This is a genomic window from Brevibacillus sp. MS2.2, from assembly GCF_013284345.1.
Classification (GTDB): Bacteria; Bacillota; Bacilli; order Brevibacillales; family Brevibacillaceae; genus Brevibacillus; species Brevibacillus brevis_C.
Map to the genome: position 1 here is coordinate 288357 of NZ_JABSUZ010000001.1, position 57671 is coordinate 346027.

The 57671-nt window shown below is 48.0% G+C and carries 54 protein-coding genes and 1 riboswitch (2 of these 55 cut by a window edge); of the genes, 19 read left to right on the top strand and 35 right to left on the bottom strand.

Annotated elements, in window-relative coordinates:
* On the bottom strand, window positions 1-262 hold the 5' portion of the coding sequence (locus HP568_RS01240) for a hypothetical protein (RefSeq protein ID WP_048035252.1). 128 nt of this gene lie to the left of the window's left edge; the window shows 262 of its 390 coding nt (coding positions 1-262); it begins with the start codon at window positions 260-262; its stop codon lies beyond the left edge, outside the window.
* Window positions 263-270: 8 nt separating this feature from the next.
* Window positions 271-471 carry a helix-turn-helix transcriptional regulator gene (locus HP568_RS01245; protein WP_173628092.1) on the bottom strand — a complete coding sequence of 67 codons (201 nt, stop codon included), beginning with the start codon at window positions 469-471 and terminating at the stop codon, window positions 271-273.
* 297 nt (window positions 472-768) lie between these two features.
* On the opposite strand from HP568_RS01245, the gene adh reads away from it, so the two are divergent.
* Window positions 769-2289 (top strand): aldehyde dehydrogenase, encoded by a 1521-nt coding sequence (gene adh, locus HP568_RS01250; protein ID WP_048035254.1) that lies wholly within the window; start codon window positions 769-771, stop codon window positions 2287-2289.
* A 3-nt stretch (window positions 2290-2292) separates the two neighbouring features.
* Window positions 2293-2634 carry a DUF779 domain-containing protein gene (locus tag HP568_RS01255; protein ID WP_173628093.1) on the top strand — a complete coding sequence of 114 codons (342 nt, stop codon included), beginning with the start codon at window positions 2293-2295 and terminating at the stop codon, window positions 2632-2634.
* Window positions 2635-2692: 58 nt separating this feature from the next.
* On the opposite strand, the gene HP568_RS01260 is transcribed toward HP568_RS01255, so the two are convergent.
* Both HP568_RS01260 and HP568_RS01265 read right to left on the bottom strand, forming a co-directional pair.
* Window positions 2693-4312 carry a DEAD/DEAH box helicase gene (locus HP568_RS01260; protein WP_173628094.1) on the bottom strand — a complete coding sequence of 540 codons (1620 nt, stop codon included), beginning with the start codon at window positions 4310-4312 and terminating at the stop codon, window positions 2693-2695.
* Window positions 4313-4330: 18 nt separating this feature from the next.
* On the bottom strand, window positions 4331-4951 hold the full coding sequence (locus tag HP568_RS01265) for a class I SAM-dependent methyltransferase (protein ID WP_173628132.1): 621 nt from the start codon (window positions 4949-4951) through the stop codon (window positions 4331-4333).
* Between the two features lie 174 nt (window positions 4952-5125).
* Between HP568_RS01265 and HP568_RS01270 the strand changes: the two genes are divergently transcribed.
* Together HP568_RS01270 and HP568_RS01275 are read left to right on the top strand one after the other, a co-directional pair.
* Window positions 5126-5818 carry a response regulator transcription factor gene (locus HP568_RS01270; RefSeq protein WP_048035257.1) on the top strand — a complete coding sequence of 231 codons (693 nt, stop codon included), beginning with the start codon at window positions 5126-5128 and terminating at the stop codon, window positions 5816-5818.
* Complete coding sequence (locus HP568_RS01275) at window positions 5796-7949, top strand: sensor histidine kinase (RefSeq protein WP_173628095.1); 2154 nt, start codon at window positions 5796-5798, stop codon at window positions 7947-7949. The genes HP568_RS01270 and HP568_RS01275 overlap by 23 nt, the downstream gene beginning before the upstream one ends.
* A gap of 65 nt (window positions 7950-8014) precedes the next feature.
* Here HP568_RS01275 and HP568_RS01280 read toward each other — a convergent pair whose 3' ends face one another.
* From HP568_RS01280 to HP568_RS30130, 8 genes are all read right to left on the bottom strand, one after another.
* Window positions 8015-8278, bottom strand: a complete 264-nt coding sequence (locus HP568_RS01280) for an HPr family phosphocarrier protein (protein ID WP_048035997.1) — start codon at window positions 8276-8278, stop codon at window positions 8015-8017.
* 69 nt (window positions 8279-8347) lie between these two features.
* Window positions 8348-9187: a Cof-type HAD-IIB family hydrolase gene (locus HP568_RS01285; protein ID WP_173628096.1), complete on the bottom strand. Its 840-nt coding sequence runs from the start codon at window positions 9185-9187 to the stop codon at window positions 8348-8350.
* 13 nt (window positions 9188-9200) lie between these two features.
* Window positions 9201-10523: a 6-phospho-beta-glucosidase gene (locus HP568_RS01290; protein WP_173628097.1), complete on the bottom strand. Its 1323-nt coding sequence runs from the start codon at window positions 10521-10523 to the stop codon at window positions 9201-9203.
* On the bottom strand, window positions 10520-10846 hold the full coding sequence (locus HP568_RS01295) for a PTS sugar transporter subunit IIA (protein WP_048035261.1): 327 nt from the start codon (window positions 10844-10846) through the stop codon (window positions 10520-10522). The genes HP568_RS01290 and HP568_RS01295 overlap by 4 nt, the downstream gene beginning before the upstream one ends.
* Before the next feature lie 12 nt (window positions 10847-10858).
* Complete coding sequence (gene chbG / locus HP568_RS01300; protein WP_048035262.1) at window positions 10859-11605, bottom strand: chitin disaccharide deacetylase; 747 nt, start codon at window positions 11603-11605, stop codon at window positions 10859-10861.
* Between the two features lie 21 nt (window positions 11606-11626).
* Entirely contained in the window at window positions 11627-12976 is a 1350-nt protein-coding gene (celB, locus tag HP568_RS01305) for a PTS cellobiose transporter subunit IIC (protein WP_113732297.1), read from the bottom strand.
* A 7-nt stretch (window positions 12977-12983) separates the two neighbouring features.
* A complete protein-coding gene (locus tag HP568_RS01310; RefSeq protein WP_015893830.1) occupies window positions 12984-13286 on the bottom strand; it encodes a PTS sugar transporter subunit IIB in 303 nt (100 codons plus the stop codon).
* 208 nt (window positions 13287-13494) lie between these two features.
* On the bottom strand, window positions 13495-16173 hold the full coding sequence (locus tag HP568_RS30130) for a sigma-54-dependent transcriptional regulator (protein ID WP_173628098.1): 2679 nt from the start codon (window positions 16171-16173) through the stop codon (window positions 13495-13497).
* Between the two features lie 197 nt (window positions 16174-16370).
* On the opposite strand from HP568_RS30130, the gene HP568_RS01320 reads away from it, so the two are divergent.
* From HP568_RS01320 to lplT, 4 genes are all read left to right on the top strand, one after another.
* Window positions 16371-17750 (top strand): sensor histidine kinase, encoded by a 1380-nt coding sequence (locus HP568_RS01320; RefSeq protein ID WP_173628099.1) that lies wholly within the window; start codon window positions 16371-16373, stop codon window positions 17748-17750.
* A gap of 19 nt (window positions 17751-17769) precedes the next feature.
* On the top strand, window positions 17770-18408 hold the full coding sequence (locus HP568_RS01325) for a response regulator (protein WP_173628100.1): 639 nt from the start codon (window positions 17770-17772) through the stop codon (window positions 18406-18408).
* A gap of 108 nt (window positions 18409-18516) precedes the next feature.
* Entirely contained in the window at window positions 18517-20625 is a 2109-nt protein-coding gene (locus tag HP568_RS01330) for an AMP-binding protein (protein ID WP_173628101.1), read from the top strand.
* A gap of 1 nt (window position 20626) precedes the next feature.
* A complete protein-coding gene (lplT, locus tag HP568_RS01335) occupies window positions 20627-21817 on the top strand; it encodes a lysophospholipid transporter LplT (protein ID WP_048035267.1) in 1191 nt (396 codons plus the stop codon).
* Between the two features lie 70 nt (window positions 21818-21887).
* On the opposite strand, the gene HP568_RS01340 is transcribed toward lplT, so the two are convergent.
* A complete protein-coding gene (locus HP568_RS01340; protein ID WP_173628102.1) occupies window positions 21888-23876 on the bottom strand; it encodes a bifunctional metallophosphatase/5'-nucleotidase in 1989 nt (662 codons plus the stop codon).
* Between the two features lie 154 nt (window positions 23877-24030).
* Entirely contained in the window at window positions 24031-25806 is a 1776-nt protein-coding gene (gene recQ, locus HP568_RS01345; RefSeq protein WP_173628103.1) for a DNA helicase RecQ, read from the bottom strand.
* Between the two features lie 91 nt (window positions 25807-25897).
* Between recQ and HP568_RS01350 the strand changes: the two genes are divergently transcribed.
* Window positions 25898-26089, top strand: coding sequence for a hypothetical protein (locus HP568_RS01350; protein ID WP_173628104.1), 192 nt, complete (start codon window positions 25898-25900; stop codon window positions 26087-26089).
* 114 nt (window positions 26090-26203) lie between these two features.
* Here the strand turns inward: HP568_RS01350 and HP568_RS01355 are convergent, their stop codons facing one another.
* From HP568_RS01355 to HP568_RS01370, 4 genes are all read right to left on the bottom strand, one after another.
* Window positions 26204-26749: a VanZ family protein gene (locus tag HP568_RS01355; RefSeq protein WP_173628105.1), complete on the bottom strand. Its 546-nt coding sequence runs from the start codon at window positions 26747-26749 to the stop codon at window positions 26204-26206.
* A complete protein-coding gene (locus tag HP568_RS01360) occupies window positions 26742-27635 on the bottom strand; it encodes a D-alanyl-D-alanine carboxypeptidase family protein (protein WP_048035271.1) in 894 nt (297 codons plus the stop codon). The genes HP568_RS01355 and HP568_RS01360 overlap by 8 nt, the downstream gene beginning before the upstream one ends.
* A gap of 114 nt (window positions 27636-27749) precedes the next feature.
* Window positions 27750-28859 (bottom strand): sensor histidine kinase, encoded by a 1110-nt coding sequence (locus HP568_RS01365; protein WP_173628106.1) that lies wholly within the window; start codon window positions 28857-28859, stop codon window positions 27750-27752.
* The gene (locus HP568_RS01370) at window positions 28849-29538 is read right to left on the bottom strand and encodes a response regulator transcription factor (RefSeq protein WP_217366319.1); all 690 of its coding nucleotides are present in this window, start codon (window positions 29536-29538) and stop codon (window positions 28849-28851) included. The genes HP568_RS01365 and HP568_RS01370 overlap by 11 nt, the downstream gene beginning before the upstream one ends.
* A 199-nt stretch (window positions 29539-29737) precedes the next feature.
* Here HP568_RS01370 and HP568_RS01375 point away from each other — a divergent pair, with 199 nt between their 5' ends.
* Complete coding sequence (locus HP568_RS01375) at window positions 29738-30505, top strand: SDR family oxidoreductase (protein WP_173628107.1); 768 nt, start codon at window positions 29738-29740, stop codon at window positions 30503-30505.
* Window positions 30506-30568: 63 nt separating this feature from the next.
* Here the strand turns inward: HP568_RS01375 and fumC are convergent, their stop codons facing one another.
* The 11 genes from fumC to HP568_RS01430 all read right to left on the bottom strand — a co-directional run bounded on the left by fumC (window position 30569) and on the right by HP568_RS01430 (window position 43653).
* Window positions 30569-31957: a class II fumarate hydratase gene (gene fumC / locus HP568_RS01380; RefSeq protein WP_173628108.1), complete on the bottom strand. Its 1389-nt coding sequence runs from the start codon at window positions 31955-31957 to the stop codon at window positions 30569-30571.
* Window positions 31958-32511: 554 nt separating this feature from the next.
* Complete coding sequence (locus HP568_RS01385; RefSeq protein WP_048035276.1) at window positions 32512-33207, bottom strand: MgtC/SapB family protein; 696 nt, start codon at window positions 33205-33207, stop codon at window positions 32512-32514.
* A gap of 155 nt (window positions 33208-33362) precedes the next feature.
* Complete coding sequence (locus tag HP568_RS01390) at window positions 33363-34718, bottom strand: MATE family efflux transporter (protein WP_173628109.1); 1356 nt, start codon at window positions 34716-34718, stop codon at window positions 33363-33365.
* Window positions 34719-34853: 135 nt separating this feature from the next.
* Window positions 34854-36338, bottom strand: coding sequence for a lytic polysaccharide monooxygenase (locus HP568_RS01395; RefSeq protein WP_048035278.1), 1485 nt, complete (start codon window positions 36336-36338; stop codon window positions 34854-34856).
* A gap of 236 nt (window positions 36339-36574) precedes the next feature.
* The gene (locus tag HP568_RS01400; protein WP_048035279.1) at window positions 36575-38284 is read right to left on the bottom strand and encodes an adenine deaminase; all 1710 of its coding nucleotides are present in this window, start codon (window positions 38282-38284) and stop codon (window positions 36575-36577) included.
* 18 nt (window positions 38285-38302) lie between these two features.
* A complete protein-coding gene (locus tag HP568_RS01405) occupies window positions 38303-39364 on the bottom strand; it encodes an ABC transporter ATP-binding protein (RefSeq protein ID WP_048035280.1) in 1062 nt (353 codons plus the stop codon).
* A 15-nt stretch (window positions 39365-39379) separates the two neighbouring features.
* Window positions 39380-40168: an ABC transporter permease gene (locus tag HP568_RS01410; RefSeq protein WP_048035281.1), complete on the bottom strand. Its 789-nt coding sequence runs from the start codon at window positions 40166-40168 to the stop codon at window positions 39380-39382.
* A 5-nt stretch (window positions 40169-40173) separates the two neighbouring features.
* A complete protein-coding gene (locus tag HP568_RS01415) occupies window positions 40174-40995 on the bottom strand; it encodes an ABC transporter permease (protein ID WP_015893850.1) in 822 nt (273 codons plus the stop codon).
* A gap of 26 nt (window positions 40996-41021) precedes the next feature.
* Window positions 41022-41951 carry a nucleoside hydrolase gene (locus HP568_RS01420; RefSeq protein WP_173628110.1) on the bottom strand — a complete coding sequence of 310 codons (930 nt, stop codon included), beginning with the start codon at window positions 41949-41951 and terminating at the stop codon, window positions 41022-41024.
* A gap of 74 nt (window positions 41952-42025) precedes the next feature.
* A complete protein-coding gene (locus HP568_RS01425; RefSeq protein ID WP_048035283.1) occupies window positions 42026-43099 on the bottom strand; it encodes an ABC transporter substrate-binding protein in 1074 nt (357 codons plus the stop codon).
* A gap of 197 nt (window positions 43100-43296) precedes the next feature.
* Window positions 43297-43653 (bottom strand): Na-translocating system protein MpsC family protein, encoded by a 357-nt coding sequence (locus HP568_RS01430; RefSeq protein WP_173610495.1) that lies wholly within the window; start codon window positions 43651-43653, stop codon window positions 43297-43299.
* Window positions 43654-43873: 220 nt separating this feature from the next.
* Window positions 43874-43976, top strand: a riboswitch (SAM riboswitch).
* 101 nt (window positions 43977-44077) lie between these two features.
* On the opposite strand from HP568_RS01430, the gene HP568_RS01435 reads away from it, so the two are divergent.
* The 7 genes from HP568_RS01435 to HP568_RS01465 all read left to right on the top strand — a co-directional run bounded on the left by HP568_RS01435 (window position 44078) and on the right by HP568_RS01465 (window position 49416).
* Window positions 44078-44908, top strand: coding sequence for a MetQ/NlpA family ABC transporter substrate-binding protein (locus HP568_RS01435; RefSeq protein WP_173628111.1), 831 nt, complete (start codon window positions 44078-44080; stop codon window positions 44906-44908).
* A gap of 42 nt (window positions 44909-44950) precedes the next feature.
* Window positions 44951-45988 (top strand): methionine ABC transporter ATP-binding protein, encoded by a 1038-nt coding sequence (locus HP568_RS01440; RefSeq protein ID WP_048035285.1) that lies wholly within the window; start codon window positions 44951-44953, stop codon window positions 45986-45988.
* Complete coding sequence (locus HP568_RS01445; RefSeq protein WP_056489125.1) at window positions 45988-46650, top strand: methionine ABC transporter permease; 663 nt, start codon at window positions 45988-45990, stop codon at window positions 46648-46650. The genes HP568_RS01440 and HP568_RS01445 overlap by 1 nt, the downstream gene beginning before the upstream one ends.
* A gap of 149 nt (window positions 46651-46799) precedes the next feature.
* Complete coding sequence (locus HP568_RS01450; protein ID WP_048035287.1) at window positions 46800-47234, top strand: hypothetical protein; 435 nt, start codon at window positions 46800-46802, stop codon at window positions 47232-47234.
* A complete protein-coding gene (locus tag HP568_RS01455; protein WP_048035288.1) occupies window positions 47222-47515 on the top strand; it encodes a YxcD family protein in 294 nt (97 codons plus the stop codon). Before HP568_RS01450 ends, HP568_RS01455 begins: the two co-directional genes overlap by 13 nt.
* Window positions 47516-47691: 176 nt before the next feature.
* The gene (locus tag HP568_RS01460; protein WP_173628112.1) at window positions 47692-48555 is read left to right on the top strand and encodes an ABC transporter ATP-binding protein; all 864 of its coding nucleotides are present in this window, start codon (window positions 47692-47694) and stop codon (window positions 48553-48555) included.
* Window positions 48556-48759: 204 nt separating this feature from the next.
* Window positions 48760-49416 (top strand): DJ-1/PfpI family protein, encoded by a 657-nt coding sequence (locus HP568_RS01465; protein ID WP_173628113.1) that lies wholly within the window; start codon window positions 48760-48762, stop codon window positions 49414-49416.
* An 84-nt stretch (window positions 49417-49500) separates the two neighbouring features.
* On the opposite strand, the gene HP568_RS01470 is transcribed toward HP568_RS01465, so the two are convergent.
* The 5 genes from HP568_RS01470 to HP568_RS01490 form a co-directional block, all read right to left on the bottom strand.
* On the bottom strand, window positions 49501-50487 hold the full coding sequence (locus HP568_RS01470) for a siderophore ABC transporter substrate-binding protein (RefSeq protein WP_048035291.1): 987 nt from the start codon (window positions 50485-50487) through the stop codon (window positions 49501-49503).
* 105 nt (window positions 50488-50592) lie between these two features.
* Window positions 50593-51351: an iron ABC transporter ATP-binding protein gene (locus tag HP568_RS01475; RefSeq protein ID WP_173628114.1), complete on the bottom strand. Its 759-nt coding sequence runs from the start codon at window positions 51349-51351 to the stop codon at window positions 50593-50595.
* The gene (locus tag HP568_RS01480; RefSeq protein WP_056489118.1) at window positions 51348-52289 is read right to left on the bottom strand and encodes an iron chelate uptake ABC transporter family permease subunit; all 942 of its coding nucleotides are present in this window, start codon (window positions 52287-52289) and stop codon (window positions 51348-51350) included. The genes HP568_RS01475 and HP568_RS01480 overlap by 4 nt, the downstream gene beginning before the upstream one ends.
* Window positions 52286-53239, bottom strand: a complete 954-nt coding sequence (locus HP568_RS01485) for an ABC transporter permease (protein ID WP_048035294.1) — start codon at window positions 53237-53239, stop codon at window positions 52286-52288. Before HP568_RS01485 ends, HP568_RS01480 begins: the two co-directional genes overlap by 4 nt.
* 249 nt (window positions 53240-53488) lie before the next feature.
* A complete protein-coding gene (locus HP568_RS01490) occupies window positions 53489-54253 on the bottom strand; it encodes a DUF4097 family beta strand repeat-containing protein (protein ID WP_173628115.1) in 765 nt (254 codons plus the stop codon).
* Between the two features lie 199 nt (window positions 54254-54452).
* Between HP568_RS01490 and HP568_RS01495 the strand changes: the two genes are divergently transcribed.
* Window positions 54453-55127 (top strand): Crp/Fnr family transcriptional regulator, encoded by a 675-nt coding sequence (locus HP568_RS01495; protein ID WP_173628116.1) that lies wholly within the window; start codon window positions 54453-54455, stop codon window positions 55125-55127.
* Between the two features lie 179 nt (window positions 55128-55306).
* Window positions 55307-55663, top strand: coding sequence for a response regulator (locus tag HP568_RS01500; protein WP_007724662.1), 357 nt, complete (start codon window positions 55307-55309; stop codon window positions 55661-55663).
* 50 nt (window positions 55664-55713) lie between these two features.
* On the opposite strand, the gene HP568_RS01505 is transcribed toward HP568_RS01500, so the two are convergent.
* On the bottom strand, window positions 55714-57671 hold the end of the coding sequence (locus HP568_RS01505) for an AAA family ATPase (RefSeq protein WP_173628117.1). The gene runs 3958 nt beyond the window's last position; 1958 of the gene's 5916 nt are visible here — the last part of the coding sequence; its start codon lies beyond the right edge, outside the window; its stop codon occupies window positions 55714-55716.

Genomic DNA, 57671 nt, shown 5'->3' on the forward strand with positions numbered 1-57671 from the left:
CCGCAGCAGACAGCACCATAAGCGCATAGTACCCGATTCTCGCACTTTGCGTCTTGATATGCTTGTCTAATTCGTCATTTTCACTGTATTTCCCGCCCTCGTAGTCTCCCCATGTGATCGAGTTCAACAAGTATGACAGTGCAATGCAACCGAAAATGATCGTGCTTACATCCAGCAACTCATAACGAACCCACCGATAGCCTCCGTGCCCTGCGATCGCTAACAATAGGATGGATGAAACAATCACGTTGAACTTTTTCATAGCTTCTCTCACTCCTCACTGTATGGTTGAAACAGCTCGTCAATCGTTACCCCTAAATTCCTCGCCAAATCAAACGCCAATTGCAGGCTCGGATCGTATTTGTTGTTCTCTATCGCATTGATGGTTTGTCTGCTAACATTACACAGCTCAGCCAGCCTGCCTTGCGAGATGTTCCCTTTTTCTCGAAATTCCTTTATTCGATTTTTCATGGAGTCCGTTCACCTTTCATTTACAGGTGGGTGTAAAAAACCTTTTACACCCAAACTATAGGGCACGACAACAAGATGTGTCAAACATATTTTACACCCCTAGCCGTCATCGGTCATTTTCCGACAGCTACCCACTCTTTTGTCCCAATACGGAACACAACATGATCCATTATGGAACAATTTCTCCGCTCATCCACTCCAGAAAACGCTGTCATTTCGAGCTTTTTCACGTTGGTACGAGACTTGCTTTTAGAGAGGGCTGTAAAGAAATATGTGATAAATGAGGAGGCGCTCGCAATGATCTATGCTCAGCCCGGCCAAGTCGGTTCCAAGGTGACTTTCAAAAATCGTTATGAAAACTACATCGGGGGTAATTGGGTTCCGCCAGTGAAGGGTGAGTATTTCGAAAACGCATCACCTGTAACAGGCAAGGTCTTTTGCGAGGTAGCCCGTTCGACAGCCGAAGATATTGAACTGGCACTGGACGCTGCCCATGAGGCAAAAGACGCGTGGGGTCGTACCTCTGTTGCACAGCGCGCGAATATTTTGTTAAAAATCGCGGATCGGATGGAAGCAAATCTGGAGATGCTGGCAAACGCAGAGACGTGGGAAAACGGCAAGCCTGTTCGTGAAACACTCGCGGCCGATATCCCGCTGGCAATTGACCATTTCCGTTACTTCGCCGGAGCCATCCGCGCTCAAGAAAGTACACTCGCTGAAATCGATAACGATACGGTCGCTTACCATTTCCATGAGCCACTCGGTGTCGTTGGTCAAATTATTCCGTGGAACTTCCCGCTCCTCATGGCTACATGGAAGCTGGCTCCAGCCTTGGCTGCGGGAAACTGCGTCGTCCTCAAGCCAGCAGAGCAAACACCTGCATCCATCATGGTGCTGATGGAGCTGATCGGCGACCTGCTCCCGCCTGGTGTCGTCAACGTTGTAAACGGCTTCGGTCTGGAAGCGGGTAAACCTCTCGCTTCAAGCAACCGCATCGCGAAAATCGCTTTTACAGGTGAAACGACGACAGGACGCTTGATCATGCAATACGCTTCCCAAAATATCATTCCAGTGACGCTGGAGCTGGGCGGAAAATCGCCAAACATCTTCTTCCCGGATGTGGCTGCAAAAGACGATGCCTTCTTTAACAAAGCAATTGAAGGATTCGTACTGTTTGCGCTCAACCAAGGCGAGGTTTGCACATGCCCATCCCGTGCGCTCATTCACGAAAGCATTTACGATCAATTCATGGAGCGTGCCCTGCAACGGGTAGCCAATATCAAGCAAGGAAATCCGCTCGATACAGATACGATGATCGGCGCACAAGCTTCCTTGGAGCAGGTAGAAAAAATCCTCTCCTACCTGGATATCGGCAAACAAGAAGGAGCCGAATGCCTGATTGGCGGCGCTCGTGCACAGCTTGCAGGTGATCTCGAGGGCGGCTACTACATCCAGCCAACTGTCTTTAAAGGCCACAACAAGATGCGCATCTTCCAGGAAGAAATCTTCGGTCCGGTCGTTTCCGTAACGACCTTCCAGGATACAGAAGAAGCGCTCGCCATGGCAAATGATACGCTGTATGGCTTGGGTGCTGGAGTATGGACACGCGACACAAACACAGCTTACCGCATGGGCCGCGAAATCCAGGCTGGTCGCGTCTGGACCAACTGCTACCACGCTTACCCGGCTCACGCAGCATTTGGCGGCTACAAAATGTCCGGTATCGGCCGCGAGAATCACAAAATGATGCTGTCTCACTACCAACAAACGAAAAACCTGCTGGTCAGCTACAGCGACCAAGCTCTGGGCTTCTTTTGATCCATGAGCCAGCCAGAAAAAGTGCTCGCGACAGATGCTGCACTGGCATTAATTGAACGGCTTCGCGCCAAACACGGTGACCTGATGTTTCACCAGTCAGGGGGCTGCTGCGATGGCAGTTCCCCCATGTGTTACCCGCTCGGAGAATTTCTCGTGGGTGCGCAGGACGTCCTGTTGGGGGAGATCGGAGGCTGCCCGTTCTACATGGGCAAAGCGCAGTATGAGTATTGGAAGCATACGCAGCTCATCATTGACGTCGTGAATGGGCGTGGCGGAATGTTTTCGCTGGAAGGACCTGAGGGGGTACGCTTCCTCACACGTTCACGGGTATTGCCCGAATCATAAAAAAGAAAGACCGCTCCCGCCTTTCGTTGGCTGGAACGGTCTTTTTTTGCTTGGATTGCTATCTGGATTTTTTGCGAGAAGTACGATTTGCAGGAGCAGAGCTTGTCCTTTTGCCTGGTTTTGCATTCGGACGGGCTGAACTGCGTTGTGCAGGTACTGGCTTCTTGCTAGAGCCGCTAGACTTGCGATCAAAACCACTTGCTGCACGGTTTCCTTCCTTCGGCTTACGTCCAGTACCGCCTGCTGCTCGGTTACCGTCCTTCGGCTTGCGATCAAAACCGCCTGCTGCTCGGTCACGTTCCTTCGGCTTGCGATCGAAACCGCCTGCTGCTCGGTCACGTTCCTTCGGCTTGCGCTCAAAACCGTCGCTCTTTTGTTGACGCCCTTCCCCATCTCTTCGGCGTTCCCCAGAGCCTTTCTTGCTTCGCTCAGACGGCTTCCCTTTGCCTTTGCCTCTACCTTGCTTGTCCCCGCGACGTTCGTCCTTCCCGGATCGATCAGCCTCAGACCTTTGCTGTCGTGTCTGTTTCTTTTGATCGCCCGACTCTCCACGATCCATTTCACGCCGCTCCAGAGACAGATTGATCCCTTCTTCAATCTCCCTGAGTTGCCCCCAATCCTTCCCCGCCACCAGTGTGAACGCCGTTCCTTTTTCCTTGGCTCGTCCCGTTCGACCGATCCGGTGTATATAGCTGTCTACATCTTCTGGAATGTCGTAATTGAAAACGTGCGTAACTCCCTCTACATCAAGCCCGCGCGCTGCCACATCAGTTGCGACCAAGTACTGAATCCTGGCTTCGCGGAAACGCTTCATGACATCTTCGCGCTTCGCCTGTGACAAATCGCCGTGCAGCTCGTCAGACATATAGTCCAAACCTTGCAACGCAGCATTCAACTTACTCGCTCTGCGCTTCGTCCGGCAAAAGATCACCGCGAGAAACGGACGTTCTTCATCCAAGAGACTGCACAGCGTGGCTTGCTTCGCACGGTCTGTCGTTTCCACCACGATTTGGCGAATATCGTCTAGCGTGATGCGTTTGCCCTGAACTTTGATATTTTCTGGCTTTTGCATAAAGCGCTTTGCAAGTGATTGCACCTGTTCCGACATGGTGGCCGAAAACAGCATGATCTGCTTTTCGAAAGGTGTTTTGGCCATAATATCCTCTACCTCGGGCAAAAACCCCATGTGCAGCATTTGATCCGCCTCATCCAGGACAAACATCGATACCTGCGATAAATCGATCGTCCCTCTGCGCAGATGGTCCAACAAACGCCCCGGCGTAGCGATGACTACTTGTATTTTTCCAGCCAGCTTTCTCAGTTGCTGATTGACATCTTGTCCACCATAAACAGCAAGCACATGCACGTCATCCAGCATCGCTACAAGCTTCTTAACCTCTGCTGTAATTTGCAGGGCAAGCTCTCGCGTAGGCGTCAAAATCAATGCCTGAACATGCGCTGCTTCCGGATCAACCTTTTCCAAGATCGGCAAAATAAATGCAAGTGTCTTTCCCGTTCCCGTCTGCGCTTGCGAGATTACATCTTTTCCTTCGAGTACGACAGGGATTGCTTGTTCCTGAATCGGTGTCGGTTCCGTAATCCCGTTCTCTTGCAGGGCATGTATCAATTCCTTGCGAATTCCCAATCTCCAAAAATCAGCCAGTTTCGCCATCTCCATTCATCAATCGATCCGTTATTATTTCGTACATACTGCCATGCCGATAAAGTACCGTACGCCATCTCGGGGTGTTTTTTCAAACGTAACGCCTCTCTGATAGTACATATCCACGTCAGAATAGCGTACAAACAGCTCCGCGAACTCTTCCGGCGTTAGCTGATGAACATGGAAGGGCTCACTCGTCTGCATGCCCCGCCCTCTGCCAAATGGACTGGACAGCACAAGCGTACCACCTGGCTTCAGCATCCGATACAAGTTATCCATAAACAGCAAATCGTCTGCGACATGCTCAATAGTCTCAAAGCTCAAAATCGTATCAAACAATCCCAATTGCTCGGGAAGCGCCGGATCAAGCGCGTCACCCTGCTGATACGTAATCTTTTGATGGTTGTATTCCCGATCGGCGTACAATATCGTCGCCTCATCGTTGTCGACTCCGATCATTTCCGTCAGCTCTCGTTTTCGATCCTTTGCGATCATATGACATCCGTAGCCGGTACCGCAAGCGATATCCAGCACTCGACCTTTTACATAAGGAGCGGCAAAATAATATCTGGCTATATGCTCCATCAGCATGCCATTCGTAGGTTTTAACAGCTTGGGGATGATTCTCTCCCCTGTCCATTCCAGCAAAGCCATCACCAATTTTCTCGTATTCTTTCTCACATCTTACCTTATTTATCGGCTCGATCCTATCAGCTAGCATTTCCTGAACGCGGTTTATTAAGAAATTTGTAAGACATTTCATTACTGTTTTGTTAGAGCTGGGCGTTAAGATAGTACCATGAATGCATTCATAAGGTGGGACGAATCATGACCAAATATCAAGTCCTCGTAGTCGACGACGAGGCTGAAATCCGCGACGCAATCGAAATCTATCTCAAAAATGAATCCATGACCGTATTCAAGGCTAGCAATGGACTGGAAGCGTTGGAAGTACTGGAGAATGAAGAGATCCAACTCATCCTGATGGACATCATGATGCCCAAAATGGACGGGATGACCGCCACCTTTCAAATTCGCCAGAAAAAAAACATCCCGATCATCATGCTCTCTGCCAAATCAGAGGATACCGATAAAATCCTCGGGCTCAACATCGGTGCTGATGACTACGTGACGAAGCCTTTTAATCCCTTGGAGTTGATCGCTAGGGTCAAATCTCAGTTAAGACGTTTTACCAATCTGGGAAGCGCTCAAATGACAGAGGATGAGATTCAGGTACGCGGCTTGACCTTGAACAAAAGCACAAAAAATGTAGCGATTGACGGTAACGAGGTCAGGCTGACAGCTACCGAATACAAAATCCTGGAGCTGTTGATGGAAAACAAGGGCCGCGTTTTTTCAATCGAGGAAATCTATGAACGGGTCTGGAAAGAGCCTTATATGAACGCGGAAAACACGGTAGCTGTCCACGTGAGACGCATTCGGGAAAAAATAGAGATCAACCCGAAGGAACCAAAATATTTGAAGGTGGTATGGGGAATTGGATACAAAATCGAAAAATAAACGCTTTGCGGTGCCCGTGCTCATTGTTATGATCGTGAGTATTTCGCTCGCTCTCCTGACAATGGCCGATCTGTACCATAAACGCGAGAATCTCCAAGAGGATAATTACTTTCAAAGCTCAGGCTTTAATCGTGAATTAGAGACATTTGCCGAGCTGGTGAAAAACGTTCATGTAGATTATGCAAGCTACACTCCAGGAAAGCTCGACGAGAAGACAGCGAATCAGCTCAAAAAAGAGCATGAGGAAACCCTCCGAACGATTAAAGAAGATAACCCGCTCTTAGATTCGATAAAACGGGCAAAAAGTGAGGGTGACAACGAGAGAGTCGCCCAATTAACGGAAGAATATTCACAAAGCTTGCAAGAAAACATCGCAAAAGCAACGTCGCATTATCAGGAGCAAGTGAACAACAGAATCGCCGAAAGAGATACCGAGTACGAGGAACAAAAAAATAGCCTCACCTTGCGAAGCGGCTCCTTCAAATACTACGTCACCGATAAAAAGAACAACAAAGTTTACACCAATCTCGCGCAAGAACCTACAGAATGGGAACTGGCCCGATATGCGCGCTACACAATCAACCTCCCTAATACGAACGGGGATTTGGATAGCATCAATCGCACTTATCAACTGAATCAACTAAGCGGTATCTTTTATGTCCCAAAAGAACCAGACGGATATAGTCAGGTCCACGCAGATGCCCTTTACTACGATTCCATTCGGGAGCGGCTGATTGCCGAATTTGTCTTGCTTACGGTCACTCTCCTCATCATTGCTTTTAGCTTTTTGTACTTGCGAACAGGCAAACCGGCAGAAGTGCCTATTGTCACAAAAAGCATGGCTCTGTTCCGCCTTATCCCGCTGGATATTCGGATGGGTCTGGTGTTCGTACTTGGAATTACGTACTTCATTATGTTGGCGAACCTGCGCTTTTTCTTCTTGCCGATTGATGGTGTGCATATCTTTACCCTTGCGTTCGTATCCTTGTTCACCGCTTACCTGCTTTTACAACTGCTGGAGGCGCGGCTCATGTACAAAGAACCCGAGAGATTCTTGCAACAGTGGCAAAAGAGTATCTTTGCCAGACAGCGTATCCTTCTTCAAGAAAGCTATGCCAATCGCGGCATGTTCTTTAAAGTATCCACGTTGTTCATCCTGACTGTCGTGTTCGGAATGAGTATCGGTTTCGGATTCGTCGGGCTTATCGAAGGAGCTGGCGGCTTACTGTTTTTCAGCTTTTTGTATGGCATGTTTTACATGATCGTGGTTTTCCCATACTCGCTTAGACGCTTGGGACTGATGAACCGCATCATGCAAGGTGCCTCCGAAATGGCTGGGGGCAATCTGAACACTACGATCCAGAAGGTAAAAAAAGGCAAGTTATCTGATCTCGCGCACTCTCTCAATAACATCACAAAGGGTCTCAAGCACGCGATGGAAGAGCAGATGAAAAGCGAGCGTATGAAATCTGAATTGATCACAAATGTTTCCCATGATTTGAAAACACCGCTTACGTCGATTATCAACTACGTTACCCTGCTCAAACAAGAAAACTTGACACCTGAGGAACGCAAGAGCTACGTCGATGTCTTGGATCGCAAGGCAGATCGACTGCGCGTTCTCATCGATGACCTGTTTGACGCAGCCAAAATGTCCAGCGGTGCGGTTGAGCTAAATATCGAGCAAGTGAATGTAGCCTCCCTGCTCAACCAATCCATTGCAGAATTCAGTGACAAAATCGAGCAATCGACGCTCACTTTCCGCGTAACGACGGAGCAGCCAAAGATCGTCGCTCCTCTGGATGGCAAGAAAACGTGGCGTGTATTCGAGAATCTGATTGGCAACGCCCTGAAGTATTCCATGCCGAATACACGCGTCCTGATTCATTTGGCAGAGACACAGGATGAGGTCATCCTGACGTTCAAAAATGTCTCCGCCTACGAAATCGACTTTGATGCACAGGAACTGTTTGAACGGTTCAAGCGCGCCGATCAATCCCGTCATACCGAAGGCTCCGGCCTCGGCTTGGCTATCGCGAAAAGCATCGTAGAATTGCAAGGCGGCAGGCTGTCGATCGATATTGATGGCGATTACTTCAAAGTCATCGTTGTATTCCGCAAACACGCTTAAAGATCACATAGAAAAGCCAGTGCCCGATCGTCAGGCGCTGGCTTTATTACGTGGTTTTCACCCTGTTAGATGGCAAAGTTCCTTTCAAATAGGGACTCAATACTGGCAGCCACCTCTTGCTCATCGGCCCCCTCCACCTCAAACATAATTTCATCTCCGGTCTTTACCCCCAGAGCCATTACACTGAGGATGCTTTTGCCATTAGCCTGCTTGTCATTGTAGATCATCTTGACCGACGAGCTGTATTGATTGAGCAGGTTCACCAAGACAGAAGCAGGGCGAGCATGGAGACCTCCACTCACGGCTACTTCCAGATTCATTCGGATCAATTTCACGCCTCCCTTCCTGTCTGAATGCTTATCATGCAAGTTCAAAAAGTCGTCTTTTTGACCAACCTCTTACAGAAAAAACTTCTCAATGACCTCTGCCACCCCATGCCGATCGTTCGTTTCCGTGACATGCCGAGCTAGCTGTTTCAGATCGTCAGGAGCATTGCCCATCGCCACACCCATTCCGGCGAATTGGAGCATCTCTGCATCATTGTAATTGTCGCCTACAGCAACGATCTCGTCAGGCTGAATCGCAAGTCTCTCACTCACTACCGCAAGACCGCTTGCCTTGGAGATACCCACAGGCAATATTTCCAAATTATTTGCGCCCGAAGCCGTCACGCGAATCCCCGAAAGCTCGGCTTTCTCCAGCTCTTGTCTTGCTGCCAACAGGCGCTTCTCGTCGCCCGTGACGAATATTTTCGGAGCACACACTTCATGTTTTCGAACGTATCCCGCTATCAACCGCGAAGCCTGGATTCTGAGCGGGTATTGATTTTTCCAGAGCTGGCGCAGTGTCCAGGCATTCAACAACGGAAACAAGTCCGTCCATTTCCAGGTGCGATTCGTGACAGCATAAGACTCATGCAGCAGCATGACATCCAAGCCATGCGATACAAGTATATCTGTAATCCTCGCCGCGATCTCATACGGAATACGCTGTACATACAGCACCTGATCCGTCTTGGGATCTGCAACGTATGCGCCATCATGGGAAACAAGTGGTGCGCTGATCTGGAACTGCTGTGCCAATGATTTGGCCGATGGGTATGCCCTGCCGGTTGCCAGTGTGACGTGGACACCTTGCTTCACTAACTGGCTAATGGCCTGCTCTGTTACTTTGGATAAGGTATGATTCGACATTAAAATCGTTCCGTCCACATCCAAGGCGAGGAGTTTGTATTTCACACGAGTACCATCCTTATGTGACGGGCTTGAAAAACTGGGGCAGATGCTCCTTGTGCGCCTCCAGCATCTCATCGAGTATTTTTTTGGCGATCACGTCAGACGATACCAGCGGGTTAATATTCATCGCCAGTAGCGCCGTATGGTAATCACCCGTTACAGCCGCCTCGGCTGCCACTCGCTCAAACGATTTGATTTGCTGTACGAGTCCACGCACGGGAACAGGCAAATCACCAACAGCCAAAGGAATCGGTCCTTCTCTTGTAATGACGCAGTTCACTTCGACTGCCGAATCATCCGGAATGCTGGCAATCGCTCCATTGTTGCGAACATTTACCGTCTGAATATCGCGCTTGTCGTTGTAAATGGAGTAAATCAGATTGCAGGCAGCCTCACTGTAATAGGCCCCGCCACGCTTCTCCAACTGCGGAGGCTTGATATCTAAGTCTGGGTCTTCATAGAGTGCAAATAGCTCTGCTTCCACCTGCTTGACCACTTCAGCTCGCGTACCCTTCTGCTCCGCTTCTTCCAGCTCATGCTCCAGCATCGTGCTGGTCTGGTAGTAGTAACGATGATACGGGCAAGGGAGAATCCCCAATGCTTTGATGAAATCTTTATCCCAACCAAGGTCCAAAATGTTTTGCATCGTAATACCCGATTGGTCGCCCGTTATCTTATCGATTACCTGGGAAATGACGTTTTCCCCATCCAGGTACACACCTAGTCCGAAGATCATATGATTCAATCCGGCAAAATCAATATGAACCCGTGACTGCTCGACGCCCAAAACAGTAGCAACACCCATTTTCATCCCGATAGGTACATTACACAGTCCAATAACCTTTTTGCGGTTGGTATATCGTAGCACTGCCTCTGTGACCATACCCGCCGGATTCGTGAAGTTAATCAGCCAAGCATCTGGACATAGCTCTTCCATGTCACGACAAATGTCCATAATGACCGGAATGGTACGCAAGCCTTTGAACAATCCGCCGGGACCATTGGTTTCCTGACCGATTACTCCGTATTTCAAAGGAATACGCTCATCCTTGATCCGCGCATCCAACAGACCTACGCGCATTTGCGTCGTAACAAAATCTGCGCCCGCAAGTGCTTTTCGCCGATCCATCGTCAAATGGATCTCGATAGGCACCCCTGCTTTCTCTACCATCCTTTTTGCCAGGGCTCCTACTGTTTGCAGCTTTTTCTCGCCCTCCGGAATATCCACCAGCCACAACTCTCGGACGGGCAACTCATCGTAGCGCTTGATAAAGCCTTCCACCAGCTCAGGTGTATAGCTAGACCCTCCACCGATCGTTACAATTTTGATTCCGCTCATACTCCTGCCTCCTTGCCTTCATGGATTTGGCTGTAAAGCTCTACAAACTCCGTAGCCAAATCCTTGACTGTTATCGCGTTCATCAAATGATCCTGGGCGTGAATCAAGAGCATGCTGATCTCAGTCTTTTCGCCTGCTATCTCCTTTTGGATAAGTGCCGTTTGATTTTGGTGTGCACGACCGAGCTCTTCTCCTGCACGCTTCAACGCATCCTCTGCACCTGACATGTCTCTATTTTTAGCCAGAGCGATCGCTTCCATTGCCAGACTCCGCGCGTTTCCTCCGTGAAGTATTAGTTGAAAAATAACGTCTGTATGGTCCATATCTATCTCCACCTATCCAAGTTCGCTAAAAGTCACGAGCTGTATTTTTTGATCACGAATGTATTGCTTTAACTCTGCTGCCGTTAAAATTTTCAATTCTGTGGTTCGTTGCTTTGCGTACGAACTGCCTGTCAGTACCGCTTCGTCCAAATAAGCAGGGTGCGTCATGATCTCAACTACAGGATAATCTGCCATATCCTCTACGATCCTGACGAAGGATTGTACGGTTAGGTCATCTCCATAAAAATGATGAGAAAAGCCTTCTGTCGTCAAAACACTCGACTGGTCTCGCTGCTCCTGTGTCCCGGACATCCACGGATAGCGAACTGGCACTCTATATTCCTCTGCCAGCTTCAGAACAATCGGCAAAACGGCTGGATGTGCATGTACATGGTGGTGGCTGTCGATATGGGTCAGCTTGAGCCCCGACGCCACGAATCTCTCCAATTGCGTCCGCAGCTCCCGCTCGATCTCCTCCGGTGCAGCAGAAACCAAATGATCTTGCCCACGCCGAAAACGCCCCTCTCCGTCCGTTAGCGATGGTACATCCTGACTAACTGGCGTTCCGCATGTGAGTACCAGATGAATGCCCACTCCGAGCGTTGGATGTTCTTTGGCCAGTCCTACAGCGTGCTCGAACCCCTCCATATTGACCATCAAGGTCGCAGAAGTAACGACTCCTTCCCGATGTGCTTCGACGATGCCCAGATTGACGCCTTTGGAATACCCAAAATCGTCTGCATTCACAATCAGTTTCATAGATAGCCTCTCCTCTAGCGATTACATAGTCACAGCTGTATTGGAAGCAGTACCAGCTTTTTCTTCACTTACCTTTTGTTTATCCCACAAGCGGAAGAACGGATAGTAGATCGCAAGCGAGATGATGAAGTTCACCGCTTGAAGAACCATCCCCGATACTTTTCCGCCTGTAGCCAAATATCCGCTCACAAATAATGGTGTCGTCCACGGAACAGATACCCCGCTTGGCTTTGCTACCCATCCGAGTGACATCGCAAAATAGCTGATAATAACCAATATGACAGGGGTAATCACAAACGGAATAATCAAGAGCGGGTTCATGACGATCGGCATTCCGAAGATGACCGGTTCATTGATGTTAAACAAACCAGGTCCGAGCGAGAGTCTACCGATGTTTTTCATCTGTTTGCTTCGCGCCATGAATACCATCAGGACAACGAGAGCCAAAGTGGCACCTGATCCCCCTGCATATATCCACATGTCAAAAAATTGCGTGGTGACGACGTTCGGCAATTCACCGTTCGGATTTGCCTGAAACGCTGCTCTGTTCTGGTCCATCAGTGTCAGCCAGATGGGACTCATAATGCCACCGACTATCGCGGCACCATGCAAACCAACAGCCCAGAGTATATGAATAAGCAACACGCAGATGATGGCGCCAATCAAGCTGCTGCCAACCACACTCAATGGTCCGACAAGCAGATCTTTTACAATATTATGAATACTCTCGAAAGAGGTGTTTTCCAGCAGAATCCGAATCAGCCAGACAACGATAAGCACAGCACCCGCAGGGATCAATGCCACAAAAGAGCGGGAAACAGCAGGGGGAACGCCGGGTGGCATGGAGATGACGATTTTCATTTGGATGATTTTGCGATAAATCTCGGTTCCTAATATCGCCAATATCATGGCAACGAACAATCCCTGACTACCCATCAATGTAACGGGAATGACTCCGCCTACCTCTTGGGCTGCACTCGCTCCCTCAGGGGTGAACATTACTTTATACGGAGTCGCGAGCAAGAAGGAAGCAACAGAAATCGCTCCAGCCGACAGCGGATCGACCTTGTATTTCTCTGCTAGTCGGTAGGCGACGCCAAAACTGACAATCAATCCCATGACGTCAAAAGTAGCGCCTACCGGATACAGCAGCTTCGTCCGCCATTTTTCGCCGAAAATACCGCCCATGAATTCATCATAACCAGGTATAGGTATGAAGCCAATGATGAGGAACAGTGAACCAATGATCAACAAAGGCAAAGTAAGGATAATTCCGTCACGAATGGCCTGCAGATGCTTTTGTTCCGCCATTTTCCCTGCTATCGGCATCATGCGGTTTTCCATAAATGAAACAAATCCGCCCATACGCATCCCCCTCCTACTGTTTTAGACGAAGTGCAAACTCAAGCACGTTTTTCCCGTTCAACGTTCCGTAATCGACCGTGCTGATTACGTCTACAGGAATTCCTCTGGATGCCCCTTCTTTTTTCATCTCTGTCAGCTTGTAACGTACTTGTGGCCCCAACAAGAGCACTGCTGCTTGATCAATATGATTTTTTACTTCATCTGCGGAAACTGCCCATATTTTAGCGTCCAACCCTTTTTCTCTGGCAGCCTCTTCCATTTTTTGAACCAGCAAGCTTGTCGACATACCCGCTGCGCAACACAATAAAATATTCATGGATTGTACCCCCTCCTCTCGACGAGTGATGCCTTACTGTAAGAGCAAGTTACGTGCCAAAACACCAAAAAATGTATGCGCTTACCGAAAGAACCGCATGGTTAGGCATATTTCGCGACCTCGTTGCCTGTCATTCTCATTAGTGTTTTTATGTAAGCGCTGTAGTGTTTGAGTTTGAATATAGAAAAGGCAAAAAATAAAACACTGGTTACGCCAGTGTTTTATTGTGTATAAAGAAATTCATGATAAAGCAAACGTCGTCTTCACTGATCACTACCTCATACTTGTCTTCCAGCGGCAATAATTCATGGCGGATTAAGCTGTACAGCTTGCGGTTCTCCAGCAAAAAACTGTCTTTTTGAATATACGCCACGGATTGCGTCCCTGCTTTCAAGCGATCCACCAGGCAGCAAATGTGCAAGTAAGCCCCTATTCGCGTGTCAAAAACCAAAGTATTGTTCAGTCGCTCCTCCATACGGCCGACACACATCCTCACGTCAGCGAGAATATCTTGTCCGTCTACCATTTGCAGATGCTCCCCCAGCGAATCTTGCATCTTCAGGTACGCCTCTTCCAGATCAATCACTTTCTGGATATCAGACATCGCCTCGCCGTTCAAAACATCGTCCATGCTATGGTGGCGCAACTCGCGGTCGAGAATGTAATTGCTCACCACGAAGAGAATTTTCCTCTCCTCCTTGATTTTCCGAAGCTGACTGCGGGCTTGTGCCTTATCGATCAGTTGCAGCGGCACAAATTCCAGCAGGTTATCATCGTACCTGAGCCTTGATTCCAGCAGCTTTTTCAAAAACAAGGCACTTCCTTCCCCAGACAGGCAGGCTGCTACGATCGTCAGCGCCGGAACATGCTTTTGCACCTGCTCTTTCGGCTGCTCCTCCCGCTGATAGAGCGACATGCCCACGACATCTCGGTAAACATCCTCCAGCGAATGACCGAGCATGGCCTTTCGAGTGGCTTCAATCACATGCGGCGTACTGACCATCGGAATGACCTTGACCGGAATGCCCATCTCCCGCTCGATGATCTCGCCAAAGCCGAGCAAGGACCCCATATCAACGAGCAACAGCAATCCAGCCTTGCTCCCGATCTCTCTGGCTACTTTCAGTGCTTTTTCCAAAACACTCATGGAATCTTCTTCAAGCGGCAGATCGATGGCTCTGGCATATTGTGTGACCAGCAATCGGTTCGTCACATCGACCATCGCTGTCGCGCCGCCGCTGCCGTGCGTAATCACGAGCACCCCGATTGTTTCCCGCTCTTCCTCCATGCTGACATCGTCGAGCACGAAAAACATGGTCAAATATCCAGCCTCACCAATTGGCAGATCCATGAGTATCGCTTCTTCTATCATGCGAACGCACTCTAGCGCCACAGCAAACTCTTTCTTGTATTTGATTCGCACATGGTTGATTTGCGGATTTACAATCTGCTTGCCTTGTGCGAGGCGCTCTTTCGACGTCTGAATATGCAGCGCGAGACCAAAAATCACCTTCTGGCTCAAAATCTTCTCCAGCTTGGCCTCTGCGAAGCGAACGATCTCTTCCACGAGGTGTATGATGAACGGGTCGATAATCCGGGCCATGTCGCCCTTATTCACTCGTTGATGGACACCCTTGATAAAGGTCGTAAAATAATTCTCGATGTCAAACTCCAATTCTTCCTCACTCACACCGAGGTTTTGCAGTTCATATATTTTTTGCTCGATTTTTTCATAGACGCTGTCCGTCGTATCTCCTGTTTCTCGCCCGATCCAGATGCCCTCTTTTGATGGCTGCACGACAAAGCAATTGTGCTCCGTCCCAATGATTTCATCTAGCTCCTGCTTGTAATCCTTCACTAAAAGCAGCCCTTGCTTGACATGATGTGGCAGGTCCTGAACCGACACATGTAGCTGATTCTTTTTTAATGAAATGAATTCGGCATAGGCGCTGGCGCAGGTGAGCTGAATATCCGTTTTTAACTGTCCAATGTTATTCGGGCAGTGATAGCACAAAAATGCCTGCACAGCATTGGCCGATATCTGAATCTCTCTCCCCAACCGAAAAGCCTCTTCTTGAAAAATCTCCATCGTAATACTAAAACGTTCTTCCAAGCCACGCTCAACCAAAGAGGGCAGCTTGATGACCATGGGAATTCGCCTCATGAATGTTTTCAAGAGACTCGACTCCGGATTTTCTGTCGTGGCCATGACAATCTGGACGTGAGCCGTCCGCTCCATCTCTGTTTCCCCTACGCGGCGGAATATCCCCTTATCCATAAAGGTAAAAAAGATTTCCTGTCCTTCCGCAGGCAGCCGATGCACTTCATCGAGAAATAGAATGCCACCGTCTGCCTTTTCCACGAGTCCTTTGCGGTCCATCTCCGCTCCGGTGTACGCCCCTTTTTTGACCCCGAACAATTGACTGAATAAGAGCTGCGGGTTGTTGGCATAATCGGCACAGTTAAAAATCACGAAAGGAGCATGCTTATCCAGGCGTCCAATATCAACGGCAAACTCATGAATCATCCCAGCAAACCACGACTTGCCTACACCCGTTTCCCCCAAAATCAAACAATGCATTCCTCGCGGCGGATACAAAACGGCCGCCTTTGCCTGCTCAATACGCGTGATCAGGCTCTTGTTGGTTTTCGCCAGCCTGTCCAGCGACGTCTCCGCCAAATAGAGCGAATCGTTTCCTTGCTTGGCAAAAAACAGCGTCGGACGCCCTTCTTCCTTCTCGATTCGGCCTTCCTTCCACAACCGGTTCAAATCGCTACTCACATTCGCTCGACTCAAACCAAGCCGCTCAGCCAACTCTGAAGCGCTTACTTTTTTATCAGGACCAGCGTCTACTAACGTCTGGAATATGAAATCTAATCGCTTCACTCTATCACCCACCGTTGAATAGATAGAAAGTCACGAAATGCACAACCAATCCTTTTCATTTCCACGAATATTTGGAAAAACCTGCTTGCTGCTTTTTCGCCCTTTCCCCGTTTTGTCCCGTTGATTTATTTTTCCGTCTCCTTTCCCTGGTGTACGATATAATAGATAAATAATGATTGACAGGAGATAGCAAATCCATGATGGTTTTCATCTTGTTTACCATATGGGCATTAGGTCTGTTCGTGTTGTTCACAGACCCGAAACGAACGTCGATCCGCTGGGCTTGTGCGACTGCCTTTGTTGGGGCTGGGGGCTTTATCTCAGGCGTGATTGACGAGACGATCATGCCCCATTTTGCAGATTACCTGGCCGCAAAGCCCGGGACCACGAACACCCTGATATTGGTGAGCCGCATCTCTTCCTTTGTTTGCCAAGTGGGTTTGCCCTACACGTTTCTCATGTTTGCCGTACACTCAGCTGAATTTTTGTCTCGCAGAGTAAAGCTGACGATACAATACGCTGCTCTCATCCTGCCGCTTGGGATGCTTTGGATTACACCCGTTTATCCCGAGCTGCTTTTTAACTACTGGATTATGGTGGCATGGGTGATTCCGTTTTTTCTGTTCTCCTGTACGCTGCTTGTCGTGCAGTACATGCGAGAAAAAGATCCGCTCGTGAAAAAAAACAGCTTTTTCACGAACGTAATCATCATCGTTCCGTTATTTTTCGTCTTTATTTTCATCTATATCATGCGTATCCAGAACGATTACGAGGCTTGGCGCTACAACATAGGCGTGGTCACGATCCAGTTTATCCTGATCGTTGCTATCAGTTTGAAATACGGCTTCCTTGGCGTCCGTCTCCGCGTAGAAAAAAGACGTCTGGACAGTACCTTGCGCGCCTTGACTTCCGGTGCGCAAATCATTAACCATACGATCAAAAATGAAGCAGGCAAAATCTCGCTATATGCCGACCGTATCGAGACATATGCAGATGAAACCAACCAGCCGTCGCTAAAAGAAGACGCGCTTGTCCTGATGCAATCCTCGCAACATATGCTGGACATGATGAATCGGATTCAAAACCAGTTGCGGGACGTCGAGCTGCGCGAAGAACCATGTGACCCTGGCCAAATCATCGAGCAAGTCACACAAAATTTGACGCCCTACACCCTGAAACAACAGGTAGAAGTCGTTAGTGAATTAGACGAAACCCTCCGCTTATATGGCGATGGCGTACAACTGCGCGAAGTCATCACCAACTTGTGCATGAATGCGCTGGAAGCCATGAAGTCGGGCGGCAAGCTCCATCTTCAATTATTTTTGTCCTACAAGCATCTCATCATCACTGTCGCGGACACAGGCACAGGCATTACCAAAGAGAACCTGCCTCATGTACTCGATCCTTTTTTCTCGACAAAAAGGACAGGACAAAACTTTGGTCTTGGGCTCTCCTACTGCTACAATGTCATGCAAAAGCATCAGGGCCAACTTGAAATCTACAGTGAGCAAGGCAAAGGAACCACCGTTTTCCTGTTCTTCCCGAAAAAGCGCGTCATCATAAACGACTCTGAATAGCGAAAGGACGCTCACAAACATGAATCCAATCAGGGTATTTTTAGTAGAGGATGATCCCATCTGGCGCAAAGGTCTCATTGACTTCCTGAACAAAGAACCGGATCTCACCGTAGTAGGGGAAGCCGGGTTCAAAGCAGAAGCAATCGAGCGCTTTTTGCCTGCCAAAGCGGATGTCGTCCTGATGGACATTAACTTGACCGAGAACAATCTGGACGGTATCGAGACGGCAATTGAATTCATGGCACTCCAAGCTGACAGTAAAATCATCATGCTCACCTCTCTGACAGACGAGGCAGTGATCGTGGAATCCTTCTCAGCGGGTGCCGTCAATTACATCAGCAAATCGAGCTTCAAGGAAATTCCCGACGCTATCCGTGCTGCTCACAACAGCCAATCTGCCATTCACCCTACGGCAGCTGCGGCACTGCGCAACGAATTTTTGCGTTTGAAAAACGATGAAAATCAAAAGCTGTTATCTCCCGCAGAAAGGGACATCCTACAACTAATCCACCAAGGTCATACGCAAACGCAGATTGAACAATCTCTCCACATCACGAAGCGTACGATCAAAAATCACATCAATCGAATCCTGAAAAAAATGGGCGTCAAAACAAGCAAGGAAGCGGCCGCAAAAGCCAGCCAAAAAAAGCTATTCTAGGTCTTATTACCAGGTACCAATGAATGTTGGTACTTTTTTTACATGCTCCACTCCTTACAATAAAAGCTATAGAGCAACTCACTTATCCTTTGTAAAGGTGTGGTCCACATGGCCCTTATTTATTCTTTCTTAAAAACGATACTGATGCTGTGGTTTCGCCCTCGTGTGCTTGGGCTCTCCAAAATCGACTTGTCGAAGCCATCTCTTATCACTCCCAATCACGTCTCCTTGCTAGATGCGGTACTCCTATCCTTTTGCTTGCCAAAAGAAGCGACCTTTGTCGTCAACACGGAGATCGCCAAGCGGTTTGCGTTTTTCCTCCGCTTCCGCAAGCATATTGCGATCGATCCGCTCAACCCGTACTCCATCCGCCACATGCTCCGCGTCCTTCGCAACGGACAGACGCTGGTAATTTTCCCAGAAGGTCGGATCACGACGACGGGCGGCATTATGAAAATCTACAGCGGTGTCGGCTATCTCGCTCTACGAACTGGTGTAACGGTTTACCCGATCATCATTAAAGGCCTGGAACGCTCGATCTTCTCGTATTTGAAAGGAAAGCTGAAGCTCTCCTGGTTCCCGGATGTGACCATGACAGTAGGCACTCCGTTCACCATCGAGCGCGATCCAAACCTGTCGATGCGCGAACAAAAAGCCACGGCCAATGATCGTATCCTGCGTATTCTCCAAGAAGGCTTGTTCGAGAGTCGAATGAAGCAAAACGTGAATCTGTTTGATGAAGTTCTCGAAGCAGCTCGCCTGAATGGTGCAAAAATGGAAATCGCCAAGGACCTGACGTCCGCGATCGACTACAAGACCTTGTTAATCGGCAGCTACTTACTCGGCAACAAATTGCAGCCGATGCTCTTGGGAAAACCGGTTGTCGGTGTATTCCTTCCCAATTCAGTAGGTCATCTCGTAACGTTGCTATCGTTGTTTCGCATCGGAGCCACCCCAGCCATCCTGAACTTTTCGCTCGGCATTCGTTCCTTGCTGGATTGCTGTGAGACTGCCCAGATCGATACGATCCTGACGTCGCGTGTATTCATTGAAAAAGGGAAGCTGGGGCACATCATCGCAGGTCTTTCACCGAGCATGAACATTATCTACCTCGAGGATTTGAAAGCATCCGCGACTGCTTTTGACAAAGTGTCCGCACTCTTTTCTTATTTGCGGAAGAAAAAAGCTTCAGCGTCTAACAACGAGCTGATACTCTTCACCTCTGGCAGTGAGAGCAAGCCAAAAGGTGTCATCCTGACGCATACGAACCTGTACGCGAATATTCAACAAGTGACTAGTGTGATTGACATTACGAGTCGCGACAAGTTTTTCAATGCCCTGCCTATGTTCCACAGCTTCGGCCTCACTGCGGGAACGCTTTTACCGGTAGTGAAAGGCATCCCGGTTTATCTGTATCCAAGTCCGTTGCATTACAAGGCGATTTCGGAATTGGTCTATGATCAAAACGCAACGATTCTCTTCGGAACCTCGACCTTTATGGCTGGTTACGGACGTATGGCCCACCCTTACAACTTCTACTCCTTGCGCTATGTATTTGCAGGTGCAGAAAAGCTAAAGGACGATGTGCGCAAGTTATGGATGGAAAAGTTCGGTGTACGGATTTTTGAAGGCTATGGGGCAACGGAAACAGCTCCGATCCTGTCGCTCAACACCCCGCTGGCAAACAAACCGGGAACCGTCGGGCGTTTGATGCCAGGAATGTCCGCCAAGCTGGAACCAGTCGAAGGAATCGATGCTGGCGGAGAGCTTTTGGTGAAGGGTCCGAACGTCATGAAGGGTTATATGATTCACGGAAAAGGCTTTGTTCCCGCTGAGGAATGGTACCACACAGGTGACTTGGTTACAGCTGACAAGGACGGCTTTCTCAGCATCCAATCTCGCCTGAAGCGCTTCGCCAAAATCGGTGGCGAGATGGTCTCGCTCAATCTGGTTGAAGAATTGGCTATGCAATGCTTCGGACACTCCGGCTTTGCTGCAATCACAGTGAATGATGCGCGAAAAGGTGAGCGTGTCCTGCTATTTACCACAGATGAATCGGTTTCGCTGAGCCAATTGCGCGCGTATTTGACGGAAAAACAATACTCGCCATTGCTCATACCAGGTACGATGCAAGTCATCAAGGCTCTACCACTTCTCGGCAGCGGCAAAACGGATTACGTCAGTCTGAAACAGCTGGCCGAAACGGGAGGAAAATGATGTGAACATACGATTAAAACCACTACAAGCCCTGTACTTCACTCAATTTCTATCGGCCTTTGCCGACAACATGATTTTGTTTGTCATCGCGAATCTGCTGCGGGAGAACGGTTTTTCTCCCGCGATGCTTGCACTCGTATCGATTTCATTCTTTCTTCCTTACGTTTTTCTCGCTCCACTGGTTGGGCCTTTTGCCGACAAGCATGCCAAGTCAATCGTGCTGGTGATTGGCAACCTGATTAAAGCGCTTGGTGTCGTCCTGCTGTTTTTCATTGACCAATCAAGCATCATGATGTTGATGTTGTGTTACTTCACAGTCGGAGTCGGAGCCGTTGTGTATTCTCCCGCCAAGTACGGAATTTTGCCAGAGCTGACTCGAAATGAAGATGAACTGTTTCATGCGAATGCACGCATCGAAGCTTATACGATCTTTGCCATTTTGACAGGAATCGGTGGTGGTGGAGCCATCGCAAACATGACAGCACCGCTTATCTCGTCAGGAATTTGTCTGCTGATCTATCTGCTGTCGCTTGGGATGACTTTCTTCATTCCGCGCATGAAAGGGAATGCATCGATTCGCTATGGGGCAGAAGCACGACGCTTTTTCATCGACTTCCAGCACTTGATGAATCGCCCGGAAACAAGCTTTGCCCTGATTGGAACCGGAGCATTCTGGATGTCCTCTGCTGTCCTGCGCGTGGCTGTTCTGGCCTGGATTCCCCTCGCGCTGGGGATTAACCCGGAGAGCTTCTCTGTATCGCTGATTCTCGCAACGACATCCATCGGAATTATCGCCGGAGCTTTTCTCGCTCCGAAGCTCATTCCTTTGTCTCATTTCACTCGATCGCTGACATACGGATTCGGAATGTTTCTCATCATCGTGCTATTTCCTTGGACGAATATCACCTTTGTTGCCATCTGTCTGTTGCTTCTCGTCGGGTTCATGGGCGGCGTGTTCATTATCCCGATGAATACTGTCTTGCAGGACGAAGGTAAACGGATGGTCGGTTCAGGAAAAACGATTGCGATTCAAAACTTCATTGAGAATCTGCTGATGGCCGTAGGCTCCGGGATTTACTACCTGATCACCTATATCGGCATTTCCATCTCCGGTGCGATTGTTGGTCAAGGACTGCTGCTGCTCGGGTTCCTGTTGTACTTGGTAAAGTACCGCAGAAGAATCGTTCGTTGACAGGGTAGCGTCATAGAAAAAGAAAAAGCCGTGACTATTAGCGTCACGGCTTTCTTGCGCTCATCTCTGTTTATTTCTTTTGCTGCGTTTTGGTTGGCGGTGTGACCGATTTTTCCGCAGCCTTTCTTGCTTCGTTCAGTTGATGATAAAATTCGCCTTTTGTTTTGAGGGACGTGAACTTCGCTGCATCGACTTTTGCTTTTGCAGACAGCTCGGTGATTTCTTCTTTGGTTACCGCGTCCTTGATGTTGATGGAAGCGATATTGGTGTATTTGCCATCTGCCGTTTTTGGAACGCTCAAAATGCCTGCATTGATCAGCTCTACTACGTCCTTGCGTTCAGGTGCAGTGGTGTCCACACCTGTAATCTTCCAGTTGTTTTGTACTTTTGGCTCGTAAACGCCTTTTTTCACTTCTTTCAGGTACGCAATCGCACGGTTGCGAATTGTTCCACCCGTTTCACCAAACGCACTGTTGTCTTTGGAAGACCAGAGCTGTTCAAACTTGCGTCCTTCCAACGCGCCACCTTTTGCCTGCAAAGCTTCCATCCGGTATGAGTTCATTCCGAGCTTCAAGGTATCTGTAGCCTTGATCGGTGTCTCATCGAGCTTGCGCAGGTTCGTGATGCGGCTGCCGTATGGCTTGGTCAGGTCGATTTCGTATTTCACGCCACCGAAGAAATCGTTGGTACTGTATTTGGAAGCGCGGCGTTTCGGATCAAAGCTAACTGTCACATCACCAGGGCGCGTGGAATTGAAGTAGCCCACAGCCCATTCCATATAGTCCTTCAGGTCTTTTCCGGTTACTTTGTATACGGTAATCTCGCCACCCGCGTATTGGTAGTTGTAGGCGATATCCTTTTTCTTGATCGGACCGACATCCAGCTTGGCTTTGTCGTTGTCGATCTGGTGAGCAACCACGTCTGCTTTGCTGTAGTAGAGCATCACTTCATGGAAAAAGTCAGATAGTGGCGTCTCCTGAATTTGGACCGTCGGGATGCCCTCGATCTCATTTTTCGGTACCAAGTTCATGCCTTTGAGCTCTGCTACAACGATGTTGGCATCTGCACGCGCGAACTCATGGAAAGGCTGGAGCTTGGTCTCCAGCGCTGCATCGGATACCGCTGGTGTGCCATCTGCGCCTTTTACAGGGAGCGCAGTCGCTTCCTTGTCAGTCAACACGACTTTGCCGTCTTTCTTTTCGAAAGTCAGGTCAATGCGAGAGAGATGCGTACCGTATTTGTCCGGCTCTGTGATCAGGACGCCGTTGATCTCTTCCTTTTTCACAAGCTTGTGCATGTGACCTGCAAAAATCGCAGTCAGTTCTGGAACGGCGTTCGCGATATCTGCTACGCCCGTACCCGGAATACCGTTTTCATTCTCGATGCCCATGTGCATGAGACCGATCATGACGTCTACTTTGCCTTCCAACTCTTTTACGGCTTTCTTGGTTTCTTCTACCGGATTTTTGATTACGAGGCCATCCAGATGATCGGTTCCTTTTTCGAAATCGGTAATCATCGGTGTGTTCATCCCAATGACGCCGATTTTTACACCGGCACGCTCAATGATCGTGTATGCAGGCAAGAAACGCTCGCCATTTTCTTTGTAAATGTTCCCTGCCAAAACAGAGCCTTTGTATTGGCTGCTGACCTTATCCAATACATCGAGTCCAAAATTAAATTCATGATTGCCAAAGGCCCACGCGTCATAGTTCATTTCATTCATTGCAACCATGATAGGAGACTGCGGTTGGTCGTTGAAAAGCTCTGCCGAGTTGTCCTGGATCGAATCGCCTGCATCCAGCAACACAGTGTTCGGATTTTCTTTGCGAATCTCTTTAATCATCGTGAACAACTGCGTCATGCTGCCATTTTGATTCGGGCCATCCAGCGCATAATCCCACGGCATGAATCGTCCGTGAATGTCAGATGTACCCAGCAACGTAATTTTGGTAGGTGCTTCTGCGGCCTTTACCGGTGCGGCGATCCCCATCATCGCACTTCCTAGCACCATGGATGTAAGTGCTACACTTAATAAGCCCTTCGCTAGTTTTTTCATGTTTTCCCCTCTGTCTCTCTTAATCTGTCAATGCCCCTCGATGGTCTTGCTCTAATTGTCCTCCTGTTCTATTTTGTATGAAAATTCTGGGTTGCTATCTAACTATAGCAGGCATATGCAAGGAAAAATAGCAAAAAAAGCCGTGACGTACATGTCACGACTTGATCGCTGCATAGTTCTGCAAACACTCCAGAAAGAGTTCTCCGTACTTCTCAAATTTCGCCTCGCCTACTCCTTTGATCTGGAGCATGGCCGCTTTGTCAGTTGGGCAAACACTGCTCATTTCCTTCAAGGTACTGTCTGGGAAAATCACGTACGGCGGTACTTTTTGTCGCGTTGAGATCTCCTTGCGCAACGCGCGTAGATGCTCGAACAACTCGTCATCCTCTGTCAGTTGCACAGGACGTATCGAGATTTTTTGCACGACTCGCTCTTCGCCCCTCAAAACTGGCAATGCCCGCTCTCCCAGCTTTACGATTGGATATTGGCTCTCCGTTACTTGCAAATAGCCTTCGGCAATGAGGAGCTGGATCAAGTCTGCAATCTCTTTTTCCTTGTATTCCTTCATCAGACCGTACGTAGGCAACTGGTCGAAAGAAAACTGGGTGACCTTTTTGTTCTTGGAGCCTTTGAGTACCTGCGCGACGAGAGCGGCACCGAAGCGCTCTCTCATACGTTTGACGCAGGAGAAAATCTTCTGCGCTTCGAGCGTAATATCGGACAGCTCAGTTTCATCGGTGCAGTTCCCGCAGCGTCCGCACGTGGCAGCATCTGTTTCGCCGAAATATTGCACGATGTTTTGCTGCAAGCAGCGCGGCGTACGGCAATAGTCGATCATCGCGTACAGTTTTTTGTACTCCAGCTCCTTGCGCTCGTCCAGCAGTTGATTCTGCTCGATGAAAAACGTTTGCGTCTGGATATCCTGTGGCTGAAACAGTAGAATACACTCGCTTGGCTCTCCATCGCGTCCCGCACGCCCTGCTTCCTGGTAATACGCCTCCAGGTTTTTCGGCATGTTGTAATGAATAACGTAACGCACATTGGACTTGTCGATGCCCATACCAAATGCGTTGGTCGCGATCATCGTCCGGACATCATCGAACAGGAATGCTTCCTGGTTGGCTGCACGCTCCTCCTCCGTCAGTCCTGCATGGTATTTGGTCACAGCAAAGCCACGCTTGTCCAAATCTGCATGCAAGGCGTCCACATCTTTTCTCGTTGCCGCATAAATAATGCCCGCCTGCTGCTTATTCGCCCGCAAGTACGCCTGGATGAACTCTCGACGGTTCTCCCCTTTGCGTACAGACAAAATGAGATTGTCTCTGCCAAACCCTGTGATAAAAAGGCGCTCGTCCTGTAACTCTAGCTGTCGCTTGATGTCTTCGGTTACCTCCGGTGTCGCTGTGGCGGTCAAGGCCGCGACGAGCGGACGCTGTGGCAAGGATTGAAGAAAACGGGCAATCGCCAAATAGCTCGGCCGGAAATCGTGCCCCCACTGTGAGACGCAATGGGCTTCGTCCACTGCCACAAACGAAATTGGAACATCCTGAATCAGATTTTGGAACGCTTCGGATTCCAAACGCTCTGGAGCGATATACAACAGCTTGTACTCTCCCCGCGCTGCCATACGCAGTCGATCGCGAACCTCGCTATAATCCAGTGAGCTGTTAATTTGAGTGGCGGGAATGCCCATGCTGACCAGTACGTCTACCTGATCCTTCATCAGCGAGATGAGTGGGGAGATCACGATGGTTACTCCTTCTTGGAGCATCGCTGGGACTTGATAACAGATGGATTTCCCGCCGCCGGTTGGCATAATGCCTACGGTGTCATGTCCGGCTAACAGGCTCGTGATGATTTTCTTCTGGCCTTCTCGAAATGCTTCGTAGCCAAAGTACTTTCGTAGAATCTCTTGCGCTTTATCTAACAAAGAGAATCACCTTCTCTTTCGACGGATTTTCAATGGGTTTCTACTAGTGTAAACATAGGCATTGGGACAAAACAAGGGGAGACTTTTTGGTTTGGGTCAACATGGTGGAGGGGAAGAAAAAGCACAGTTCTCTTCGACTCTGACACGCCTGCATGGGGGATTGACTGGCCGTCTCCACTTCCAAAAGGGGACCGTCGAGCCAAAGCCACCCTACGGGCGGAAGGTTCTCAAAGAAGAAGTGTTCGACAAGCGTGGTCCCCTTTTGGAAGTTCCGACTGGGTAGGCGTTGTCAAGGTCTGCGAGCCCTGTGCTTTTTCTTCTCGCCAGCTTTGTTGGTTCATCAATGCATTTTTTATAAATAAATAAAAAAGCACCACGTGGGTGCCTCATAAGTAGCCTAGGAAGAGACGGACAAGATGAATCGTTTTTTCTGTAGAAGCCAAATGAACAAGTATACGATATATCCGATCATCCCGCCTGCTGTATTCAGGAGCAAATCATCGACATCAAACGTTCCGACGTTCATTATGAGTTGTGTCAGTTCCACACCGAGGCTTAGCATTAGAGATAGCTGGATGACTCTGAACAGGGAGCCTGCTTTTTTCGGGAACAAAAGCGGCAGCAGGAAGCCTAACGGCATGAAGGCGATCACGTTGCCTACGAAGTTCACTGCACTGTGCCAGCTTTGGTTATTTCGTATCGCTATAATATAGTTCTCGATTTCATGAAACGGCACCAAATTACTTCGGTAGCGCAACCGCTTCACAATCACAGACGGATCGCTCCAAATGATTTTCCACTGATCCAATAGCAAGCTGGTATCCAAACTGCCGAATTTAAACAGCAGTACCTTCACGACGAGAAACAAGTAAAGGGCAAACACTGCATAACCAGCAATAGCCAGCAGTTCTGTCGGTCTCTCCACTTTTTGCACGTTATCCATTGTCAAACCCTCTCTCCAGCAGTTTTTTTGTCTCTGTAAAACGAGTGGCATCTTCTTCAGCGCCCATCACGACGGAAATGAGCCGCTTGTCCCCCCGCTTCGCTGTAGCCGTGAAGCAGTATCCCGCAGCATTGGTATAACCCGTTTTGAGCCCATCTAGCCCTGCGACACTCCACTCAGCGTTTTCCCCGTTGAGCATGAGGTTTGTATTGGCGACATTCTCTTTAGTGGAAGCTAGCTCCACGGATGGCTCGACCGTCAATTTGACAATATCGGGGAAATCGTTGAGCAAGTGGTACGCAAGCATTCCTGCATCGCGAGCTGTCATTTCATTTTGTCCATTTTCAGTATCCAATCCGGTCGCATTCACAAACGAGGATGATCTCAGATTCAGCTCGGCCGCCTTCAAATTCATTTGTTCCGCAAAGGCTGATGTGCTGCCCGCTAAATATTCACCGATTGCCACCGCTGCATTGTTTGCAGAGCCGATCGCCATTGCTTCATACAAGTCTTTTATCGGATAGGCCTCTCCTGCGACAAGATGGACCCGTGATCCCCCAGTCGCAGCCGCATTCTCAGATACGACGATCTCGTCATCCCAATCTACACGCTCTTCCTTAATGGCTTCGAGGAGCATATATTCGGTCAGCATTTTTGACATGCTTGCTACCGGGTAAGGCCTATCCGCATTTTGTGCGTACATGATTTCTCCTGTCTGGCTGTCCAACAGAATCGCTGCTTGTGCATCGACCTTCTCGTATGTTTTTTCCGTTAGCGTAATGGGTCCTTGGAATTTCCAATCTGCTTCTACTGAGTCTGAATCCCGCCAAAGCATCAGTCCGACGAATATGGTCAGCATGAGCACAGCCCATGTTGTTTTCCTCATAAAAAAAGCCCTCCTATATCTGCAAAAACAAAAACGGTAACCTTCATGCAGTCAGGATAGACTTTTCGATTAAAATTAACGGAAACGAAAGGTAAAGAAAAAGTAAAGCTTTTCTCAAATGCTTGAAATTGTACGTGGTAGCCAGACAGTAAAGGTCGTCCATTCGTTTGTGCTTTCGACCGAAATGTTGCCTTGGTGCAGATCGATGATGCTTTTGGCGATAGCGAGACCGAGACCCGAGCCTCCTGTCTCTTTCGAACGTGAGCCCTCCACCCGAAAAAAGCGTTCAAACAGGCTCGGCACATATTCAGCCGGGATCGGCGCTCCGTTATTGGCGACAGAAATCGCGATACCTTCTCCTTTCTGAAAGACGCGAATGACAATTTCCGTACCATCGCGTCCGTATTTCACAGCGTTGGAAATGAGGTTTTCCAGAACGCGAACAAGCTTGTCGGTATCTCCTGCCATTTCGATTTTTTGATCAGGCGTATCTACGATTAAGCGCAGCCCAGCCTCATTCGCCACGAGTCGAAAGCCAACCGATACTTGTTCAACCAGCTCTACCAGGTCAAACTGCGTTCGCTTCAAATACGCCCCGCGATTGCGAACCTTTGTGTACTCAAACAAATCATTGACGAGCACGTTCATCTGTTTGGCCTTCTCATAAGCGATATGAGCGTAATGCTTGAGCTTCTCCTCGTCCTTGTTCTTGTTCTGCTCAATCAGTCCAAGGTAGCCAATAATGGAGGTCAACGGCGTTCGCAGGTCATGGGAAACGTTAGTAATCAATTCATCCTTCGATTGTTCCAGCCGCCGCTCCTCCTCCATCGCATCCAAGGCGCTTTTGACCAGAGCATGGATGCTATCGACGACTTGACCCAAGCTGCCGTTCGGACGAATAGAAATCTGGTGATGATAATTGCCTTTCGCAATGAAATGCAGCTCGTTTATGATTTGCTCCATCTGCTTTTGTTCCAGGTACTTGCGGATACGAACGACCGACCATGCCGCAAACATACCGGTTGCCAGCAAAATGATTGGGATTTTAAAGGAGTTGATATCGAAATTGAGCCGCAACTTCCAGATGAACTCTCTGATTTCCGGAATGGTGTACAAATAGTTGTTGGCAAAAAAATCAGCCATTTGAAAAACAGCGTAGATGATCATGAGGCCAAGCAGCAAATCGAAAAGGATACGGATAAAATCCTTGGCTCTAAGCTTCAATTTTGTAGCCGACCCCCCAGACCGTCTGTATCACCTTTTCGCCATTTGTCGCCTTCTCAAGCTTTTCCCGCAGGTTACTGATGTGAACCATCACCGTCTTGTAGGAAACGAAATTCTCCATTTTCCAGCAACGGTCAAAAATTTCTTCTGAGCTGAATACTCGATTCGGATGACTTGCCAGTAGATGCAGGACGGAAAATTCCAATGCTGTCAGCTTGATCGGGGTGCCTTCTTTTGTCTGAACGAAGTGGCTTTGCTTGTCGATGATCAATGGGCCCGCCTCAATCACATGATCCTGTTTGCTTGCCTGCGTGTAGTTCGACCGTCGCAGGAGAGACTTGACCCGCGCAATCACTTCCAGCGGATTAAACGGCTTCGCCACGTAATCGTCTGCACCCGTCATCAAGCCCAGAATTTTGTCCATATCATTCGTTTTGGCACTCGCCATAAGAATGGGGATGGTCGAGTTTTTTCGTATTCGCTTGGTAACTTCCAGCCCATCCAGATTGGGCATCATGACATCCAGAATAACGAGATCGATAGGCTTCTGCTCCAGCCTCTCCATCGCTTCCAGACCGTCAAAAGCCTTTTCGATCTCATACCCTTCGTTGCTCAAATATATCGCCATTAGCTCTACAATCTCTTTGTCGTCATCTACAATCAAAATCCTCACGGACAAACACCTCCGACCTCGTGCATGGTAGATATAGATAGCATCACTATAACAAGAATTGTTAAAGAAAAGGTAAAGCAAGTGATTGTTCTCTAACATTATCGCCATTCCGTTCACGAGACCAACCGAGTGAATGAGAGAGCAATATTTCAAATATCCCCTTGTGTTATAACTAACTTGAATTTCAATCAAGGGAGATGAAACCATGAGTAATTTGAAAGGGAAAATGGCATTGGTAACCGGAGCAAGCCGTGGGATTGGTCGTGGCATCGCATTACGTCTGGCACAGGATGGCGCATTGGTTGTCGTACACTATGGAAGACGACAAGAAGAAGCAGAAGCAGTCGTACGTGAAATTGAACGAACGGGAGGCCAAGCTTTCGCAATCGGTGCGGACTTGCGCACCCTTGACGGCATTCGCGATTTATATGCAACATTGGACGAAGCATTGCAGAAACGTACAGGAGATCATCGTTTTGACATCCTCGTCAATAACGCTGGAATCGGACAAATCTTAACGTTGGAAGAGGCTACCGAGGAATCGTTTGACGAGGTCATGAACATCAATGTCAAAGCACCGTTTTTTATGATCCAACAAGCTTTGCCCCGTTTAAAAGAGGAAGGCCGTATCATCAATCTCTCATCCTTTGTTACTCGTGCAGCTTCCCCAAGTGTGTTCACTTACAGTATATCGAAGGGGGCTGTTAACACACTAACGCTAGCTCTGGCTAAACAACTGGGGAGCCGTCATATTACGGTAAATGCGATCTTGCCGGGCATTATTAATACGGAGATGAATGCTGGCACGCTGCAAAATAATCCGGATGGGCAGAAGTACGCTGCTGGACTTTCCACCTTTAACAGATGGGGAGAGCCTGATGATGTAGCGGATATTGCCGCCTTTCTCGCTTCCTCGGACAGCCGTTGGGTAACCGGTCAATTAATTGATGCAAGTGGCGGTTCGCATCTGTAATCGTTCTCAAAAAAATAACCGATGGCCACAATCACGGGACCATCGGTTTTGTTTATGAAGATCCTATTCTTTTGGATGAATCATTTGTTCAGGACGTACGATTTGATCGAATTGCTCTTCGGTCAGCAAATTGCTCTTGATCGCCGCTTCCTTGAGTGTGATGCCTTCTTTGTGAGCCAGCTTCGCTACGGCAGCCGCATTTTCATAGCCGATATGCGGGTTCAGTGCCGTCACCAGCATCAACGAGTTGTTCAGGTTTTCTTTGATCACTGTCAGATCAGGCTCGATGCCTACTGCGCAATTGTCGTTGAAGGACTTCATCGCGTCTGCCAATAATCTTGCAGATTGCAGGAAATTGTAGATGATCACTGGCTTAAACACGTTCAGCTCGAAGTTCCCCTGGCTAGCAGCAAAGCCAATGGCAGCATCGTTGCCCATCACTTGGCATACAACCATCGTCATCGCTTCGCTTTGGGTCGGATTCACCTTGCCTGGCATGATCGAGCTGCCTGGCTCGTTTGCCGGAATGATAAGTTCGCCGATTCCGCAACGTGGGCCGCTCGCTAGCCATCTTACATCATTGGCGATTTTCATCAGGTCCGCAGCCAGTGCTTTCAGGGCACCATGTACATGAACGAGCTCGTCATGGCTGGTCAGCGCGTGGAACTTGTTTTCTGCGGTCACGAATTGGTGGTTGGTTTCCTTGCTGATTTCTGCTGCGACCATTTCACCGAAGCGCGGGTGCGCATTGATGCCTGTTCCTACTGCTGTACCGCCAATCGCCAGCTCACGCAGGTACTCATTGCTCTCCTTAATCATCTTTTCCGATTTTTCCAGCATGCGTACCCAACCGCTGAATTCTTGGCCCAGCGTCAGCGGAGTCGCGTCCTGCAAATGCGTGCGACCGATTTTGATGATATCCATATAGGCTTCGCTTTTTTCTTTCAGCGTTGCTTGTAACAGCTTAATTGCAGGCAGTACTTGCTCCTCGATAGCGACCAGTCCAGCCATGTGCATTGCTGTCGGGAATGTATCATTGGAGCTCTGTGATTTGTTCACATCATCGTTGGCATGGATGCGAGCCGAGCTGCCCTTCTCTTGCAGCAATTGGTTAGCGCGATGAGCAATGACTTCGTTGACGTTCATATTGGATTGGGTGCCACTACCCGTTTGCCAGACAACCAGTGGGAAATGCTCATCCCATTTTCCTTGGATCACTTCATCTGCTGCCGCCACAATCGCTTCTGCCTTTTCATTATCGAGCTTGCCCAGCTTTTGATTCGCCAGTGCTGCACTTTTTTTCAGGATGGCAAACATGCGAATCAGTGGAAGTGGCATTTTTTCTTCGCCGATTTCAAAGTTTTGGAAGCTACGTTGTGTTTGGGCGCCCCACAGCTTATCCGCCGGAACCTTGATTTCTCCAATCGTGTCCTTTTCAATTCTGAATTCCATCTCGCATCCTCCTCGTTATCAAGCGTTTACTTATGTAAAAAAGGATAAAGCAGTTCTTCTTAATTAAAATGATAATGATTTTCATTCTTGTTATCAAGGGATGAAGTGTTTTTTCGGGAACGATGAAAAAATATTGTCCAACGGTTGGGGGCGGGGGAAGCCCTGCCACATGTCTTCCAGTCGCCTGTATCCTCTCTTCGTTCGGGCGGTCTCCTTCCAGACATGTGACAGTGCTTTCGTACAGCTTATGTGTTGTAGGAGCTTTTACAACGTTTTGTAAGTAATTCAGGGAGACTTCATGAGTTCCCTTTCAAGAATGGAAACAAAAAGCCGCGTAGGAAAAAATGGCGGGGAATTCCAGCTTCACTTATGGAAATCTTCCTCGAAATATCTACGTTTGAAGCGCTCCCGTCATTTTTTCCGAAGCGGACAGTCTTCACCCTCAGCAGGGCGGAGGCCGAAGCGTAGACTGGAAATGCGCTTCTTCCCTCACGACAGAAACTAAAAAAGACGAAAGCCAAATCCTGATGGCCTCCGTCTTCTATTATTCCTTTTTATCTGCTTTCTACTTCTACAGAAACAACATGATCTACCGCTTTCAGCAAACTGTAAATATCGGTCGTGTACGTATTTTCCGAAGCTGTAATCATCATTTCCAGCTTTTGCAGACTATTGTCCAAGTCTTTGACCTTCACCCGCTTCACTTGCAGTTCGAGGTGCTTAATCTGCTTGAACACCAAATCCAAATCGCCCCCGCCTTCGACTACGATCTTGATTGACAAATCTCTTTGTCTGAGTGATTCTGGACCAATCAAGCGAAGAATAATCGGGAACAAATTAATCGCCAAAATAATGAGGATCGTCGCGGTCACTGCCTCAAAATAAAATCCTGCTCCTACTGCAATCCCAAGTCCAGAAGCCGCCCAGACCATCGATGCTGTGGTCAAGCCCGAAATGACATCATTACTCCGGCGTAGAATAACACCAGCCCCAAGGAAACCTACACCGCTCACAATTTGAGCAGCCAAGCGCAGAGGGTCCATATTCGTGTGTCCAGGCAAGGAGAACCGATGCACGGATTCAATCGAGACAATCGTAATGAGACAGCTCGCAACCGAAATAACCATGCTGGTCTTTACACCCAGCGGCTTGTGCTTGAGCTGCCGATCCATACCAATCATCAAGCCTAGAAATAGTGCAACTCCTAGTTTTAGCAAAAAATCATATGTCGTGAATACCGAGAGTGACATGAGCCTCTCCCCCCATCTGCTTTGATGTCAGGTTATCTTCCATCGTCTATGATAAGAAGTATATCTGGTCTTTCAACTAGTGTAAACGGGGCTTTCATTCTTCATGCAAAAAGCGGAAAACCCCCGCATCAGGGATTTTCCGCTTATCTGTTTCCTTATGAATGGCTGCGAATCATGCGTTTCTGTAACGACAGCAGACGTCCAAAAAGGAAGATGGCGCCGGCAGCCAATCCCGTAATCAGACCAATCCAGTATCCGAATGCTGCAAGCGAAGTGAATTTCGCGAGAATGTATCCCAAAGGCAAGCCAATCACCCAATAAGATATCAGCGCAACGATAAAGGTAACGGTCACATCCTTGTACCCGCGCAGTACACCTTGAATAGGTGCTGCGACGGCATCAGAGATCAGGAAGAGGATCGAGTACATCAGGAAATGCTGGGCAAGCTCCAACACCTCAATGTCGGTCGTGTAAAAACCAGCCACCTGTTCACTAAACATCAGCAAGCCGATTCCGAACAAAAGGGCAATACCAAGAGCGATACCTATCCCCAAATAACTGTACTGCTTTGCGTCCCGGTACCTTTTGGCTCCAACCTCAAAACCAACGACAATCGTCAACGCCATGGATATGCTCAATGGCACCATGTACAGGAATGAGGCGAAGTTCATTGCTGCCTGATGCGCCGCAATCGTAATCGTACTGTATTCACTCATGAACAAAGTGACGGCCGCAAAAATGCTAACCTCGCAAAAGATCGAAAATCCGATGGGCAGCCCCAGCTTCAGTAGCTCTTTCCATGCTTTCATCGAGATCCGGTGAAATTGGGAGAACAAACCGAACTCAACGAATGGGTGTACGCGATTCACGACAAACAGAGTAATCAGCAAAATACACCAGTACGTGATGCCAGATGCAAGCCCGGCACCGATTCCGCCCAGTCGAGGCAAGCCAAAGTTACCAAAGATAAGAGCGTAGTTCAAAAAGACGTTGATCGGCAACGAAAGCAGGGTAATGAACATCGTTACCCGTGTCTGTCCTAATGCGTCGATAAAGCAACGAAGCACCGTATAAAGAAACATCGGAATAATTCCAATAGCGATTGCATGCAGGAAGCCGCGAGCAATCATGCGTACCTCAGGCTCCAATTGCATCCAGTTCAGGATCGGATCAAGTACCAAACCTCCGACGATGATGACACCGACCGCAATCCCCACACTCAAATACAAGGCCTGCATAACCGTGTAAGGCACCTGATCTCGTTTCCCTGCCCCAACCATCTGTGCAACCATCGGCATGACAGCCATCAGAATCCCCGTCAAGCCTGCTTGAACAGGTGTCCATAGACTAGCCCCAATCGCTACCCCCGCCAAATCTGTCGGACTGGCATGGCCAGACATAATGGTATCGGCGAACGTCATCGAAAACAGCGCCAGTTGTGATATCAAGATCGGAAGCAAAACAGCCAAAAACTGTCGCCATTTTTCATTTAGCGAATAGGTTTCATTCATTTTTCATATCCTTCTAACCTTATAAGATGGACTTATCGTTCAAATTATAAGTATATCAAAACAAGGAGAAATCGGCAAAATAGTGGCTGCACTTACACAAACAAAGCCCAGGCAGACCACCCGGGCTTTGCAACATTATTCAACCAGCTTCCATACATCGGCTTTCCCTGGCTCTTCGCCTTTGGTCCACCATTTCGCCTCATAAACCTTGTCTTCGAAGTTCACTTGCGCTCCGCCATCATACGCTTTGCCGGAATCCCACGACAGTACGACAACGCTCACCAGCTTCCACGCATCGGAACGGTCTGGCTGTTCTCCAGTTACCCACCATTTTGCTACGAATTCCAGTCCATCATACAAGACCCGGTCGCCCTGTACATACACAGCAGTGGAATCCCAATCGGCGATTTCACCTGGTACTTCAGGTTTTTTCTCCGTTGTGCTTGCAGCAAAAGGTGCGCTCTCTTCGGAAATGTTTCCTGCGGCATCAACTGCTTTGATCGTATACGTATAAGATGTTCCTGCTGTTAATCCTTTATCGACAAAGGAAGGCTTTTCAACTGTTCCTACGTGGGAGCCATCACGGTAAATCTCGTATTTCACCACACCAACATTGTCACGGGAAGGACTCCACATGAGGTCGATTTCTGTCTCCGTTGGATGGTGAGTCATGATTCCCGCTGGTGCCGTCGGTGCTTCTGTATCCACGATATCTTCTGCTTTTGTGCGAACAGTTAGTGCTTTGCTAGCGTTAGACTCTTTCCCTGTGCCATCGACTGCCACAACGGTGTAGCTATAAGCTGTAGCAGGCGTCAAATCTTTGTCCGTGTATGCTGTTTCTTTGGTAGATGCGATTAATTTGCCATCGCGATACACGTCGTACTGTTTGATTCCGTCAGTTGCCACGGATTTGGTCCAGCCAAGCTCAATGCTCGTAGCTGTTTGCGATACGGAAGTCACATTGCCTGGAACAGTAGGCTGTTCTACAACGCCTGTTCCAGCGTTAGTCAAATTCACGTCAATCGCCTGGTAAAAGGCCATGCCCGTATCAGCAATTTCCCAAACACCCAAAATAATGTGGTAACCGCTGCGATCTGTCGGTACATTGCACGAATGCGTTACCGTGTATGGTGGTCTTTTCCCTCCATCCTGGAACGAGCAAAACAGTTCCAGATCCGCTCGGGCAAGCGGCTTGTTAGGATTCCAATCTTTTTTCGTGATGTAATATTTCCACTCCGCTGTACTATGCGGGGCTGTCAGATTCCAAGTAAACGCATTTTGTCCACCCTGCAAGGTAACCTTGGTCCAGCGATCTGCTGTTTGTGTGTAAAGCTCAGGATAGCGGCCTGCACCGGTAAATTCACCATCGGCAGGACCAGATTGCGGGAACGACCCAATGCCCTCCACGCTTTGCGGTTCCCACTGGATTTGACCGCAGCCTGTGTTTTGCCCCGTCTTACACAAGTAAGAGCGACTCGCTGGCGATTCGATGTACCCGTGAGCCGAGGCTTTCTCAGCGAACACGAGTGTAGCTGCGCCTGCCACCAGCATCATTGCCAGCATGAACAAAAGCGACAGCCCTTTACTGAACAGTTTGTTTCTCAACCCTACGTTATCCATTTATTTATCTCCTCTTTTCTGGATTAGGATCGAATACCATGTTACAGAAAATTTTTCCAGTATTACAGATTCTGAATACCTAAACCAAAACCTACCAAATACCTGAATTCCAGTCAGAAAATAGGGAGATGATCAGGAGTGTATACCTATGCATGAAAATTTATATGCTTCTTTCGGGACTTTTTGATCAAAAAAAGTTGCCTGCCGAAAATAATATTCTCAGCAAGCAACTTTTATCACATCAAGAGCAACGGAACTATTTTCCCGTCATTTACATCAATCAACCCCAGATCCGTCAGCTTCAAGGCTGGACTGACCGGTAAGGAATGGGTGCTGATCGACATGATCGGGTTGTAGTGGTTGTAACCGAGCGACTCCATGGCACGGCGAAGTTGTTCGACTTCCTTTGCCGTCTTTTCCAATGGTTCCTCTGTCAAAATGCCTCCAACTGGCAAATGAAGGCTCGCGATCACCTTGCCATCCTCGACCACGTAAAACCCGCCCTGGTTGCGGATGACTTCATTGGCTGCGACCATCATATCGTGCGGATTGTGTCCGACAACCAAGAGATTGTGGTTGTCATGCGAATAACTGGTGGCTACTGCACCTCGCTTGATCGTATCCCCGCTGATCAAGCCATAACCGCGATTGCCGTTTTTGCCATAGCGTTCAAAGACGGCGATCAAGCCGTACGGGCTTTCCTCCCACAAGAGTTGTCCTTCCCGCACCTCAGCGATTCCACGGTGATCCTCTGTAAAAGTAGAACCGTTTTGCACGAGCATGACCCGGCATGGATAGCGATTGTCCGGCACATCTACTGTGACGTGGAAGTCTTGCTCTGTAAGCGGCGATAGCTTGATGCTCTCATAAAAATGCGCAGGAAACTGCTTTTCTTTGACTACTTGTCGATACTCTTCCTTGACGTCGAAAGCTTTCTTCCCATTTTTATAGACGCGTTCGATCTTGAGTTCATGCAGATCAGACAACAACAGGAAATCTGCTATTTTGCCAGGAGCAATCGCCCCTCGATCCTTCATGTTCATACGTCTGGCTGGGGTAAATGTACTCGCGTAGATGGCGCGCTCTGGCTGCATGCCCATTTGAATGGCTTTTTTCACGATATGGTTCAAATGTCCACGATTGACCAAAGAATCGGTCATCACATCATCCGTCACGAAGCAAAAATGCTCAGAAACATCTTCCTTTACAAAAAAGTCCATGACTTCTTCCGTCATCGATTTTTCTTGAATCTCCAGAAACATGCCCGCTGCAATTCTCGCTTCCATGCCCTCACGCGTCTGGTGCGTATGATCGGAGTCCACTCCCGCATAAATGACACGATGCAGGTCCAAATCAAGCAATTTCGGAACATGTCCCTCGATGACGAGCTTTGGATACGTCTTGCGGATATGCTCCAGGATGCGATTCGTCTTGCAGTCAGGGTCCTTGATGATGTCTACGTAGTTCATAATTTCGCCGAGGCAAATGATCTCTTCAGAACGCAAGAGCTCATCCATGTCTGCAATCTCGACAGACCCACCAGTCGTTTCCATCGAAGTAGCTGGTACGGAGCTCGGGATCGCGTACAGCATATCAACGACACAATCACGGCTCGCGCGAATCATCTCTTTGATCCCTTCGATTCCGAACACATTGGCCATCTCATGCGGCTCCGGTACGATCGTCGTCACTCCGTTTTGAATCAAGCCAAAGGAAAAGGTCTCCGGCGTCACCATCGTGCTCTCAATATGCAAGTGAATATCGACCAGACCAGGAATCATGTAGCGGCCTTGTCCGTCCACGATCTCGGCAGCTTCAAATGTTTCCGTACTCCGCTCACCAATATAGAAGAATCGTTCATCCAAAACAGCGACGTTTCCTTTGATGAACTTTTTAAAATAACTGTTAAACACTTGGACGTCTTGAATCAACAAATCGACCTTCACGAAAATAACCTCCTGTCTTTAGTCCACGAGTACCACTTTGTCTTTTGGAAACAGCAGATTGACGTTTAGGCCAGTCTTGTACGGCGTCTCCATCTCTTGATTGACCGTGAAGTCGCCCAGCTCTGTTTCCACGACATATTGATAGCTGCGTCCCAAAAACGTGCTTACCTTTACTGTTCCGCGCAAACGGTTCATTCCCGGCTCGGCGCTCTCTTCTGTCGTCACGAGGAGGTCATCTGGTCGCATTGCACATTTTTTGCCGGACGGATTCGCCGTTCCCGGATTTTTGGACGCGGTAAAATGATGGTCACCGACGCGCAGGCCGATTTCTCCGTTCTGCTCGTTGCGCTCTGCGAAGTCGATAAAGTTGGTAAAACCAATAAAGCGAGCGATGAACTCCGTCTTCGGATATTTGAAAATCGTGGCTGGATCGTCGAGCTGCTCGATCACACCCTTGTTCATGATCGCCACCTGATCCGAGATGGAGAAGCACTCCTCCTGGTCATGCGATACGTACACAGTCGTAATTCCCAGCTCCTGCTGAATGCGACGGATTTCTACGCGCATGTTGATCCGCAGGTTGGCATCGAGGTTACTGAGCGGCTCATCGAACAGCAGCAGGTCAGGCTGAATCACCAGTGCACGAGCAATCGCCACGCGCTGTCTTTGACCACCAGACAGCTCCTTCGGGAAACGCTTTTCATAGCCGCCGAGACTCACGACTTCGAGGATTTGCTGCACCCGGTTCTTTACCTCTGTTTCATTGACCTTGCGCAGGCGCAAACCGAACGCCACGTTATCGAAAACTGAAAGGTGTGGAAACAGCGCATAGCTCTGGAACACAAACCCGAAGTTGCGCTTGTTGACCGGAACGCGCGTATAATCTTTTCCGTCAAACATGAACCGGCCATCTTTTGCTTCCAGAAAACCCGCAATCAGTCGGAGTGTCGTCGTCTTTCCGCAACCGCTTGGACCGAGCAAAGAGATGAGCTGTCCTTTTTCGATATTGAGATTGAAGTTTTGCAAAATATATTGATTGTCATAGGCAACCGATACGTTTTCCAGCGTGAGCAATGCCATGAGTTGATGCCTCCGTTATCGTTTTGTAAAGTAGGAAAGCCCCATCAGACGTTCAATGATGAACATGAGAATAGCCGTAAGAATCATGAGCAGCACGGAAATCGCGGCGATCGTCGGATCGAAGTTGTTTTCTACGTACGTCAGCATCTGGATCGGCAGCGTGCTTACCCCTGGTCCTGTCATGAAAACAGAGATATCTACGTTGTTGAACGACTCCAGAAAAGCGATCAGAATCGCAGCAATAATCCCAGAGCGAATATTCGGCAAGACGACTTTAAAAAAGGTTTCGAGACGTCCTGCCCCAAGGCTTAACGCCGCTTCTTCAATGGCGAAGTCAAAGTTAGACAAGGAAGATGCAATGACGCGAATAATAAACGGAAGCATCAGCACCGTATGACCGACGAGAAGTCCCGCATAAATCGGCAAATGATATACGACAATGACGTATTTCAGCATGGCAAAGCCCATCACGATACCCGGAATCAGGACAGGTGAGATGAAAATGCCATTCAAGATGCCCTTGCCGCGAAAATCAAAGCGACTGAGCGCATAAGCTGCCGGAATCCCTAACAAGAGCGCCAAGAGATTCCCGAGCAAGGAAACGAACATCGACGTCTTGAAGGTCGTCATGAACATTTCTACCTCGAAAATGTTTTCGTACCACCGCCAGGAAAAGCCCTCCGGCGGAAACTTCAAGACGCTTCCCGGCTCAAACGACGTAAAAGAAATGATAATGAGCGGCCCTAGCAAAAACAGAAAGACGAGAGAGGTAAACAGGGCCAACCCGCGATTTTTCTCCTGCATAGCTTCTACCCCTTCGGATTTAATTTGGTCGCCAGCTTGTTCATGAAATAGATGACGACAAATGTAATGACAATCATGATCGTGGCAATGACAGATGCCAAATGCCAATCATTGAGCGTAATCGCATTTTGATACAGGAACGTAGAGATGACCCGCTGTTTTCCACCTAGCAGGGCAGGCGTGGTGTAGGCGGTCAAGCTTCCGACAAACACCAGAATGCTACCAATGATAAGTCCCGGTACACTAAGTGGCACAATGACCTTCCAGAAGGCTGTCAACTTGGAAGCACCCAAGCTTTCCGCCGCCTTCAGCAAATCTGGGTCGATGTTTTCCATCACCCCTACCAGCGTAATAATGATCAGCGGCAGGAACAGATGAATCAAACCAATCATCATCGCAGTCGGCGTATACAATATTTCCAACGGCTTATCAATGAGCCCGATTGCAAGCAGCGAGCTGTTCAATAAGCCCTTTTTTCCGAGAATAATCATCCAAGAGAACGACCGCACGACAGAACTGGTCAGCAAAGGAAAAATCGCCAATGCCAGCAAGATACCCTTTTTACGTGGGCCCAGCTTGGAAATGTAGTACGCAGCAGGAAAACCAATCAGGACACACGCAATCGTCGTGACCAGACTGACTTGCAGCGTCGTCAGCATAATTTTCAGGAAGTACGCGTCGGTCAGAAATTGGAGATAGCCTTGGATCGTAAAGCTACCCTCTTGATAAAAGGTGGATGCGATCGTCATCACAATTGGAATGACCATGAACAGCGTCAAAAACAGCACACCCGGCAACAGCAATAAATAAAGACCCGTTTTTCTCATCTGATTAACTCCTGTTCACGGTATCGTCAGGCTTTCAATGCGCCGAGAAAACGCGCAAAGAACGCATCTGCATCTACGTCCAGACAGACGTTTATGTTCGGTTCTTTTTTCAGGCGGTTTTGAAAGTCGCAAACCGTTTGCCCATCACACAACTCACTTCTCGTTTCGATATCTACATACAGCTTCTGCGTCTTCACCAGCTTCGGATCGAGTGCGACTGCGACAGCCAATGGATCATGCATGGCGCACGCATAAATGCCATTTCGCTGAAAATAGCGATGAAGGTAATCAGACGTACTCTGTCTTACGTACTCGCCCATCGGTGTATCTCCTAGCTCGCGAATATGCTCCTCGTTCAGGAGCACTCTTCGCGTCACATCCAGTCCAACAAGCGTCAATTGCGGGAATCCGGCATGAAACACAACCTTGGCCGCCTCTGGATCGACGTACATGTTATACTCCGCAACTGGCGTCACATTGCCATGCTCGCGGACCACTCCACCCATGAAAATGACTTCCTTGACGTGTTGGACGAGCTCCGGGCATTTTTTCACCGCCAGCGCCAAATTGGTCAACGGCCCCGTCATGATGAGCGTAATCTCGCCGGAATGCGCGAGTACGTTTTCCACGATGAAATCAGGAGCAAAGCCAGCAGTCGGCTTCTTGTACATCGGAACGCCGGGCAGAGCACCTCCCAAGCCATCCTCACCATGTACGGCATGCTCGAAAAACAACGGCCGCAACAGCGGTTCAGATGCTCCACAGACAACAGGGATTTGCTCGCCGACTTGCAAGAAATCGAGAATTTTGCACGTGTTTTCTGTAGCTTTTCGCAACGACACGTTGCCATTCACCGTAGTGATGCCCACCAAATCGAATTGCCCGCTCTTCACAGCGAGAATAATGCCAAGCGCATCATCAATGCCCGTATCTACGTCAAGAATGATCTTTTGCACGAGTGGTCCTCCTCACGAAAACGAGGGTATATCCGAAATTGTCTATACCCTCGCCCTTGTTTTTCTAACGTTCGTTATTGCGTGATTTCACGGTTCCAACGGTCAATCCATGCTTTGGAGTGCTCGTTAACGAATTTCATGTCCAGCATTTTCAGCTTGCTTACGGTTTCTTCCCCGTACGTTACGCCTTTTGCCTCTTCTTCTGTCAGTTGAACCGTTTTGTTTACAGGGGAATCGATTTTTGCTTTTGCTGTTTTTTCCTGAACTTCCTTGCTCAGTTGGTAGTTGATGAAGTCTTCAGCCAGTGCTTTGTTTTTCGAGCCTTTTACGATGTTAACCGTATTCATGACCGCATATCCACCGCTTGCAGGTTGTACGAAAACAGCTTCTGGAACAGCGGCCTTGATGTCTTTGAAGTACATTTCCATGATCGGTCCTACGCCGATTTCTTCTTGTCCAAACATATTCACGTATTCAGAGGTCTTATCGTAGAACTTCACTACACTTTGGTTGACTTCTTTCATTTTCGCGAAGGCTTGATCTTCGTTAAATTCCTTGTTGCCCGCTGTCTGGGAAGCACTGTCGAGAACCATCGGGCCAGTTGTGGACGTAATGCTTGGCAGTGTCAGCTTGCCCGCCAGCTCTGGATTCCACAGGTCTTTCCAATCCTTGATCTCGGTTTTCACGAGCTTTGGATTGTAGGCAATTCCGAATTGACCAATCGTGTAAGCTGGACCGTACTCCTCGCCCAGTGGTGCTTTGGCAATGTCGTAGATTTGATCCAGGTTCGGGATGCGGCTGCGGTCGATTTTTTCAAATGCGCCACTCTCAATCCCTTGCTGTGCATAGTAGTCAGAGAGGTAGATCAAGTCTACATCGGAGCTTCCTTGGCGAATTTTGTTCAGGCGCTCTGCATTGTTCCCGATTTCCAGCACGATTTTCACGTTATGTTCTTTTTCAAATGGCTCATATACTTCTTTGCGGAAAAAGTCTTCGGAGAAGCCCCATGTGGAGATGACCAGCTTTTGTGGCTCACCCTTGGCTTCGCCTCCAGCCCCTCCCGCTTGTGGTTGATCATTGCTGCCACAGCCAGCAAGAGCCAGTGACATCATTGAAAAAGACAGGATTCCAGCAAGTAATTTTTTCATCGTAATTCTCCTCCAGTTGGGTTCATTTGATGACAAAATATGGTGATACAATAAAAAGAAAAGTACCCTTGATTAGAACGTATCATTCTAAACAAGAGCACTTTTCTTCGTAAACAAAGAGAAGTGACACCCGTTTTTACGCAAAGTCTACGGTCTCCCCTTAAGATAGATCAAAAGAGAAAATCCGAACGATTGCGTCAGGTATTCAGTTCTGATTCAGCTAAAATAACATTCGTGATCGCCCACTGCGTAGGCGCATCATAGTCCCGCAGCACGGCTTCCAACGGCAATCCCATCTCTTCCTCCAGTCGTTCTCGCAGTTTCTTCTTATAAAGAAGAGACATCCGAAAATCGACTTCGAGCTTGAGAGCCGGCGCTTCTCCTTCCAATGCTTGTGAGCGCGGAGAGCGGCGATGCTTGGCTTGGAACGTAATCATCTGATTTTCAATCGTGACTCGGAGCAAAGTCGTTCCAAATCCGAACAACTCTTTTGCTATCTCATTATAGATGGCAGACAGCTTTTTTCTGGTTTCATTGGAGTCCACTAGAGTCATGTCATCACCTGCGATAGCTGGTATCGGGTTCATTCGCTCTCATTATACAAATGATTTTCGGATTCTTCAATAGAATATTCGTATTTAGATCAATTTCACATTTTTCCACCAAGTCATTCGTTTGCAAAAACAGTTGACACGTAAAAAATCAGTCGTTATAATCCAACTATCCAAATAAGAATTAACAACAATGTTTGGAATGATAATTTCATAGCACATTCTCTTATGAAGAGAGGTTGAGGGACTGGCCCTATGACACCTCGGCAACCTATCGCAAACGATACGGTGCCAAATCCAGCGGAATTTATTCCGACAGATAAGAGAGGTATTGTTGCCGTGTATTTACATACGCGCAGTCCCAGCCTCTTCTGTCGGAAGAGGCTTTTTTTATTACATCTTACATCCAGAGAAAAGGGGTATTTTCATGAAAAAGACTGGTCTACTGCTCACTACACTACTGCTCGCTGCATCGCTCGTAACGGCTTGCGGCGGTAAACAGGAAGCTACGCCTGCTAACGGCGGCACTGCTGCTGAACAAACCTCACTCAAAGTGGGCGTCACTGGCGGCCCGCACGAAGAGATTCTCAACAAAGTAAAGGAAGTCGCCAAAGGCAAAGGACTCGATGTCGAAGTCGTCGTTTTCAACGATTACGTACAGCCGAATCAAGCTCTCGATAAAGGAAATCTCGATGTTAACAGCTTCCAAACCATTCCGTTCTTGGCGAAGTTTAATCAAGATCACAAAACAAAGATCGTCGAGGTCGGAAAAACCGTGACGTACCCGATGGGCCTGTACTCCACCAAGCATAAAAAAGTCGAGGACATCCCGGCTGGCGGTGTTGTCGGCATCCAAAACGATCCGACCAACCGAGCACGCGCCCTCTTGCTCTATCAGGCTGCTGGCTTGATTAAGCTAAAGGATGGCGTGGGCGACAACGCAACACCACTGGATATCGTAGAAAATCCAAAAAATTTGCAATTCAAAGAGCTGGAGGCTGCTTTCCTGGCACGCTCGCTGAAAAATGTGGAGGTCGCTTCGATTAATACGAACTTCGCGATGGAAGCTGGGTACACCCCGAAAAAAGATGCGATCTTCGCTGAGACTGCTGACTCTCCATACGTGAACATCTTGGCAGTCAATGAAACCAATAAGGACAACCCCGCTGTCAAAAAGCTGGTGGACATCTACCGTTCGGAAGAAGTGAAAAAATTCATCGACGAACGTTTTGAAGGAGCTGTACTGCCGTCCTGGTAAGATCGACGCCAGGAACATCAAGAACAACAAGGAGAACTCGTTATGATACAGCTAACCGATATTCATAAGTCGTATCAAGTAGGAAACAAGCAGGTAGAAGCATTGAAGGGCGTATCCTTGCAGGTGGAAAAAGGGCAGATTTACGGGGTTATCGGTTTTAGCGGAGCGGGAAAAAGTACCCTGCTCCGTACCATCAACCTGTTGGAGAAGCCGACTAGCGGTTCTGTGATCGTCAATGGCCAGAACATGCTGACCCTCAAGGAAAAAGAGCTGCGACAAGCTCGCAAAAAGATCGGGATTATTTTTCAGCACTTCAACCTGCTCTCTTCCTATAATGTCTTTGACAATGTGGCGGAAATCTTGCGGATGAATCGCGTCCCCAAAGATGTCATTAAGCGCAAGGTAGAAGACCTTCTCGGCTTGGTTGGCTTGTCTGATAAAGCACATGCTTATCCTTCTCAGCTATCCGGTGGACAAAAGCAACGGGTGGGGATCGCTCGTGCGCTTGCGACTGATCCGGAAATCCTGCTCTGTGACGAAGCAACTTCCGCTCTCGACCCGCAGACAACTGAATCGATTCTGGAGCTGTTGCTCGACATCAATCGAAAGTTTAACCTGACCATCGTGCTCATTACCCATGAAATGCAGGTCATCAAAAAAATCTGCGATCAGGTAGCCATCATGGAAAATGGCGTCGTCATCGAGCAAGGCTCTGTTTTGGATGTTTTCAGCAATCCGCAAGAGCAAACGACCCGTAATTTTATCAAAACGGTTTTTGACGATCAGGTACCACAGGAGATTTTGTCCAAGATAAAAGAAACCGGACCCGTTTCCAAAATTGTTCGCGTTGCCTTTCGCGGGGATGCTGCTCTCGATCCTGTTCTGGGAACACTGTCTGCACGTTTTCCGATTAGCACCAATTTATTGTACGGCTCGATTACAACCATAAAAGGTACGGCGCTCGGCATTTTGCTTTTGCACATTTCTGGTGAAGACCAGGCCATTCAGGATGGCATTCGCTTCTTGCGCGAATCCGTCTACCGCGTAGATATTGTGTCACCAGAGGAGGTGCGGAGCTAATGGAGCGTTTGATTGAAATGATTCCGGTATTCGGGCAATCGCTGCAAGAAACTGTCATCATGGTTGGGTTTTCGTTGTTCATTGCGACACTGATCGGGATTCCGCTCGGGATTTTGTTGGTCATCACACAGGCGAACCACCTTTTCCCGAACAAAATCATCTATCACACCCTGAATACGATCATCAACATTGTGCGTTCGCTGCCTTTTATTATCCTGATGGTTGCGATCATTCCATTTACGGAGTTGATTGTGGGCACTTCGATTGGGATTGAAGGAGCAATTGTGCCGCTCATTGTCTATACTGCGCCTTACATCTCACGCCTGATGGAAACGGCCCTGCATGACGTAGATCGTGGCGTTATCGAAGCGTATCAGGCAATGGGTGCATCCCGGACGCAGATTATTTTTCGCATCATGCTACGTGAAGCAAGGCCTGGCATCGTCCTCTGCCTGACGATCGCGACCATCGGTTTGATTGGTGCTACTGCAATGGCCGGAGCAGTCGGTGCCGGCGGACTGGGCGATCTCGCCTTGCGCTACGGCTACCAGCAATGGGACATCGAAGTCATGATCATTACTGTCGTTATCCTCGTAGTCCTGGTCCAGCTCATTCAATCATTAGGCAACTGGGCAGCCCGAAAACTGAAAAAGAGCGCGTAAATCGAAGAACCCCTGACGAGATCGCTTGTCAGGGGCTTTTTTGTAGGTATTTAGACCGATCGTCACTGAAAGTTCGTTGGAATTTCGCTCAATATTCATGTAGACTTATATATACAAGTCATTTAAATGAGAGGGGCTACTCAAATAACATGAAAAAACTCATCATGATGTTGGTTGCCGTAATGCTCGTACTCGCTCCAGCCGGAGGATTCATTGATCACGCCGACGCGAAAGGCTATAAGTCCGGGAAAAAATCCTTCAACTCTAATACGGCTCCTACGAACACGCAAACGCCTAACAAAGCCGATTCGAATGTAAATGCTTCAACAAATAAAGGTACAACCACAACTCCTGCTGCTACAGCAAGCAAAAGCGGCGGATTCATGAAAGGTCTCATGATTGGTGGTCTGGCTGGTTTGCTGTTCGGAACCCTGTTCGCTGACATGGGTATCCTGGGCTCCATCCTTGGCTTCATGATCAACCTGATGGCGATCCTCGCTGTGATTATCCTGATCCGCAAAGTGATCGTCTACTTCAAAACCAAGCGTGAGAAAGAGCAGGAACTGAACGCATGGAAAAGATAACATTTTCCGAACAAGATATCATTAATGCGATCTGTATTCACGCAGCTTACAAAAAGCAGTTGAAGCCGCAAGACATCTCCGTCGAGCTGATGTGGGACGAAGAATACGGCTTTTCTGCTGAAGTACACTGGATGGATCGCCAACAAGTCTTCATCGAGATGAATATGATTGAAGCGATTCGCTACTACCTGGAGACCCAGATGCAGCGCAACCCTTATTCCGCCGGTATCGAGCTGATATTGGACGACGAACAAGGGATCATCGCTCATATCACCTACTAAAACTGGATCATCATTTGTTAACCCAAGGCCAATTTGTTCACGCATGTGAGCAGGTTGGCTTTTTACATATTGAATTTGACCTCGTTCCGTTATATACTTTACCTTAGTGAAAATGATTATCATTACTACATTTCTTATACAGGTACATACTTTGTTTAAAAAGGAGTTGGCCCATTGTGGAGCGCCTATACACGCAAAAGCTGGACATCGGATACGGTGAGCTTTCCATTGTCAAAGACTTGAACATCAGTATTCCTTCTGGAAAAATCACTGCCCTGGTCGGTGCAAATGGTTCTGGTAAATCGACGATCCTCAAAACTCTCGCTCGGATTATGAAACCAACCGGCGGACAAGTATTTTTGGACGGTAAATCGATCCATCAGCAATCGACCAAGGAAGTCGCCAAGCAACTGGCGATTTTGCCGCAAAACCCAACCGCACCCGATGGCTTGACCGTGTCTGAGCTCGTTACCTATGGCCGCTTCCCCCATCAAAAAGGCTTCGGCTCCTTGACTAAGGAAGACAAAGAGATCGTAAACTGGGCTATCTCCATGACCGGCATGGCAGATTTCCATGATCGTCCGGTTGACCAGCTATCCGGCGGTCAGCGCCAGCGCGCCTGGATTGCGATGGCTCTGGCGCAAGGAACAGACATCCTGTTCCTTGATGAGCCTACAACCTTCCTGGATATGGCTCACCAACTGGAGGTTCTCAAGCTGCTGCAAAAGCTGAATGACGAAGAGAATCGTACGATCGTCATGGTCGTCCACGATTTGAACCACGCAACCCGTTATGCACAGCACATGGTAGCCATCTCTCGCGGTACCGTTGTCGCTGAGGGAAGCCCTGCTGAGGTCATGACACCTGAGATGCTGCGCAAGGTATTCAACATCGAAGCAGACATCCTGATTGATCCTCGCACGGGTGTACCGCTCTGCCTCCCTTATGAGCTGTCTCATGCTTTGGATCAAAAGCAACCAAACGAAAACGCGACCCAACCTGTTTACTCGGAAGAGCGCAAGCTGGTTGGAGCCAGATAATTGTTAGATTCCGCTACAAAAAGCCGGTTTTCACCACGTTTTACGGTGTAACCGGCTTTTTGCTATCCCTACTGTCTATCTCTCTTTGTTACACGGGCTTAGAAAACCTTACAGTTAGTCACAACTCCGACATACATATACCCTGTATATGTATGCTAGTGTTTGTTTGCAAGAAAAATATCCCATTTCAAAGGAGAGATCATCATGAAGGTTGCAATCTTGCTTTTCGATGGCATCACCGCATTAGATGCAATTGGTCCATACGATGTATTCGCCGCTACGCTGAAATGTGAAGTGAAGTTTGTCGCTAAGAAAAAAGGGTTAATCAAGCTTGACTCCCATATGGGTTATTTACACGCCGATTACAGTTTTGCTGAGGTTACTTCCGCTGATATTCTTGTTGTTCCCGGTTGCAGTCCGCCCAATTATAAAACCCCTATGAATGACGAAGAAACTCTACAGTGGATTCGCGAAATACATGAAACAACGAAATGGACTACGTCTGTTTGCAATGGCTCTCTGATCTTGAGTGCCGCAGGCTTGTTACATGGTGCCGTAGCCACCACTCATTGGGGGTCCTTCGAGCTGCTCCAATCTCTCGGAACCACTCCAACAGAGGAAAGAGTCGTTCGTCAGGGCAAAATCGTTACAGCGGCCGGTGTTTCCTCTGGTATCGACATGGCCCTCCAATTAGTTGCATGGGAATTGGGAGAAGATATGAGTAAAGGAGTTCAGTTGATTTTGGAATACGATCCCCAGCCACCGTTCGACTCTGGTTCACCAAAGAAAGCACCCGCTTTATTGGTAGAACAAATAAGAGGGATGTTACAGGAGTTTGCAAAACGGGAGCCCCGGGTGTAAATCAGTACGTTCTAAAAAATGAAAAGGCGACAGCCCAGGGATATCTTAATCCCCTCGGCTGTCGCCACTTCTTTTTCTAGCCTCTTACCACTTAACTTCTTTCAGAACTTCATCTGCCATGCTGCCAGTGGAAACCAATCCACCACCGGAGAGATACCAGTAGTTCGCATCGAGATAAATGATGTTGCCATTTTTAAATGCTTTGGTGTTTTTGATCAGGTCGTTTTCGATCGTTTGTTTTGCAGAAGCAGAAGCGTCTTGGTTCTTGTTCACAACACCGCGGTCTACAACAAACAGGTAGTCCGGATCTTTTTCAACGATGTATTCGGAGGATACGCTTTGACCATGTCCTTCGACTTTAATGTCTTTATCTACAGGAGTGATACCCAACTCCTTGTGAATAATGCCAAAACGAGATCCAGGACCATACGCGCTCAGCTTACCTTCGTTCACCAATACGATCAATGCATTTTTACCGCTAGCTGTTGCTTTTTCATTCACTTGCTTGATAGACGCATCAATTTTTGCCAGCTCTTCGTCTACTTGTGCTTCTTTCCCGAAGATGGTACCCAATGTTTTCATGTTCTCTTTGAAGGATTCCATGTAATTCTCGTTGTCTACACCCATGAAGATGGTTGGAGCGATTTTGTTCAGCTCTTCATATGCAGGCTGTTGACGACCGGAGATGAAGATCACATCTGGCTTCATTGCGTTGATTTTCTCAAAGTCTGGTTCTTTCAAACCACCAACGTTTGTGTACTTTGCATCTTTGAACTTTTCCAGGTACGGAGGAATGTTGGAAGACTGAGCAACACCTGCTACTTCGATACCCAATTTATCCAAGGAATCCAGGACACCGTAGTCAAAAGAAACAACGGTTTTTGGATTCTTTTTCAGTTTTGCTTCACCCAATTTATGCTTGATTGTAATTTCTTCGGATGTTTGTGCAGCTTCAGGTGCTTTTGTCGCATCTGTCGCTGGAGTTGAAGGTGCAGCATTATTGGAGCCGCATGCAGCTGTGAATACAGCCATCAGTACTGCCATAAACAGCATGAGTAGTTTTTTGTTCACTTCTCTCACCTCTATATAGAATTTAAAAGTATATAAAATTATTGATAGCTTGCTGATGAAACCCCCTTGCAGGCCATCAAAATTTTAACGATAGGAAGATGGTTCTTACGCGAAATAGACGCATATTTTGTTCTCGTCAATGTCTTCAATCTGGATATCCATGTCATAGACATCTTTTAGCGTAGGTCGCGTAATGATCTCGTCTGTGGTCCCTTCTTTTACGACCTTGCCGTCCTTGAGAGCGACAATATAGTCCGAATAGACAGAGGCAAAGTTGATGTCATGAATAACGATGACAACCGTTTTACCCATTTCGTCTACCAGTCGTCGCAGTACCTTCATAATCTGAACGGAATGCTTCATATCCAAATTGTTAAGCGGCTCATCCAGAAGGACGTAGTCTGTATTTTGAGCGACGACCATAGCGATGTACGCACGCTGGCGTTGACCACCACTCAACTGGTCGAGATACTTGTGCTGAATGTCCGTAAGTTCCAAATAACGGATGGCATCATCCACATGCTTCCAATCCTCTTTTGTCAAATTCCCCTGTGAATACGGGAAGCGACCAAAGCTGACCAGCTCGCGAATCGTCAACCGCACCGTAATGTGGTTTGATTGCTTGAGAATCGATATTTTCTTGGCCAGCTCACTGCTCTTTACCTGGCCAATCTCCTGACCCTCGATGTAAACCTCACCTTGGTCCTTTTTCAAAAGACGACTAATCATGGACAGCAGGGTGCTCTTTCCGGCCCCATTGGGTCCGATAAAGGACGTGATTTTTCCCTTGGCAATTTTCACAGAGACGTCTTCCACGACATATTTGCTACCATACTGTTTTGAGACATTCCGGACTTCTATCACGCTTTATTCTCCTTTAACAGAAGATAGATGAAGTAAACCCCACCAATAAAGTTGACAATGACACTGAGTGTTGTAGAAAACGTGAATACGTGCTTCACAATCAACAAACCGCCAACTAGAGCAATCACACTGATTAATGCCGAGCCTGCCAGCAAATATTTATGCTGATAGGTTTTCATAAACTGATGGGCGAGATTCGCAACCAACAGTCCGAGGAAGGTAATCGGTCCGACCAAAGCTGTCGCAATGGAGACAAGAATCGCAATCACGATGAGGAATCGCTTGATGACAAAATCATAGGGAATCCCCAGATTGATCGCCTGATCCCGCCCGAGCGATAATACATCCAGATACTTGATGTAACGCCAGAAGTAAATCGCAATCACGATGACCAACACATAGCTTGTAATCAACAAATCCGTTTTTACATTATTAAAGCTGGCGAACATCTTGTCTTGTACAATCAAAAACTCGTTCGGATCGATTAACACCTGCATAAACGTGGACAAGCTGCTGAACAACGTCCCCAGAATCAATCCGATTAATAACAGGAAGTAAATGTTTTGCCCTTCTCGTCTAAACAAAAATTTGTAGAGTAAGCCCGCAAAGAGCACCATGATTCCCGTCGAGATAAGAAAGTTAACATTGTTGTTCATCAAGGTGAAGTGTGTGGAACCAAAAACAAAGATCACAAACGTCTGGATGAACATATAGAGCGAATCGAGTCCGATGATGCTAGGCGTCAAGATTCGGTTGTTCGTAATTGTCTGGAAAACCATCGTGGAAAAGGCGATGATGCATCCGGTTAAAATAATGGCGAGAATTTCCTTCGCCCGCCGAGGAAGGATATAGTCCCAGTTGCCGCCGGCGTTAATCGTCATGAATATGGCTATTAAAGCAATGGCCACAATCGACAGGGCACCTATCTTAGCTTTCATTGTTCATATGCCTTTCTTCTCATGAGTAAGTACACGAAGATCGCGCTGCCTATGACCCCAACCATCAAGCCGATAGAAATCTCGTACGGATAGATGATAAGGCGTCCCAGGATATCACAAGCGAGTACAAAAACCGCACCAAGCAAAGCGGTATGACCCAAGCTTTTCTTCAGGTTATCCCCCAGGTACAACGTAACCAGATTGGGAATGATCAGTCCCAAAAACGGGATCGCCCCTACCGTGAGAATAACAACGGAAGTAACACTCGCGACGATGATCAGGCCGATATTGACGACCTGCTTGTAGTTCAGCCCGAGGTTAATGGCGAACTCTTCACCCATTCCTGCAATCGTGAACTTGTTCGCATACAAGTAGGCGATAATCACCAGCGGAATGCTTATGTACAACAGCTCGTAGTTGCCTTTCATAATCGTGGAGAAATCTCCATGCAGCCAGGCAGACATATTTTGCATCAGGTCGTGCTTATAAGCGAAAAACGTCGTGATCGAACCGACGATATTTCCAAACATCAAGCCCACTAGCGGAATGAAAATGGAGTCCTTGAACTTGATTTTGTCGAGAATCTTCATAAAGATAAATGTTCCAAGCAAGGCGAAAGCAAAAGCGACGAGCAGCTTGACCCAAGGACCAGCATCGACGAATACCAAAAGGGAAATCAAAATTCCGAATCGAACGGAATCCTCTGTCCCCGCTGTCGTTGGCGAAACGAACTTGTTCCGCGTCAACTGCTGCATGATCAGGCCAACGATACTCATGCTCATCCCCGCGATAATAATACTGATGAGTCGCGGAATCCGGCTGATCAACATGACTTGTACCTTGTCATCCGTGAGATTGAACAGGTCCCTTGGAGATATATTTATCACACCAATAAAAAGTGAAACGAACGATAGCAAAATAAGTGCTACAACCAAATATCTCTTTTTCATCGCGTCCCTACTCTTCTTACGTTTTCATGGAGTAATGTTCCATATTGACTCGAGTATTTACGAGAGAGAATAATTCTCATGATCATTAATAAAGAGATTCATTCTCAATTAGAACTACCTTTGTTATATTAGCACTTCTTTATCGGAAGGGAAAGCTTTTTTTCATTAGTCGGCTAATTTTTTCCTCAACCTGTCAAAATACCGACAAGAACAAGAAAACCGCCAGGGTAAAAACCCTGACGGTCCTGATTATTTGGATGTGTACGAGCCTGTTACGTTTTGAACGAATCGATCTCCGCTCCCGTCATTCTCAATCAGCACATTTCCTTCGACTGTATCAATGACAATATTGCCGCTTTGGTCCGATATCGTAATATCACCCTTATGCTTCCTGATATACATATCACCTGATTGATCGTGAATCGCTACGTTTCCACCCGTATTTTCCATGACGATATCACCTGAATCGTCTTCGATCAGTTTGAGGGCCGACGCGTCCTTGATCTTGATGTCTCCGGACTGATCACGAATCTCTACCTCTCCGTTTGTATTCGTTAATTGAATATCACCGGAATCATCCTCAATCGTGAGCTTTCCCGTTAGATTGGTCATGTCAATATCCCCTGATCCATCGGTAAGGGCTATCGGCATCTGGGCAGGAACGATTACCGTTAGCGTCATATCCACATAATTTAAACCGATATCTGTGTTCACTTCAGATCTTAGAGTTGCCGTATTTCCATCCTTCTCAAGTGTAATGATGATTTCTTCGGGTTTGACATTTTTCGTTTTGATATCAGCCTCTACATGAATCGCGGTTGCTTTTTCATCACCTTTGACGATCAAATCGCCTGAATCGGTTGCAATATTCAACGCCTCGATGGACTCCGCAGGTAATTCAAGCTGTCTCTTTTCTTCTTCGATCTTAATCACGTTATCGCTGATCGTGCATCCGGCCAAGCTGATTCCTACAGCGATTAAACCTACTCCTATCCACTGTTTCATTTGTTTCATCTGGTTCCCCTCGATACTGGTTATTTTTACAAAATAAGTTCTATATGTATCGTAGCAAAACAGCGTAGAAGAGAAATCAGGCTACAGGGTTGTTCTCTCGTCAGTCTGTAGACGGATATTCCATTGTAGAGATCGCTTCTTTTCCCTACACTACAAGTAAGAATATTTCCCCAATTGAGTTGCCTCGGAGGGTAAAACAATGGACTTGAATCGAATCCAATTTGTGACGGATGCTTTTCCGTGCTTTTCCCTTGTTCCAGAAGCCGCATGGCGCCATCCTGACATAACAGTGGAACGCTTTTCTCCCCAGCTTACGATGCAGCAGGGACATCTGTTTGCCCACGCCGCCTTTGTATTGTCAGGCAAGGTCCGCATCTATATCATCAGCGAATCTGGACGTGAGGTTACGCTATATCGGGTACAACGCGGGGGAGTCTGCGTCCTCATGATGGCAAGTATTTTAGGTGAGACGGGCTATGAAGCGTCCGCACAGCTAGAAGAGGAAACCGAGCTGCTGCTTTTGCCTGTAGATGTCTTCAAAGATTGGATGGATCGCTATAAGGACTTGCGTCAGTTTATTTACCGGAACATGATCAACCGAATGGTCTCCGTCACATCTCTAGTCGAGGATATCGCGTTTAAACCGATCAACGCGCGCATCGCCGAATTATTGCTCCGACGTACTACAGATTCTCGCAATCACCTAACCATCACCCATGAAGCGATTGCCGTTGAACTCGGCACGGCCAGAGAAGTAATCAGTCGGTCACTCAAGGAGTTTGAGAAAGCCGGATGGCTTCAGTTAGGACGAGGCCGAATCGCTGCTATTCACCGTGATGCCCTCCAGGAAAGACTTTTTCTTGGTGATTGGTGAGATTGGTGAGTAAGCTAGCCTCCCTATATCACTCAATTACGAGCTGGCATTCGTTTGTTTTTCCGTATGTTCGACTGTACTTTTTATGATCAAATGATTGCGACATTTTTCCTATCAGTGTTATGGTAAAAGTAGACTACTTACTAAGAATAACGAACCGTTTCGAAACAGGAGGTTTTATGGCTCGTATACTGATAGCAGATGACTCCCTTGTTGTACGAGATTACATGAAAATCATTTTGGAACGGGCGGGCCATCAAGTCATTGCAGAAGCAACGAATGGATTGGACGCCTATCAAAAGTATGCGGCCCACCTCCCCGACGTGGTGACGATGGATATCAATATGCCTGGCATGAATGGCATAGATACCGTCAAAAAAATCATCGGCACCTTCCCCGACGCCAACATCATTATGGTCAGCACCAACGGATTAAAGCCGCTCGTTTTTGAAGCAATCAACGCTGGAGCGCGCCATTACATTCTAAAACCGATCGATGAAGAACGACTTTTGGCTTCCATTACGAATTCTCTTTAGTCGATCAAACAAAAAACTGAGGCACTGTCGCCTCAGTTTTTTCTATGGGTCTAGCGAATGTCTTCCAACGGAATTCGGAAGGTAAAGCAGGTGCCCTCTCCTTCTTCGGTATGGACCTGAAGGGTGCCGCCCAACTGTTCAACCTCTTGTTTGACAATGGACAGGCCAATTCCTCTGCCCGATACGAGACTTGCGTTTTCTTGTACCGTGACATGCTCCGCCAATGCCAACTTTAGCTTTTCCATATCTCCGCCCCGCCCATCATCACGAATCGTGACGCACAGGGAAGTATCCTCTTGCCAAAGGCGGCATTGAATCTTGCCGCTGCGTTCTTTTCCGCATGCCAATCGTTCTTGCTCTTCTTCCATTCCATGATCGATCGCATTGTTGAATACGTGAACCAGGCTCCGCGCAAAATTCTCGAATCGCTCCGGATCAACCAGTACTTCTTCAGCATCCCACTCGACCGGATCGATCGTCTTATTCAGACGGATGGCGAGCTCACTTACATAGTCTTCATACCGGGACAACATGTCCTTCATCGGACGATAGCGGAGCTTGCGAATACGTTGGAGCAGCTCCTGCTGAGCTTCCCCCTGTATCAGACTGGTGATCTCATGCTCGAAGCTTTCCCACCGCTCTTTTGCAATGGTGTACACATGCTCGTTATGATCGAGGAACCCGACCCCGAGCTTGTGCTGCATGATCGACAAATCTTGTTGCATCGCAGCTTGAACCTCTGCAAATGACTGCTGGGCGCGCACATCCTCGGCGGACAGGTGTACTTCGCACTTTGCCCATTGAATCAACCACGACTCCAGATCATGCAGCTTTTGCGGTGTATGAATCAAGTGTAATTGACTGAAGTCACCTTTAAACTGATGAATCTGAGCGACCAATTTGAATAGTTTCTCGGAATCCGCCATCTCTTCTTTCAGGACCCGCTTCCACCCATCCTCAAAGAAAGCGTCAAAAGCCCGCAGTACCTTTTGGAAGAGCGGGAGACTAATCGCTACCGTTACGACCATATTCAACCTTTGCCATTCTCGCTCCATCTTTGATTTGAGCGCCCGCTGCTCACTCATATCAGTCAGAATCAGCATCAAGCCCTCTGGCGAATCTCGCCGATCTTCATAAATCGGCTTACACGCCAGCTTCAACGGCATTTGATTGATCTGGATTTCTGTAGGAAACAGACTGAGATACAGCTCTTTTTGCCCTTGGTCTTTTGCTTCAAAGTACTTTTCCAAAAGAGATTCAATAAACACGCGGTCCTCAGGGCGATCTGGATACAACAGCTCTGCGACCGATACCCCAGCCAGTTCTCTGCCAAAAATCCGTAGACATTCCCGACTGTATTCGGAATGGACCAGCAGGTTTTTGGAAAAAGAAAGGAAGCCTTGTCCCGCATTGTTTAACAGATTTTTATTCGCCTGTAAAAGTGCCTGAATCTCATTGGTACGCTCTGTCACAATCTTTTCCAAGGATTGATTCCATTGCTCCAATTGATGATACAGTCTCGCATTTTCAATAAAGATCGCAATTTGCGAGAAAATCAGTCTGAGCGGCTCTGAGCGTTTTTCGTTGAACACATGTGTCGTCTCGTTGTTCTCCAAATATATGACACCGATCATTTTGCCTTGCTGCCATAGCGGGGAGCATAGAATCGATTTCGGCTTGTGCTTCGCGATGTACGTATCGCGGAAAAAGACACCTTCAACCGAAGCATTGTGGAGTACCAGCATCTCTTCTGTGCGAATGGTGTAATTCACGACGGCGACAGAGAGCATCCCGCTATGCTCATACGGGACAGACTGCATGATCTCCACGTCCAAATCGACAGAGCCTGCCGCTTCGATGAGCCAGTCACCATCTTTTTTCAGCAGGAGGATTCCTTTCTCCGCACCTGCATTGCTCATCACCGTGCGTAGCATCGTCGCCAACAGCATTTCCAGGCGGAGCTCGCTGGCAATCGTTTGCGACGCCTTGATGACACTCATTAAATCGA

What these genes read in the sequence shown, in the direction of transcription:
- HP568_RS01295 (WP_048035261.1), bottom strand. Translation starts at nt 10,846, where the DNA reads ATGGACCATACAGACGTTATTTTTCAACTAATACTTCACGGAGGAAAC.
- HP568_RS01340 (WP_173628102.1), bottom strand. Translation starts at nt 23,876, where the DNA reads ATGAAAAAACTAGCGAAGGGCTTATTAAGTGTAGCACTTACATCCATG.
- HP568_RS01425 (WP_048035283.1), bottom strand. Translation starts at nt 43,099, where the DNA reads ATGAAAAAATTACTTGCTGGAATCCTGTCTTTTTCAATGATGTCACTG.
- HP568_RS01410 (WP_048035281.1), bottom strand. Translation starts at nt 40,168, where the DNA reads ATGCAGGAGAAAAATCGCGGGTTGGCCCTGTTTACCTCTCTCGTCTTT.
- adh (WP_048035254.1), top strand. Translation starts at nt 769, where the DNA reads ATGATCTATGCTCAGCCCGGCCAAGTCGGTTCCAAGGTGACTTTCAAA.
- HP568_RS01500 (WP_007724662.1), top strand. Translation starts at nt 55,307, where the DNA reads ATGGCTCGTATACTGATAGCAGATGACTCCCTTGTTGTACGAGATTAC.
- HP568_RS01390 (WP_173628109.1), bottom strand. Translation starts at nt 34,718, where the DNA reads ATGAATGAAACCTATTCGCTAAATGAAAAATGGCGACAGTTTTTGGCT.
- HP568_RS01455 (WP_048035288.1), top strand. Translation starts at nt 47,222, where the DNA reads ATGGAAAAGATAACATTTTCCGAACAAGATATCATTAATGCGATCTGT.
- HP568_RS01415 (WP_015893850.1), bottom strand. Translation starts at nt 40,995, where the DNA reads ATGAGAAAAACGGGTCTTTATTTATTGCTGTTGCCGGGTGTGCTGTTT.
- HP568_RS01405 (WP_048035280.1), bottom strand. Translation starts at nt 39,364, where the DNA reads ATGGCATTGCTCACGCTGGAAAACGTATCGGTTGCCTATGACAATCAA.
- HP568_RS01320 (WP_173628099.1), top strand. Translation starts at nt 16,371, where the DNA reads ATGATGGTTTTCATCTTGTTTACCATATGGGCATTAGGTCTGTTCGTG.
- HP568_RS01490 (WP_173628115.1), bottom strand. Translation starts at nt 54,253, where the DNA reads ATGAAACAAATGAAACAGTGGATAGGAGTAGGTTTAATCGCTGTAGGA.
- chbG (WP_048035262.1), bottom strand. Translation starts at nt 11,605, where the DNA reads ATGAAACTGATTGTGAATGCAGACGATTTTGGGTATTCCAAAGGCGTC.
- HP568_RS01450 (WP_048035287.1), top strand. Translation starts at nt 46,800, where the DNA reads ATGAAAAAACTCATCATGATGTTGGTTGCCGTAATGCTCGTACTCGCT.
- HP568_RS01265 (WP_173628132.1), bottom strand. Translation starts at nt 4,951, where the DNA reads ATGGCTTTGCTGGAATGGACAGGGGAGAGAATCATCCCCAAGCTGTTA.
- HP568_RS01360 (WP_048035271.1), bottom strand. Translation starts at nt 27,635, where the DNA reads ATGAGGAAAACAACATGGGCTGTGCTCATGCTGACCATATTCGTCGGA.
- HP568_RS01255 (WP_173628093.1), top strand. Translation starts at nt 2,293, where the DNA reads ATGAGCCAGCCAGAAAAAGTGCTCGCGACAGATGCTGCACTGGCATTA.
- HP568_RS01385 (WP_048035276.1), bottom strand. Translation starts at nt 33,207, where the DNA reads ATGTCACTCTCGGTATTCACGACATATGATTTTTTGCTAAAACTAGGA.
- HP568_RS01485 (WP_048035294.1), bottom strand. Translation starts at nt 53,239, where the DNA reads ATGAAAAAGAGATATTTGGTTGTAGCACTTATTTTGCTATCGTTCGTT.
- HP568_RS01395 (WP_048035278.1), bottom strand. Translation starts at nt 36,338, where the DNA reads ATGGATAACGTAGGGTTGAGAAACAAACTGTTCAGTAAAGGGCTGTCG.
- HP568_RS01330 (WP_173628101.1), top strand. Translation starts at nt 18,517, where the DNA reads ATGGCCCTTATTTATTCTTTCTTAAAAACGATACTGATGCTGTGGTTT.
- HP568_RS01375 (WP_173628107.1), top strand. Translation starts at nt 29,738, where the DNA reads ATGAGTAATTTGAAAGGGAAAATGGCATTGGTAACCGGAGCAAGCCGT.
- HP568_RS01440 (WP_048035285.1), top strand. Translation starts at nt 44,951, where the DNA reads ATGATACAGCTAACCGATATTCATAAGTCGTATCAAGTAGGAAACAAG.
- HP568_RS01325 (WP_173628100.1), top strand. Translation starts at nt 17,770, where the DNA reads ATGAATCCAATCAGGGTATTTTTAGTAGAGGATGATCCCATCTGGCGC.
- HP568_RS01435 (WP_173628111.1), top strand. Translation starts at nt 44,078, where the DNA reads ATGAAAAAGACTGGTCTACTGCTCACTACACTACTGCTCGCTGCATCG.
- HP568_RS01260 (WP_173628094.1), bottom strand. Translation starts at nt 4,312, where the DNA reads ATGGAGATGGCGAAACTGGCTGATTTTTGGAGATTGGGAATTCGCAAG.
- HP568_RS01445 (WP_056489125.1), top strand. Translation starts at nt 45,988, where the DNA reads ATGGAGCGTTTGATTGAAATGATTCCGGTATTCGGGCAATCGCTGCAA.
- HP568_RS01245 (WP_173628092.1), bottom strand. Translation starts at nt 471, where the DNA reads ATGAAAAATCGAATAAAGGAATTTCGAGAAAAAGGGAACATCTCGCAA.
- HP568_RS01290 (WP_173628097.1), bottom strand. Translation starts at nt 10,523, where the DNA reads ATGAGCGGAATCAAAATTGTAACGATCGGTGGAGGGTCTAGCTATACA.
- celB (WP_113732297.1), bottom strand. Translation starts at nt 12,976, where the DNA reads ATGCGTATGGGCGGATTTGTTTCATTTATGGAAAACCGCATGATGCCG.
- HP568_RS01465 (WP_173628113.1), top strand. Translation starts at nt 48,760, where the DNA reads ATGAAGGTTGCAATCTTGCTTTTCGATGGCATCACCGCATTAGATGCA.
- HP568_RS01355 (WP_173628105.1), bottom strand. Translation starts at nt 26,749, where the DNA reads ATGGATAACGTGCAAAAAGTGGAGAGACCGACAGAACTGCTGGCTATT.
- HP568_RS01430 (WP_173610495.1), bottom strand. Translation starts at nt 43,653, where the DNA reads ATGACTCTAGTGGACTCCAATGAAACCAGAAAAAAGCTGTCTGCCATC.
- HP568_RS01310 (WP_015893830.1), bottom strand. Translation starts at nt 13,286, where the DNA reads ATGAATATTTTATTGTGTTGCGCAGCGGGTATGTCGACAAGCTTGCTG.
- HP568_RS01495 (WP_173628116.1), top strand. Translation starts at nt 54,453, where the DNA reads ATGGACTTGAATCGAATCCAATTTGTGACGGATGCTTTTCCGTGCTTT.
- HP568_RS01480 (WP_056489118.1), bottom strand. Translation starts at nt 52,289, where the DNA reads ATGAAAGCTAAGATAGGTGCCCTGTCGATTGTGGCCATTGCTTTAATA.
- fumC (WP_173628108.1), bottom strand. Translation starts at nt 31,957, where the DNA reads ATGGAATTCAGAATTGAAAAGGACACGATTGGAGAAATCAAGGTTCCG.
- HP568_RS01270 (WP_048035257.1), top strand. Translation starts at nt 5,126, where the DNA reads ATGACCAAATATCAAGTCCTCGTAGTCGACGACGAGGCTGAAATCCGC.